This is a genomic window from Gaetbulibacter jejuensis, from assembly GCF_039524015.1.
Classification (GTDB): Bacteria; Bacteroidota; Bacteroidia; order Flavobacteriales; family Flavobacteriaceae; genus Gaetbulibacter_B; species Gaetbulibacter_B jejuensis.
The window spans coordinates 173,015-230,685 of the sequence record NZ_BAAAGF010000001.1 but is presented as its reverse complement, the minus strand read 5'-3'; the positions used below and the strand labels follow the sequence as shown (position 1 = coordinate 230,685).

The window sequence follows — 57,671 nt, the reverse complement described above, 5'->3', positions numbered from 1 at the left end:
ATGTGCCTTTAAAAATGGTTTAGCTTCGTCAAGTTTATCAATAGCTTCATGAAAAAGGTTGAGGTAACATATTAAGTATGTTGCTGGTAAGTTTAATAAATCTTCTTCTTCATTTTTATTTAAAAGAAGCCCTTTTTTTAGTTTTTCAAGAATTTTATTGTTGGTGTTGTATATATGATGAAGTACTTTTTTGTCGTATTGTGGAGGCTGAAACAGTAGCTGTGTATTAATGCTGTAGTTTGCGTTGTTTTCAAAACTAATTATGGTTTCCTCTAGAGGATAATACTTATAAGAATTTTGAAGTCCAAGACTAACGTATTCAACTATTTTAAAAGAACTTTCAGTGTATTCAATAGAAACTTCATCGAGTGTTGAATAAAACAAGCGCACTTCTTCGTTTATCAATTTAATATCTACTCTTGAAAAGAATATTTCATTTTTCACTACTTTTTTTTGTCCAGACCAACACACTACAAAGTATTCTTTAAACACCTTATATTGAGGGTTAAAATCTTTACGTTTAGTCATAAAATCAAACACGCCATCAAGTGTGTGTTCTATATTGTTTTGCGCATGAGATTCAATGGCTTCAACAAGTTTTGAATTGACATCTTTTATTTCAATATCAAACACTTTGGGCATGCTCATGCTACCATCTCTAAAAAAGACTGAGCCACCATAATATTTCCAAATGTTTTTTCTTAATGAAGTAATTTTATCATTAGGTCTAATGGTTACCAAACCCACAACTTTGTCGTCAGGTAAGTGAGGAAATGGAATGTTTTCGTATTGTACAATAGGAGGGTTTGTAAGATAAGCGTTGATGAGGTTTTGAATTTTACTATCGTCAAAAAAATCAACGCCAATAATAGCATTATCTGAATCTTCAACACCAATAACTATATAAGAATTGTTTTTAGGGTTGCTATTAGATAAGGCGCAAATGTGTTTTAAAAATTTAGCTTTTCCTTCCTTTTGACTAATATCAACTTTTCGCTTTTTGTCATAAAAACTGTTCTCATCGTTATGAGCTAGTAGGTTTTTTATGAGTAAGCGTTTATTAATCATAATTTAAATTTCCTGTGAAAGCAGGAATCTATATTATAGTTTAATGTTCTTTTTTTACAATAGTCGAGCTCGCTTGAGCAGTAGGAAATACAAGTAGGTCAGCAATATTTACATGAGTAGGTCGTGTTACTGCAAAATGAATTATTTCAGCAATATCTTCAGCTTGTAGTGCCTTGTAACCTTTATAAACAGAGTCTGCTTGCTCACCTCCTTTAAAACGTACTTTAGAAAACTCGGTTTCAACCAAACCAGGATTTATAGCAGTTACTTTTATTCCAAATTCGTTTAAATCTATTCGCATACCTTCAGTAATCGCTAACACGGCATGTTTGCTGGCACAATACACATTGCCTTTTGGATATACTTCTTTTCCTGCTGATGACCCAATGTTTATTATATGACCTGATTTTCGCTCAGTCATTTGTGGAATAATCGCTTTGCTAACATAAAGTAAACCTTTTACGTTTATATCCATCATTGCGTCCCAATCGTCGAGATTTCCATCTTGTATTGGGTCAAGTCCATGGGCATTTCCTGCATTATTGATTAATATATCAATGGTTTTAAAATTTTCAGGTAACGAAGCAATAGCATCTAGTGTTTCGTTTTTGTGTCTTACATCAAAGTTAAGAGTCACGACATCGGTTTCTTTTTCTAAAGCCTTTTTTACAATCTCTAAACGTTCTTGCCTACGACCACAAAGTATCAAGTTAATACCATGTTTAGCAAATAGGTGTGCTGTTGCTCGTCCAATACCACTTGTGGCTCCAGTGATTAACGCTGTTTTTTTCATAGTCTCTTTTTTTTATTTTCTGGCGGGATTAGATACTTAGAGTTTTCAGTTTTATAATATGTGTCGATGATGAAAAACATACAAAAACTAAAAATGCAAGTGATACAAATATGCCACGAAAATGAAACAATTTTACTTTCTGTTTTGTCAGGAAAAAATCTAATGATTGCTGCGGTTAATCCCATTAAAAACATTACGGACCAAAAGAGGTATATATTTTTCTGATAGGGAAGTTTAACCATAAAAAAGCCTATAACTATTGAAATAGAAAAATAAACTAATAACCTAAGCATTAATTTAAAGGCTTTTTTCTTCATTATATTTTTTGTTTTAAGGTACTTTATGGCCTTGGCAAGCAGTTAAAATTAAAAACCAATCTTCAAGATCTAAATCAATAGTAGCAGCCTTTGAGGCAGCAACAATGCGTTCTTTATTAGTAGTTCCAACAACAGGTGTTATTTGAGCAGGATGCTTTAATATCCAAGCCAAAAGTAGTTGGTCTTTTGAGGCGTTATATTTATCAGTTAATGCTTCTAGTTGCTTGTGTATGCGTTGGGTTTGGTTAGTTTCATCTTTAAAAACTGTTCCTAGAGGAGACCAACACATTGGCTTTATACCGTTGGTTAACATATAATCTAATGTGCCATCGTGCATAGCTGTGTGTTGTGTAAGTGAAAACTCAATTTGGTTTACATCTATATCTATTCGTAACCCAAGAAGTTCCATTTGTGAAGGTGTAAAATTTGAAACTCCAAACGATTTTATCTTCCCTTCTTTTTTTAAGATTGTAATAGCTTCAGCAATTTCATTAGGATGCATTAAAGGACTCGGTCTGTGTAATAATAATAGATCTAAGTAATCGGTTTTTAAATGCTTTAAAGAGTTTTCGGTAGACCAGATAATGTAATCTTTACTGTAGTCATAATGTTTCACTTTATTATTGCGGTTTTCAGTAATATACTGTATGCCACATTTACTTATCAGTTGTATGTGTTCTCTATCAATGCCACTTTCTGCAAAGGCATCACCAAATTGAGATTCATTGGTGTAACCTCCATAAATATCAGCATGATCAAAAGTTGTGATTTGTTGTTCTATGCAATGGTGCATAAAGGCCTCCATTTCTTTTTTAGAAAACTGTTTTCCCCAATTTCCCCAGGTCATCGTACCTGCAATAATTTTAGAATAGTTCAAGAGATTTTAATGTTTATTGTAATTATCAGATAAAAATACTTAAAACACATTTATTATTAAACTTTTGTTGGTTTATATATTTATTATGAATTGATTATTAGTTGTTTATTCGTGGTTTCATAAGGGGAAACATCTAAAATGCTATTTAGTGCGTACATATTTATGTAACCAAAAAACAATTAATATGATTTTTATGAGACAAGCTAAATTAATTTTAATGTCAGTTTTAACACTAGGTTTCTTAGCATGTAGTGATGATGATACAACAAGTTCTCCACAAGGAACATCAAAGATTTCAGTAAAATTAATGGATGCACCTGGAGATTATGACAATGTATTTGTTGAAGTAGTTGACGTTATGGTTAAAGTAAATGACGACAGTGATGATGATAGTGGATGGGTAAGCGTTGCAGCTATAAACACAGGAGTTTATGATTTACTAGAACTCACAGGAGGAATTAATGTGCTTTTAGCTGATGATTATGAAGTGCCTTCAGGAACACTTAATCAAATACGCTTGGTTTTAGGCGATGACAATACAATTGTAATTGATGGGGAAACACAACCATTAAATACACCTTCAGCGCAACAATCAGGTTTAAAAATTCAAGTAAACGAAACACTGCTCCCAGATTATGAGTATACTTTTCTTTTAGATTTTGATGTAGATGAGTCTGTGGTAATTGCAGGAAACTCAGGAAATATTAATCTAAAGCCTGTTATTAGAGCTTCGGTTGAAGCTGAAACAGGTATTATTAGCGGAAGTGTTTTACCAATAGGAATCCAAACAGAAGTTAGTGCAACCAATGGTGTTGATACTGTATCTGCCTTTGTAGATGAATCAGGTTATTTCCAATTAGTAGGATTAGCTTCAGGAAGCTATACTGTTACAATAACTCCTGATGTAAGTTCTGAATTGCCAATACAGACTATTGAAAATGTTGAAGTCAATGTAGGCTCAAATACTGATTTAGGCGTTGTAACCTTAGAGTAAATTATTAAAACATATAAATATTTGTTAAAGCGTAGTGCAATTGGCACTACGCTTTATTTTTTAACCAATTATTAACAACAGCACACAAAAAATTTTAACAATTTGCATCACTCAAATAAGCATACTATATTCGAGCTTTTTAAAAACCAAAAAATGATGGAAGATACAAGTACAATTGATATTAAGTCAATTAACGAGAAAATTGAAAAAGAAAGTGCTTTTGTTGATTTACTTACTTTAGAAATGAATAAGGTAATTGTTGGGCAAAAACACATGGTTGAACGATTACTTATCGGATTACTTGGACAAGGTCATATCCTTCTAGAAGGTGTTCCTGGTTTAGCAAAAACATTGGCTATTAATACGCTTTCTCAAGCGGTTGATGGTAGTTTTAGCAGAATTCAGTTTACACCAGATTTATTACCTGCCGATGTTACAGGTACATTAATCTACAACATGAAGCAAAACGACTTCTCTATAAAAAAAGGACCAATATTTGCCAATTTTGTACTTGCTGATGAGATTAACAGAGCACCTGCAAAAGTACAGTCGGCATTACTAGAAGCGATGCAAGAAAAGCAAGTAACTATTGGTGACGACACCTTTAAATTAGATAAGCCGTTTTTGGTTATGGCAACACAAAACCCAGTTGAGCAAGAAGGAACTTATCCGTTACCTGAAGCACAAGTCGACCGTTTTATGTTGAAAACAGTTATCGATTATCCTAAAATTGAAGAAGAACAATTAATTGTTCGTGCTAACTTAAAAGGTGCTTTCGAAAAAGTAAACCCTGTAGTATCACTTCAACAAATTCTCAATGCTCAAAAAGCAGTTAGAGAAGTGTATATGGATGAAAAAATAGAAAAGTACATCCTCGATATTATTTTTGCTACACGTTATCCTGAAAAATATAAACTAGCCGATTTAAAACCACTAATTTCTTTTGGTGCATCACCTCGTGGAAGTATCAATCTTGCAACTGCTGCAAAATGTTATGCTTTTATAAAGCGTCGTGGATATGTCATTCCTGAAGATGTTAGAGCTGTGGTTTATGATGTGTTGCGTCACAGAATTGGAATTACTTACGAAGCCGAAGCTGAAAATGTAACTTCAGTAGACATCATTAATAAAATCGTAAACGAGATTGAAGTACCTTAATTAGTTGGCAGTATTCAGTCGTGAGTCTTCAGTGCAAAACTGAAAACTAATTACTGGATGCTATTTTAGGACTGCTTACTGCATACTGAACACTGCATACTAAAAAAAATGGATACTAAAGAATTACTAAAAAAAGTACGAAAAATAGAGATTAAGACACGTCGATTGTCTGATCATATTTTTGGTGGTGAGTATCACTCAACCTTCAAGGGTCGTGGTATGACTTTTTCTGAAGTAAGGCAGTACCAATATGGTGATGATGTTCGTAATATAGACTGGAATGTAACTGCACGTTATAACGAACCATATATCAAGGTTTTTGAAGAAGAGCGAGAACTTACCATGATGCTTATGGTAGATGTTTCAGGTTCTGAATTTTTTGGAACCGAAGCTCAGTTTAAAAATGAAGTTGTAACCGAAATAGCTGCAACACTGGCCTTTTCTGCAACTCAAAACAATGATAAAATCGGGCTCATTCTCTTTTCAGATGATGTTGAGCTGTATATTCCACCTAAAAAAGGACGCTCGCATGTACTTCGTATTATACGAGAGCTTATAGAATTTCAACCTAAAAGTAAACAAACCAATGTTGCTGAGGCGTTAAAGTTTCTTTCTAACGTAATGAAAAAGAAAGCCATAGTTTTTGTGCTTAGCGATTTCATTACTGATGACTATAAGCAAACCTTAAAAATAGCATCAGGAAGACACGATGTTACTGGTATTAGGGTTTATGATAAACGCGAAGAAGACATGCCAAATATAGGTATGGTACAAATGCAAGACGAAGAAAGTGGCGAGTTAATGCTTGTGAACACTCAGTCTAAAACAGTAAGACGTAACTACAGCAAATATTATAAAGAGCGAGTAGATTATTACAAGGATAGTTTTACAAAATCTGGTGCAGGAACTATTGATTGTCGAGTAGACGAAAGTTATGTGAAAAAGTTGCTAGGGTATTTTAAACGTAGAGGATAAAACAATTTATGATTAACGATTTTAGAAATATGAATTTTAAAATAAAGAACAGAACAATGTTATTGTCTCTGTGCTTTGTGCTTTGTTCTGTATTCTCTTTTGCTCAGGTTACATCATCAATAGATTCTACTAAAATCAAAATAGGCGAGCAAATCACTTATAAAATTCAAGTTGAGGCAGACACCATTGCACTTGTGGTTTTTCCTGAAGGTCAAACATTCTCGCCTCTTGAAATGATTGAGTCTTATAAAGTAGATACTACAAAGCTCGATGCCAAGTATAGTCTCATCAAAAAATATGGTTTAACACAGTTCGATTCTGGTCACTACACCATACCAAGACAAAAAATTGTTATTGGAGATAAAACTTTTTTTACCGATTCGTTAAAAGTTGAGGTTTCCAATGTAATTGTCGATACGACCAAACAAGGTCTTTATGATATTAAACCTCTTATAGGTGTTGAAAAAAGCAAATCTAATTGGATAACAACTCTACTTATTGTAATTGCTATTTTAGCATTAGTTGCCTTTTTACTGTATTGGTTTATATGGCGAAAAAAACCATTAACCGAAGAAGAGGAAATTGCATTACTTCCACCTTATGACAGAGCAAAACTTGCTTTAAAAAAGCTAGATGAAACTAATTACCTTCAAAACGCTGAGTTAAAAGAATACTATTCAGAATTGACCTTTATTATCAGAAGGTATTTAGATGAAAAGGTCTATGATAAAGCCTTAGAAAGTACTACGGACGAGCTGATTTCAAGATTGAATCTTTTAAAAGATGCTAATCAAATTGACATTTCAAAAGAAGACATTAAAAACCTTGAGAACATTCTTAAGCGTGCCGATTTAGTAAAATTCGCAAAATCTGCTCCAGATGTTGCACTAGCCGAATTAGACCGAAATACTATTGATCTAGAAATTGACCATGTAAAAGAAGCCTTACCAGAACCTTCTGAAGAAGAAAAACTGCTTGACCAACAGTATAGAGAAACGCAAGAACGTAAGAAAAAGAGAAAGAAAATTATACTAACTGCTGCAATAGTTTTAGCACTTATGGCAGCAACTTTTACTGGGTTTTCAATTAAATATGGGTTTAACTATGTTGTGGATACCATCATAAGAAAAGAAACCAAACAACTTCTAGAAGGTAATTGGGTAACTAGTGATTATGGAGTACCTCCAATAAGAATTTCAACACCAGAGGTTCTTAAACGCATAGAAGTTCCTGTTCCTGATGAGATGAAGGATAAAATGAAATTGACCACTTTTGGTTATGAATTACCAAATGAGCTAACTATAGTCATTTCAACCACAACTTTAGCCCAAAAACAAGAAGGTATAGATTTAAATTTAGCTGTTGAAGATAACCTAAAAACGTTAGAAGGTAAAGGTGCAAAAAATATTATCACTAAATCAGATAAGTTTACCACACCTAATGGAGCCGAAGGCTTAAAAACCTATGGAACTTTAGATTTTCCTAAATCGCCAACCGATTTTATACATGGTAAATACACGATTTTGAGTTTTACCAGTAATGGTGTAGTTATTCAACAAGTACTTATCACTTGGATTGAAGATGATGAGTATGCAAATCAAATTGTTGATAGAATAATTAATTCAATTGAATTACAACAAAAAGAAACCGAATAGATGTTTGAAGGTATTGAGTTTTTAAATAAAGAGTTGTTTTGGTTGTTGTTATTACTACCACTGTTGTTGGTTTGGTATATCCTTAAGCACAAAAAACAAACAGCCGAATTAAAGATATCGAGCCTTAAAGGGTTTAAGGTAACTAGTTCATGGTTGCCAAAGCTTAAGCATCTCTTATTTGCGTTTAGGTTAATAGCATTAGGATTATTAATTACTGCATTGGCAAGACCACGAACGGTTGATGTTTCAACAAAAACCAAAACCACTAGAGGTATTGATATTGTAATGGCTATTGATGTGTCGGCAAGTATGTTGGCAAAAGATCTTTCACCTAACCGTTTGGAAGCTTTAAAAAAGGTAGCTGCTCAATTTATAAAAGGTAGGCCAAATGATAGAATAGGGCTTGTTGAGTATGCAGGAGAAAGCTATACAAAAACGCCTATAACAAGTGACAAAGCTATAGTGCTTCGTTCGTTAAACGAGATTAAATACAATACTATTATTGAAGGCGGAACAGCAATAGGAATGGGTTTAGCAACCTCAGTTAACCGTTTAAAAGATAGTAAAGCCAAGAGTAAAGTTATCATTCTATTAACCGATGGAGTAAACAATTCAGGATTTATCGATCCAAAAATTGCTAGCGAATTAGCGGTTGAGTATGGTATAAAAACCTATACTATTGGTTTAGGAACCAACGGTATGGCATTGTCCCCTGTTCAAATTTTATCAAACGGAAACTTTCAATACGGAAGAGTTCAGGTTGAAATTGACGAAGAGCTGCTAAAAGAAATCGCTGAGGTTACAGGCGGAAAGTATTTTAGAGCAACTAACAATAAAAAGTTAGCCGAGATTTATGACGAAATCAATAAGTTAGAAAAAACCGAAATAGAAGAATTCAAGTTTTACAATTACGAAGAAAAATACCGTCCGTTAGTACTACTGGCAGGATTTTTACTGTTGTTAGAATTCTTATTAAAAAATACAGTTTTTAGAAGTTTTATATAGATGTTTCAATTAGAAGAAAAAATATGGTTTTGGTTGCTACTGGTTATTCCGGTAATACTACTGTTCTTTTTGTTACTCCAATTATGGAAGTATAAAACGCAGCGTAAATTTGCTAATAAAACACTTTTAAAACGATTAAGTCCTAATCAATCATTATTCAAGTCAATTCTAAAAGTATTAGTGCTTTGTTTGGCATTTACGTTTATTACAATTGCATTGGTAAACCCAAAAATTGGTACAAAACTAGAAACCGTAAAACGCTCAGGAGTAGATATTGTTTTTGCAGTTGATGTCTCTAAAAGTATGCTTGCTGAAGATGTTGCTCCCAATAGATTGGACAAGGCAAAACAGCTAGTAACTCAAATCATAAACAATTTAGCAAGTGATAGAGTAGGTATTATTGCATATGCAGGAAAAGCGTTTCCGCAATTACCAATTACAACCGATTATGCTTCGGCAAAAATGTTCCTTCAGAATATGAATACCGATATGCTATCCTCTCAAGGAACAGCAATCAACGAAGCTATCGAATTGGCTAAAACCTATTACGACGATGAGGAACAAACCAATAGAGTGTTAATTATTATTTCTGATGGTGAAGACCATAGCGATATTGCCACTAATGTTGCCGAAGAAGCTGGTGAAGAAGGTATCAGGATTTTTACAATTGGTGTAGGAGACGAAAAAGGAGGACCAATTCCAATAAAGCGAAATGGAGTGGTTTTAAACTATAAAAAAGATAACCAAGGCGAAACGGTTATCACGCGTTTAAATGAAGACACTTTAAAGGAAATTGCCGAAGAAGCAAATGGAGCTTACATTAATGGAAAAAACACAAACGAAGTTGTAGATAGTATTAGAGATATTCTTAACAAGATGGATAAAACCGAGTTTGAAGCAAAAGAATTTGCCGATTTTAAAGACCAATACCAATGGTTTTTAGCCTTCGGAATTTTTCTGTTGGTTTTTGATGTTTTGTTGTTAGAACGTAAGACAGGTTGGTTGAAGAAGTTGAATTTATTTAACGAAAACTTATGATAGTAAATGTCAAAAAATTAGTAATATTCGTTGATTTTGAAGCTTATGCCATGAAACAGATTACTTTATTAATACTTATGTTGTCCGCTTTTTCTGTCTATTCTCAAGACAAAGAAAAAGAACAGTTATTGGCTTTAAAAAAAGCTAACGACCATGTATATGAAGCAAACGATTTAATAGAAAAAGACGACTATATTTCTGCTGAAATGGAATATAGAAAAGCTATTTCAGAACAGCCGTCAAATGTAGTTGGAGCTTATAATTTAGGAACATCCTACGTTCAAAAAGGGAGTTACGAAGAAGCCTTGTATCGATTAGAACAAGCCACAAAATATTCAACTGATAAAGCAGCAAAACATAATGCGTTTCACAATATTGGTAATATTTTAATGGAAAACGAACAATGTAAAGAAGCTGTTGAAGCTTATAAAAATGCATTGCGAAACGACCCAACCGATGACGAAACACGTTACAATTTAGCATTGGCTAAAGAATGTGCAGAAAACCAACAAGGTCAAGATCAAGATAAAAAAGACGACGAAAACGGAGAGGACGAAAAGAAAGAAGATCAAGAAAAAGAGCAAGAACAAGACGATCAAGATAAAAAAGACGAAGGCGACCAGGACAAGAAAGAAGGTGACGATAAGAAAGATGAAGAAGGCAAGCCTAAAGATGAAAAACAAGAACAAAAAGATGGAGATAAAGACAAACAGCAGCAAAAACCGCAACCTGGTCAATTATCACCTCAACAAATAAAGAATTTGCTTGAAGCCATGAATAACCAAGAACAGAAAGTTCAAGAAAAAATGAATGCCGAAAAGCAAAAAGGAATTAAAGTACAAACAGAAAAGGATTGGTAAAATGATCATGTTTTCTAAGTTCATAGCATTTTTTTTAGTAACGTTATCATCTAGCGTTTTTCAAACTGAAGCAGATGATAAGTTTTTAGAAAGCGTACATCTTGTTGCCGAAGTATCAAATACCAATCCTAAAAAAGGAGAAGCAATAACAGTTGTTTACAAACTTTATGTATCGCATGATGTTGGTATTTCTGGTTGGGAAGAATTAAAAGAACCAACTTATGCAAAGTTTGATAGTGAAAATATTGAACTTGAAACAGTAAAAGTTGAAAAAGGTAATTATAAAGGGAAGCCTTATCGTTATGTAATTTTTAGAAAAACAAACCTTATACCAACTGATATTGGTAGTTTACAGATTGAGCCACTTCAACTTAAAGTTACTGCTGATTTTCCAAGCAAAGAAAAAAATGTTTTTGGTATGCCTGAATTGAAACCTCATACCAAAACATTGCAAACAAATACAATAACAGTAAACGTTAAATCATAAAATCAAAGAGTTTTACACCATGAAAATCTTAAAAAACATAACATTGTTAATTGCTCTACTTGTTACAAGTATTGGGATTTCTCAGGTTAAGTTTGAAGCTAAGGTGAGCAAAACTAAGTTAGGTATTAATGAACGCTTACGTATTGATTTTGAAATGAATAAAGATGGAGACAATTTTACACCTCCAGATTTTCAAGATTTTACAGTTATTGGTGGACCAAACACATCAGTAAGTAATACATGGTTAAACGGTAAACGTTCGTTTTCTAAAACCTATAGTTACTTTTTAGCACCAAAAAAGCGAGGTAAGTTTACTATTAAACAAGCAACTATTGAAATTGATGATCAGGTGTATAAAACTCAAACGGTTTCAGTAGAGGTTACTGCTGCTGTGAGTAGACCTAATGATCCTGATAATGCCGAAAATGTTGCGAATGAGAATATTCATCTAGTTGCCGAAATCTCTAAAACCAACCCTTACCTTAATGAAGCAATAACAGTAGTTTACAAGCTATATGTGTCGTCTTCAACAGGAGTAAGTAATTGGCGTGAAATTGATAATCCAAGATATAATGATTTTTGGAGTCAAAACATCAATATCAAAGGCTTAAAGGTTCAAAACGGAACGTACAATGGCGAAGACTATCGTTATGTAGTACTTCGTAAAACAGTGCTTTATCCTCAAAAATCAGGAAAGCTTGAAATAGAGCCTTTGTCGCTAGATGTTACTGTAGATGTGCCAACAAACCGAAGAGATATATTTGGAGGAAGATTAATGACCTCTGTACATAGAACAGTATCTGCAGGTAGCAAAACTATAAACGTAAAACCACTTCCTGAAAGTACTAAACCAGCTGATTTTACAGGAGCTGTTGGTGATTTCGATTTTAATATTTCAGCTTCTAAAAATCAATTAAACGCTTCGGAATCTCTACAGTTAAAAGTTGAAGTGTCAGGAAACGGAAATTTAAAACTCTTTAACCTTCCTAAAATTACAGTGCCTAGTTCATTGGAAATTTATGAGCCAGAGCATTCTGAAAACGTGAGAACCAATTTAGATGGTACACAAGGAAGCATTTCTGATAGTTACACAGTTGTGCCACAATTTAAAGGAAAGTATCCTATACCAAGTGTGTCGTTTTCGTATTTTGATTTAAAGACTGAAACTTACAAGAGAGTATCTTCAAAAGAGATTATAATTGATGTTTTAGAAGGTCCTACAAACAATTCAGCATCAGATAACAGCATTACTACTGCAGCAAATAACAAACAGAAGGTTGTATTAAGCAACGACCAATTTGCTTTTGTAAAGACTGAAACAAATCTTACGCCAACAACTACTACTCATTTCTTCAAGTCTACAGGATTTTGGAGTGCTTTGTTGTTACCGCTTTTAGCTATTCCTTTAGCAATAGTTTTTAGAAGAGAAAAAGAAAAGCGTAATGCAGATGTGTTCGGTAATAAAATTAGAAAAGCCGATAAGCTAGCTAAAAAATACTTAAGTGAAGCCAAACGTGCTTTGGGTAAAAAAGAAGCCTTTTACATTGCTTTAGAAAAGGCACTGCATAATTACTTAAAAGCAAAACTACACATTGAAACAAGCGATTTAAGTAAAGATAAAATACAAGCATTACTTGCTGAAAAAAGTGTAGACGCTAGTGTTGTATCAGAATTTATTGAAATCCTTAAAAACTGCGAATTGGCAAGATACACACCAATTTCTAATGTGGAGATGCAACAGGATTATGATAAAGCTGCAAAAACTATTTCGTTAATTGATAAACAAATGCAATAAGATGAAAAAGATATTGGTAATTATAACAGTATTGGTGTCTTCTTTTGGTTTTTCTCAAAACGAAGCATTGTTTGATCAGGGAAACACGTTATACAATGAAGGTAAATATGCCGAAGCAATAGAGAAGTATGATGCTATTTTAAAAAGCGACAAACACTCAGCCGAATTGTATTTTAATTTGGCCAATGCGCATTATAAACTCAATAATGTAGCTCCTAGCATTTATTACTACGAAAAAGCATTACAGTTGTCGCCAAACGATAAGGATATTAAAAACAATATGGCTTTTGCAAAGAATATGACCATTGATGCTATCGATGTAATGCCAGAAGTTGGTTTTTCAAGACTAATGAAAAGCGCAACAAATACATTTAGCTATGATAATTGGGCTTATTTATCGGTAGTAGGAATTATATTGTTTGTAATACTTTGTATTGTATATTATTTTAGTAAATCTACTGGTAAAAAGCGAATAACTTTTGTTTCTAGTTTATTGTTTTTAGTATTATCATTAGTGGCTTTAGCCTTTGCATTTCATAAATTTGAAATCGATAAAAACAATAAACCTGCAATAGTGTTTGCTCAAGAAAGCCAAGTTAAGAGTGAACCAAACCTAAGAAGCGAAGAAGCCTTTAAACTTCATGAAGGCACTAAAGTTCAAATTTTGGATACAGTAAACGATTGGAAAAAAATTAAACTTTCAGACGGAAAACAAGGCTGGATTCAGAATAAGGATATCAAAGAACTATAGTTTTAAAATATATTTAACGAATATTTAAAGTTCAAGTTTTATATTTGCAACTTATGTAATTTTCCTTTATGGGTAAGAAAGTCACATCATTAGCTATACTAATAATCTTTTCAGCTTTTTTAGCTGCACCTACAATTATTTCTATTGTGGACAAAGATTTTAATGTAGCTGCTTTCTACAGTGTAAACGAAGAGGAAAATAGCCAAAGCGAAATAAGTAAAAATGTTGAGGTTAAGTTTTTAGACAATTCATTATACGATGACTTAATTGTATTTGATAATAGTATAAAACACAACTCGCATTACCAAATTAACTATTCTTCTCTAAGCCTAGAGAACCTCTCTCCACCTCCCGAACAGCACATATTATAATTAGTTTTTTTACCTATTAGCTTAGTAATAGGTCACATTTTTATTATCAAATTTTAAAAACAAATTTTAATATGTTTAAAACAATTAAAAGTGATTTGCCGGCAAGTATTGTCGTGTTTTTTGTTGCCTTACCATTGTGTTTAGGTATTGCTCTAGCCAGTGGAGCACCATTATTTTCAGGATTAATAGCTGGTATAGTTGGAGGTATTGTTGTAGGAGGTTTAAGTGGATCTAAAATTGGAGTAAGTGGTCCAGCAGCAGGTTTAGCAGCTATTGTATTAACTGCTATTGGAACTTTAGGCGGTTATCAAAACTTTCTTGTAGCTGTTGTAATTGCTGGTGGTATTCAAATTTTATTTGGAGTTTTAAAAGCTGGAGTTATTGGGTATTATTTCCCGTCTTCAGTAATTAAAGGAATGCTTACAGGTATTGGTATCATTATTATTTTAAAACAAATCCCTCACTTTTTTGGGTATGATGCTGAGCCAGAAGGAGCTGATAGTTTTTTAGAAGCTTCAGGTGAAAACACATTTTCTGCATTGCTTAGCATTTCTGATAATATTATTTGGGGCTCTTTTATTATTGGAGCTGTAGGTTTAGCAATTCTTATCCTTTGGGATAAAGTTTTGTCTAAAAAAGGTAAAATATTCCAATTGATACAAGGACCTTTAGTAGCTGTAATTTTAGGTATTATATGGTATGTGTTTACTAAGGATAACGAAAGCTTATCTATTGCTGAGTCGCATTTAGTAAGCGTTCCAATACCTGAAAGCGCCTCGGACTTTTTTGGTCAATTTAGTTTCCCTAATTTTTCTGCTATCACTAATCCTGATATTTGGGTTGTAGCATTTACAATTGCACTTGTAGCAAGTTTAGAAACTTTGCTTTGCGTTGAGGCAACTGATAAATTAGACCCTCATAAAAATGTAACACCAACTAACAGAGAGTTATTGGCTCAAGGTGCTGGTAACATGATTTCTGGTTTCATTGGAGGATTACCAATTACTCAGGTAATTGTTCGTAGTTCTGCCAATATTCAATCTGGAGGTAGATCAAAATTATCGGCTATTATTCATGGATTCTTCCTTTTAATATCTGTAATTCTTATACCTCGCTTGCTTAATATGATTCCATTATCAGTATTAGCAGCAATATTACTAGTAGTAGGTTACAAACTTGCAAAGCCAGCATTGTTTAAACAAATGTATAAACTAGGATGGAAGCAATCTGTACCATTTTTTGTTACTGTAATAGGTATTGTATTTACCGATTTGTTAGTAGGTATTAGTTTAGGTCTTGCAGTTGGTATAGTAGTTATTTTATTAAAGAGTTACCAAAACTCTCATTTCCTTCATATTGAAGACAAGAGCAATGGAAAACATAAAATAAAAATGACACTTGCCGAGGAAGTTATCTTTTTAAATAAAGGAGCAATCCTTAAGGAGTTGGACAGCATACCAAGAGATACATATCTTGAAATTGATTTAATTAAAACAAGATATTTAGATTATGATATTATTGAAATTCTTGAAGACTTTATCTTAAAGGCTGAAGAACGAAATATTGACATGAAACTAATCTCTAAACGTGGTGTGGTTGAAAACCCTTCGAGCTTTATTAGGTTCTTTAATGAAAGACCTAAATCGAAAATAAGTTTAAGCTAAAAACACCATGTCAAAACAATATAAAATATTAGTACTTACCGATCTTAAAGATTCACCAAGTACTTTACTCAACAACGCTGTCAACCTTGCAAAAAAGGTTGATGGCGAAATTGATCTCTTCTCTGTACAAAAATTTACTGATGTGGTTGAAAGAGAAAGTCAACTTTCAGCCATGAGAACTTTAAATGAGAAGTACAATGCATTTGAAAAAGACATAAAAAATACTGTCGAGCCAATTTCAAAAGCATGTGATATAAAAATTAACTATCAGTTTTCTTTTGGCAATGTTAAAGACGAAATCAAAAACTACATAAGTCAGCAACAACCTGATGTAATAGTTTTAGGTAAGAAAAAGAAAGCCTTTAGCGTGGTAGGAGATAGGATTGCTAATTATGTATTAAAACAGCATAAAGGAACCGTTTTAATTGTACCTTCAAAGAGTACTTTAGAGCCTAATCAAGAATTGTCATTAGGTTTGTTACAAGACTCAGGAGATACAGTAAACAATGCTTTTGTTAAAAACTTGTTTGAGAAGAACACCCAACCATTAAAATCATTTAAGTTGGTTGATGGCGAAATGCATTCCACCACTTCAAATGCACTATTCAACTCTAAAGTAATTGAATACGTATTTGATAAGAGTGATAATGCAATCAGTAACTTGTCAAATTATTTAACAAAAAGCAATGTAAATCTTTTGTATTTCAACAAAGAAGAAACAAGGTCTGGTAACAGTTCAAAATCGTCTTCAATGTTTAATGCAGAACGATTAATAAATAACCTTAATGTATCACTTTTAATTGCTTAAGTGAATATACACAAGGGAAGTATATTTTGGTAAAAATAAGCCACAAAAAACGATAATATAAAACCAAAGCTAATGTTTAGAATTGCTTTTTTCTTTGAGAAATAAAGGTTAAATTAGAAAGCAAACTTTTAAAAACTGCTAAATATGAAGCTTTTTTCAAACATAAGAGGAGATGCATTTGGAGGTATTACTGCAGGTATTGTAGCATTACCATTAGCATTAGCATTTGGAGTATCGTCTGGTTTAGGTCCAAGTGCTGGATTGTATGGCGCAATCTTTATAAGTTTTTTCGCAGCGCTTTTTGGTGGAACTAATACCCAAATATCAGGACCAACAGCACCTATGACAGCAGTAAGTATGGTAATTATTGCTGGTATTATTGCTGCTAACGATGGAGATGTTGAAAAGGCTCTACCTGCTATTTTAACAGTGTTTTTATTAGCTGGTTTAATGCAAATTGGCCTTGGTGCTCTAGGTTTAGGAAAATACATAAGGTACATTCCATATCCTGTAGTTTCTGGTTTTATGACTGCAATAGGTGTTATTATTTTAATTACACAAATTTTACCTGCTGTTGGGTATTACCCTAAAGAAGACCAAGAGTATGTAAATAAGTTTAAGCCACAAGCTGAAGAAGTGATTCTTGAAAATATTCTTAAAGAAGAAGCTAAAGAAGAAATCTTGGTTCTTGAAGACTTTAAAGAAACCATTAGAAGAGCAGAATTAGTAACCGAAGCTGACATACTCAAAGAGTCTAAAACGCTAGCAGCTAAAGAAGCTTCAGGTGTTTTAGGAACATTTAAGGTTTTAGGAAGAGCTTTAAAAAATATTAGTTTACTTGAAGTTTTATTGGCATTAGGCACAATACTTATTATTTATGGTTTTAAACGAATTACAAAAGCGATACCAAGCACACTAGTTGCTTTATTGGTGATGTCTGGGATTGCTGTAGGATTTGGTTTAGACTATAGACCTATTGAGGAAATACCTAGCGGATTTCCAATGCCTAATATAGAAATTATCACTCAGTTTAAACTCAGTAGTATAACACCTTATATTTTTACAGCTTTAACTTTAGCGCTTTTAGGAGCTATCGATTCACTTTTAACAAGTGTAGTAGCTGATAATATGACTAAGACCAAACACAAACCTAATAAAGAACTTGTTGGACAAGGTATAGGTAATACAATTGGAGCTATTTTTGGAGGTATTCCAGGGGCTGGTGCAACCATAAGAACTGTAGTTAATATTCAATCTGGGGGAAAAACAAGATTGTCAGGTATGATTGCAGGTGTAATGCTATTAGTAATACTATTGGCATTAGGTCCAGTTGCATCAAAAATTCCAGCAGCTGTTTTAGCAGGTATTTTAATAACAGTTGGTATAGGTGTAATGGACTATAAAGGACTTAAAGCAATACCTGTATTGCCAAAAGACATAAAACTAGGACCATTAAAATTAAGTTCAGAAGTATTGATAATGTTAGTTGTGTTAACACTTTCAACCTTTTGGAATTTAGTTTACGCTGTTGGAATAGGCTTAGTAATAGCATCGTTAATGTTTATGAAAAAACTTGGAGATTTAACAGCACAACGTTCTGATGTTAAAAAACTTGGAGAAGAAAAAGCTTGGGCAGATGAGGTTGATTTTCCTGTAAAATTGAAAGAAGAAGTCTTTATTAAACACATAAAAGGCCCTTTGTTTTTTGGCTCAACTAGCGATTTTCAAAGTTTAGCAGCTCAAATACCACATACAGCTTCAACAGTAGTCATTCGTTTAGGGCGTATGCAATATATGGATCAATCTGGTTTATATGCTATGGAAGATGTATTACAAGAACTAAGAAAAAATAATGTTCAAGTTCTTTTTGTAGACTTATTAAAACAACCAAAATATATGATGGAGCGTATTGATATCATACCAGATTTAATACCTCGAGAGCACATCTTTAAAAATTTTAAAGAGTGTACACAATGGATAAAAATTAACGTAAAAGACAAATATTAAAAAACAGAAAATTATGAAAGCACATACAAAAGAATCTCAGGCAACTATGACTCCTGAAAAGTCTTTACAATTCTTAAAAGAAGGAAATATAAGATTTCAAAATAATTTAAAAGCAAATAGAAACTTACTAGAGCAAGTTAACGATACTAGTGATGGACAGTTCCCTTTTGCGACTATCTTAAGTTGTATTGACTCTAGAGTGTCAGCAGAGTTAGTATTTGACCAAGGTTTAGGAGATATTTTTAGTGTTCGTATTGCTGGAAATTTCGTAAATGAGGATATATTAGGAAGCATGGAGTTTGCATGTAAACTTGCAGGAACTAAGTTAATAGTAGTTTTAGGTCATACAAGTTGTGGAGCTGTAAAAGGAGCTTGTGACCATGCTGAAATGGGTAATTTAACAAAACTTATACAAAAGATAACACCTGCTGTTAATGCAACTGAAGAGCCTAAAGATGAAAGCTTAAGAACATCTAAAAACTTAGATTTTGTGGATTCAGTATCAAAAAAGAACGTGGAATTAACACTAGAAAGAATTCATGCAGAAAGCCCTATCCTTTCAGAAATGGAAAAGAATGGAGAAATTAAGATAGTAGGTGCAATGTATGATATCAATACAGGAGGAGTAACTTTTTATGAATAGTTATTTATTATATTAATCTTCAGAAACAAAAAGCCACTCCAATTGGAGTGGCTTTTTTAATTAACTAATTCTAAATATGAGAAAAATTAAAATGTAATCTCACCTTCGTTAGGTTGATATACATAGTTAAAAGTATAGTATCTATATTCGCTCTCCATACTTGGACTATCAGGAGCGTCTTTGTAATAGCTTAAAATTTCTACTTTTGCATATTTGCCATCGTGGGTTTTAATAACCAATACTCTTCCAGCAGTTGGGTTAATAACATGGTTTACTGGGTCGTAACTGTACCAATCACTAAGTACATAGCCTTCTTCAGAGTCTTGTGTTAATAGTTCTGTATTTACAGATGCAATATCATTAAATGTACCTTCTATTATATATCCAGCAGCTTCGCCACTTCTTGCAGGCTCATCAATAGTACCCATAGAAGAACCACCATTTAAGATTATTGATGTACCTCTAAAAGCAATATCCCACTCGGTTTCACTAGTTGTTGTTGTTCCTAAAGAAAAGCTGAATTTTGTAAATTCTCCAGAGATATCTTCTCCACTACCTTGTCCTCCTGTTTGCGGTGCGTATAAATTTGATACAGTTTCTGCCTCAACGTCTAATAATTGTTGACCTCCATTGTCGTCATCGCTACTACAAGATGAGAATCCTATTAAAACGATTGCTAATGCTAAAAATTTAAGTGTCTTCATGATGTTTAAGTGTTATTTAATGTTTATTAAATTTGAATATTAAGTTTTCCGTATATAATGCGACCTGAAATATTGCTTATGTTTTGTGTATCTGTAAAGCCAAAAACATTGTCAATACCAAAGCCTAATGTGTAATTCTTATAAAGTGTTTTGTTAAACGCGATGTCCCAAGTAGAATAACCATCTACAAACTCATCGTATTTATCTAAATAAGTGTTTCCGTTAGTGTCGTAAAGTCCGTATTTACTTCTGTAAGTTCCTCTAAGATTTGCATCGAGTTTCCAACGTTCAAACGTGTAGAAAATCTTAAAATTAGCCATGTGTCTCGAACGGTTGTACAGCCCAAAGTAATCTTCTTTTTTAAGCTGAAATGAAGGTGAGCTAGGAGTTAACCTTGCATAAACTTCACCATTTTCAAAGGCATCAACAGCTGCTTTGTCTTTAGCAAATAGTAATTGATAACCTCCCATTAATTTTAAATTATTGCTAGGTTTCCAATTCACATTAAACTCTAATCCTTGTGTAAATACCTTATGAACATTATAGTAGCTAAATACATTTTGCCCATTGGTTTTATTAGCGATTACTCGAGTATCAATTAAATCTTCAATATTGTTTCTAAATACATTAAGGTCTACTTTTACTGTACTAGAAAGTCTGTAATCTGCACCAACGTTAATACCAATTGAGTTTTCTGGGTTTAATTCGTTTTCAAATTCTGAAATAGGAACAACAATGTTAGCAAGCTCTCCATTAGCTTCCATTTGCGGAATTGCAGTAGTAACAGCATTGTAACCTAAAACTGTATAACCTACTGATGAGTTTGTAAAGTCGAAGTACAACTGTCTAAAATCAGGAGCTTTAAATCCATAACCTACTGATCCTTTTACAGCAATTTTATTAGATAACTTATACCTTAATGCAGCTTTAGGGCTAAACTGTGATTTGTATTCACTATGGTTGTCAAAACGAGCACCTAGGATAACGTTTAGTTTTTCGGTTGGGTTGGTGTCATACTGTAAGTAGGCATAAGGTGAATTAAACTCAGGGTTAGTCGAAAAATCAGTACGCTTTAAGGTTTCATGATTCCAACCAATACCACCAATAAAATCACTTTTTTCTGAAGCTTTATAACTCGCTCTAATCTCTGGTCTTAGTAATAGTTGGTTAAAATCACTTTCACTAAATCTAGAATTGTCTGTATTGTTTAAGTATTCATCAGCCATGTAGCGTGTCGCGTAAAACTCAAAATAGCTGCTCCATTTTTCGTTATAGGTATGGCTTAATTTTGCATGAGCATTCCACTCATTAATATCACTTTCGCCTTTTAAATCTTCTGATGCTACATAATCTTGATTTTGTGTATAGTATCTTCCTGATAAAAACAGACTAGTATTTTCGTTAAAATTATAAGTAAGCTTAGTGTTGAACGTGTGGTTTTTAAAAGGTTCAACAGTGTTTAAGGCATCATTTTCATTAAGGTCGTAACCATCACTACTAAAACTATTTACAAAAGCACTTACAGAAAACTTTTCTTTTCTGTAGCCTAAATTAAAGCTGTTGTCTAGTGTATTGAAGCTTCCAACTCTAGAGTTTAGCTCTCCATTAAACCCATACTTAGGGTTTTCAGTAATTATATTTATAACACCACCAAGAGCTTCACTTCCATATAAGCTAGACGAAGCACCTTTAACAATTTCTATTTGTTTAATGTTTCCAACGGTAATTCGGCTAATGTCTAGTGTTCCTGCAGAACGACCAATAAGAGGTACTCCATCAATTAAAACTAATGTGTATTGAGAGTCTAAACCTTGTAGTTGTATGCCTTCACCACCACCAAAATCAGGCACTGTAATTAATCCTGTTTGCTCGTTTAATATGTCACTTAATCGTAATGAGTTTACACTTTTTATTTCTTTTTTTGAGACTAACTGAGCTGGTAATGGCAACGAAGATAGTTGTCTTACTGTACGTGTTGCAGTAACAATTACTTCGTCAAGTTGCTTTGTTTCAGTAGAATCAGTTTCAACTTCTTGAGCAATCGCTACCAAGCTAAAAAAAAGTGAAAAATAAATACAGATTTTATTTTTATTTAGACTCATTCTTGATTAAATTTGCTGCAAATATAAAATGTTATTTTAAATCAGTCTAAATAAGAACAAAATTTTTTCAATAAAATTTAAAACAGTAAAACAAAACTTTAATAATGAAACAATTAGCCTTAACAACAGTTTTAGCGTTTGCATTTATAATTAATTTAAATGCTCAAAGCACAAAAAAGCAAGACCAGGACGCCATAAAGAGTATGTGTGGTTGTTATGAAGTTACTTTTAACTTTGCTGAAACTTTTGAATATTCAGGAGATTCAACTTATATACCATCAAAAGTAAAACATGATAAAGGTTTAGAGTGGGTTCAATTAGTTGAAGATGATAAAGACAAAATTTCTATGCAACACTTATTAATTGTTGGTCCTCCTAATAATAAAATGATTGTAAAACATTGGAGACAAGATTGGGAATTTGAAAATACCGATTTGTATGAGTACAACTATGATAATAGCTGGAATTATGTTAGTCTTCCTAAAAGTGATGTTAAAGGACAATGGACTCAAAAAGTATTTCAAGTAGATGATAGCCCTCGTTATGAAGGATCTGCTTCTTGGGTACATGTTGATGGTAAGAGCTATTGGGAAAACACAACGTCTGCACCATTACCAAGACGTGAGTACACTAAACGTAGCGATTACAATGTAACTATTAGAAGAAATCGTCATGAAATCGTTGATAATGGTTGGATTCACGATCAAGATAACGACAAGGTAATTCGTGAAGAAGGAAAAGCTGATGTAGTATTAGCTCAAGAAAAAGGGTTTAATACTTACGTTAAAGTTGAAGACAGTAAATGTAAAGCTGCTCAAGATTACTGGAAAGAAAACGAAGCTAAATGGGCTATTGTACGTGCTAAATGGAGTGAAGTTTTTGCAAGACATACAAACTTGTCTTTGGAGGAAAAAGTTGATAATAAAGGACTCTTTAAATATTTATTTGATGAAGAGAACTATAAAACAGCTGAAGAAATCAATCCGTTAATTGAATCATTTGTAAAAAAATAAGATGCAAAATTTTAAACTAAAACTCCTTGGTTTAGCACTTCTATTAAGTGTTCAAGGATTTTCACAAGATAATATTTTTTTAAGTCGTGATTTTTGGGATACTAAACCTACACCTAAGATTATTGACCAAAAAATAAAAGAAGGCAACAATCCTGCTGAGGCAAACAGGAATAATTTTGATGGTGTAGTGTATGCGATTTTACAAAACGCACCATTAGAAACTATTATTCACCTTCAATCTCAAGAAGGAAATGATGCTAACAAATTAACTCACGATGGTAGAACGTATATTTTTTGGGCTGCCTACAAAGGAAATGTAGAGTTTATGAAGCACCTTTTAAAACAAGGGGCTAAAACCGACTTAACTGACGATAAAGGAAACACCATTTTAAACTTTGCTGCTGGTTCAGGTCAGCAAAACACTGAGGTATACGAGCTTTGTATTAAAAATGGAGCAAACCCAAAAATAGACCTAAATCCTGATGGAGCTAACGCTTTATTATTGTCCGCTCCTTATGATTCAGATTTTAAATTGTTAGACTATTTCGTGTCTAAAGGTGTAGATTTAAAAAGTACTGACGCCAATGGTAATGATGCCTTTAACTATGTTGCTAAAACAGGAAATATTGATCTAATGGATAAGCTTATAGCTAAAGGGATTAAAGGAAACGACCAAGCATTTATGTTTGCTGCTTATGGAACACGCGGAAAAACCAATGGTTTAGAAGTGTATAAATTTTTAGAAGAAAAAGGATTAAAGCCTAATTCAACAAACCACGAAGGTGTTTCGCCTCTGCATGTGCTTGCTTCACGATCAAAAGATACTGAAGTCATTAATTACTTTTTAGAAAATGGATTAAATGTAAATGCTAAAGATCACAATGGTAATACACCATTTTTAAATGCAGCTTCTAGAAACGACTTAGCTATAGTAAGCTTGTTGTACGATAATAAACTTGAAAACATTAATCAAGCTAATAAAAAAGGAGAAACCCCTTTAATGCTTGCAATGCAAAACAATAGTCCAGAAGTTGTCAATTTCTTGATAGAAAAAGAAGCTAATTTAGAACTAGTAGATGCTGATGGTAACAATCTAGCTTACTATGTTATTAGTGGTTATTCAAACAGAAATAAAGACGGTTTCTTAAAAAAGTTAGACCTAGTAAAGAGTACAGGGTTAGACCTAAAAGCGCCTCAAAAAAATGGAAATACTTGGTATCATTTAGCTGTTGAAAAAAACAGTTTAGAGCTTTTAAAAATGGCTACTGAATTTGGTCAAGATATCAATGCTAAAAACAAAGAAGGAAATACAGCTTTGTTATTAGCTGCAATGACTGCAAAAGATGATAGCATTTTAAAATTTCTTTTAGAGCAAGGTGCTGATAAAACTATCACTACTGATTTTGATGAAACAGCTTACGATTTAGCTTCAGAAAATGAGCTACTAAAAAAGAACAATGTTTCAATTAAATTCTTAAAATAAGAAGTAAAATGAAATTAAAATATATAACCCTTTTAAGCATTTTAGTTTTAGGATTAGTATCCTTTACTACCTTAACAGAATCTACCAAGTATAAGTGTATGATTCAAATGACGAATTATACAGGAGAAGGCGCTTACATTGTGATTTCGTTAATCAATCCAGAAGGAGATTATGAAAAAACCTTGTATGTAAAAGGTGATGACGATGAGTGGTACAATACGGTTGAAGAATGGTGGCAATTTTATGGAAAAAAACGTCATAATATTGATGCAATCACAGGCGCAACAGTTGCTGGTGGCGAACGCGCTATAGAAGTGATAGATATTGAAGATTCTAAAATAGATGCAGGTTACAGCATCCGTTTTGAAACCGCTGTTGAAGATGATGAATATTTTGTTGATGATGTACAATTCCCATTAACAACAGAAAACATCAAAGGAAAACACGAAGGTAAAGGCTTTATTCGCTATATTAGAATGATGCCGAATTAATAATAAATTATGACCATATCCATTTGGAGATACAGTCACCTTGCGTTGGCTGTATCTTCTTTTGTTTTTATCGTTTTAGCTTCTGTAACCGGAATTATTCTGGCATTTCAGCCTATTTCCGAACAATTAGAACCTTACCATGTTGCCGATTTAGACAACATCACACTTGCTGAAACTCTTACAGTTTTTCAAGAGACTTATCCTGAAATTATTGACATAAAAGTTGATGGTAATGATTTTGTGGTTGCCTCTGTATTTACTGAAGAAGGAAACGATTTAAGTGGTTATTTTAATCCTGTTACTGCCCAATATCTTGGCGAAGAGCTAAAACCATCACCTTTTTTTCAATGGGTAACCAATTTCCATAGGTCGTTATTCTTAAAAAGTGTCGGCCGATTTTTTGTAGGTTTATGCTCATTCTTATTGTGCTTAATTGCTGTTACTGGAACTGTCCTAATCATAAAGCGACAACGTGGTTTTAAGCGCTTTTTTTCAAAAATAATTAATGAAGATTTTAACCAGTATTGGCATGTCGCTTTGGGGCGTTTGTCTTTAATTCCAATCATCATAATTACGGTTACAGGTGTGTATTTGTCGTTAGAAAAGTTTGATGTTTTACCAGAAGCTAAAATATCACATCAAGTAGATTTTGATGCACTTTCAGAAACGCCAAAACAACCGTTATCGCATTTTGAAGTGTTTAAAAACACACCACTTTCTAAAGTAAAAGCTATTGAATTCCCTTTTTCTAGTGATGTAGAAGATTATTTCACAGTAAAATTAAAGAATAAGGAGTTGCTTGTTAATCAGTTTACAGGCGATGTTTTAAGTGATATACAACTACCTAATGTCACGCTGTTTTCTAATTTAAGTGTGAATTTACACACGGGAAAAGGCAGTATTTTATGGTCTATTATTTTAGCCATTGCTACGGCAAATATTCTGTTTTTTATCTATTCTGGGTTTGCCATGACTTTAAAACGTCGTAAAAGCCGATTGAAAAATAAGTTCAAACCTCAAGATGCCGAAATTGTTATTCTTGTGGGTTCAGAAAACGGAAGTACGATAAACTATGCCAATGCATTTTACAAACAACTTATTGCTACTGGAAAAAAAGCAGTAATTACCGAAATGAATACATACACGCAGTATCCAAAAGCAAAGCATTTGGTAATAATGACTGCGACTTATGGTCAAGGCGATGCACCAACAAACGCTAATATGTTTTTGCAAAAACTACAATCGGAAACCAATGCAAGCACCTTGCAGTTTTCAGTAGTTGGATTTGGCTCGTTAGCATATCCTGATTTTTGCCAATTTGCGTTTGATGCTGATAAAGCCTTACAGCAATTATTTCAACAAGATGTTTCTGTGTTTACCATAAATGACAAGTCGGTTGAAGCATTTAATCAATGGGTCAATCAGTGGTGCGACGCTACAGGAATTACTGTGAATATTCCGCAAGAGCAATTAGTGACCAAACCCAAGCAGCTTAAAAAATTTAAGGTAATCAGCAAAACAGAAACCAATACTGATGACACGTTTTTTATCACCTTAAAGCCTAAAAAGCACCATCAATTTACTTCGGGCGATTTATTGGCTATTTATCCAAAAAACGATTATAGAGAGCGTTTGTATTCTATAGGAAAAGTTAACGGAAATGTTCATTTATGTGTAAAGTTACATGATAAAGGGTTAGGTTCTGGATTTTTATATAACGCTGAAATAGGCTCAAAACTAAAAGCGCGTTTGGTGAAAAATTCAGCATTTCATTTTCCTAAAAAAGCAAAACGTGTGATTATGATTGCAAACGGAACTGGAATTGCACCATTTCTTGGAATGCTTCAGCAGAACAAAAAAACAGAAACCCATTTATATTTTGGACTGCGAACAACGGAATCATTTAATATGTATAAAACGCAAATAGATGACCTTATTTATGAAAAAAGATTAAGTAATTTTAAGTTAGCTTTATCTAGGGAAGGAATGAGACAATATGTTCAGGACAAATTACATAATGACGCAAAATTTATTGCAGAAACGCTTTACAATAATGGTGTGATTATGATTTGTGGTTCGCTAGCAATGCACAAAGGTGTAATAAGTGTTTTAGAAGATATTGTTACGACTTACAATAACAAACCGTTGAGCTATTATCAAAATAACCAACAAATAAAAAGCGACTGCTATTAAATGCTGCTTTGTTCTTGAGTGTCTTCAGGAACAGTGTCTTCATCAACGTCTTTTCCTTTGTTTAAAATACTTGGAAACAGCATAGGAGCTAAAGATTTTACAGGTTTGTATAGAATAGACGTTTCTAAATCTTCTTCATCTGCAAACGGAATGGTGTTGTTCATATTGTCAAAAACAATAAGCAATATGCTTAATATTAACCCAATTTTAAGTGCACCAAATACAGCGCCTAAAAGCTTGTTTAAAATTCCTAAAGCAGCAAAATCAGCTAGTTTAGTTAAGGCTTTTCCTGCTAAAGCAATTGCCAAAACAATAACTACAAACGTAATGGCAAAGGCAAGAATGTTTACATATTTTTCATCCCAATCTACACTATCTTCAAAAAAAGAAGCAGCATAATCACTAAAATGAATGGCGCCATAAACACCAGCAACCAAAGCTACAAGTGAAGCAACTTCAACAAAAAGCCCTTTAAAAAGTCCTCTTACAAGTCCAAAAAGCAACAACGCTCCTAAAACAATATCAATAACAGCCATTATGTTAATTTTTTTCAAATATAACTTTTTAATAGTTAAAAATATTGTGCCTTAAATTTGTCATTTCTAGCCAAGTCTAGAACAGCTAGATTATAAGTAAAACTTTTTTTAAGGTTTCTGTAACCTTGTAGGTTTAAATATCAAGGTTTTTTAACTTTGCAACTTAATTAAATTGAGATTCCTACTTTGGTAGGAAAATATATATGTCTAGAGACGAACAGTTAAAACAACGATGGGAACTTTTGGTTAACAAGCTGTCTGTGCAGTTTGCTGATGGCGACACGTTAGATTTAGATGCCATAATATACCTTATTGGCGTTCAGGAATTAGGACAAATACACCGTCGTTTTAAAAAAGACCACAAACTAGATTTGATGCATATTGCCATATGTAGGTTGTTAGAACCTTATGGGTATTATGAATTTGATTTTTTTGATGACGATGGTTGGCCACATTATAAAGTAAAAGAACAATTGCCTCACCTTAAAGCAGGTGAGCAAAGTATTTTAATGAAAGAAGCCATTGTCAATTATTTTTTGGAAGCTGAGTTTATTGAATAGATTTACTAAATTTGCACTCATTTTATTGATATCATGATAGACAAGATTAAAGCGCTTATTGCTGAAGCAGAAGCATTCAAAGCTGAAACTAAAGATGAAGTTGAAGCATTTAGAATTAAATACCTTGGAAAAAAAGGGTTGCTTAATGATTATTTTAAAGAATTTAAAAATGTAGCTAACGACCAGAAAAAAGAATTTGGTCAAGTTATCAATGCTTTAAAAAAGACTGCTGAAGATAAAGTAAACGCTTTAAAAGAAGAGTTAGAGAGTAAAGAAGAAGATAAAGGTATTTATGGTGATTTGTCTCGTCCTGGAGAACCTATTGAAATAGGTGCGCGTCATCCAATATCTATTGTAAAAAATCAGATTATTGATATCTTTTCGCGTATTGGGTTTAATGTAAGCGAAGGTCCAGAAATTGAAGACGATTGGCACAATTTTACAGCGTTGAACTTGCCAGAATACCATCCAGCACGTGATATGCAGGATACGTTTTTTATTCAAACCAATCCAGATATCTTATTGCGTACGCATACCAGTTCGGTACAAGTGCGTTATATGGAAAACAATAAACCACCAATTCGAACTATTTCACCAGGTCGTGTTTACAGAAACGAAGCTATATCTGCGCGTTCTCACTGCTTTTTTCATCAAGTAGAAGGTTTGTATATAGATAAAGATGTAAGTTTTGCTGACCTTAAGCAAACGCTTCAATATTTCACCACTGAAATGTTTGGAAAAAGTAAAATACGTTTACGTCCGTCGTATTTCCCGTTTACAGAACCAAGTGCAGAAGTAGATGTGTATTGGGGACTTGAAACGGAAGTAGATTACCGTATTACAAAAGGAACAGGTTGGTTAGAAATTATGGGTTGCGGTATGGTAGATCCAAATGTGTTAGAAAACTGTGGTATAGATTCTAAAGAATATTCAGGGTTTGCATTTGGTATGGGAATAGACCGTATTGCTATGCTACTACACCAAATAGGTGATATCCGTTTATTAAGCGAAAATGATGTGCGCTTTTTAGAGCAGTTTAAGTCTTCGATTTAAAATTTAGGGATTGGTTGCGTAAAATCTGATGGATTTCCTATGAAGAAATCGGAAGTAATGAATTATATACGTTGTTGAAGTTGTTTGTGAATTTCTAGTTGCTATGCTCAGCAATTAATATTTTATTTTTAAACTCTCTTCTTTCCTTCTCATTAAGTTTGAAACTAGGTGTAAATATTTGATTTTCCTGAGTAATAAGTATGAAAAAGTAATTTGAAATTGACATTGATGATATTACGTCGTAAGAACAAGAATAACTCAGATGTTCAATTTCCGAATTGATTAATCCATTTAAAATTTCGAAAGCTTTTTTCTTCGTATTATCGTTTTCCAATTCGCTGATTAATCCAATTAACTTAATTGTCGTATTCTTATCTAATTTAAGTTTGAGAATTTCCTCTGATTTTAAATTTGATTTCAAGAAAGAGATATTTTCAGACCAAGATTCGCAGAACTGATAAACAAGTTTTCGCGTTGTATCATTCTCTTTTCTTATTACAATCCGAGATTCTTGACTTTTGACTCTAATTAATTCCAAGATGGAATCCTTCTTAGTTTGCGATGTAACTAATAAAGGTAGAATAATTAGTATAAAAGTGAATTTTCTCAAATTACTTATAACGATTTGTGTTTAGTTTCGTTGCGTGAAAATCCGCAGCAATGAGCTGTACACGTTGTTGCCCACAGTATTTTTTAGTATTCCAATTTTAGAATTTCGCCTTGTTCTGTCAATGGATGAATATTATCTACCTTATCCCAATTCTCTTTAGCGCTTGGTATTTGTTCGGGATACAGATGGTAAACATAATACATATCTGCATCAATGTCTATCTTCTGTTCTTTAGCATTTTTTAAAATCCAATATGGGACGAATGCCCAATCAATATTTTTAATTTTTCCAATTGTTTGAGGTTCTGTTGTGTCGCCAGATAAATACATCCGTTTTCCGTGCCACGTTATCAGAAATGAATAGTGTCTGAAATTAATTCCAAAAACCTTATGTTCAGTCTTAAATGCCTCAATCTCAAAATTATCCAAAGTTTCGTTTAATTTTTCTAATTCTGAAATGTTTGAAACACCATAAGTCTGTCCACCTTTTTCTTTCATCACTTTCTTTAGATTCTTTTTAGAGTAATGGTCAGAGTGTTTATGTGTAAAAATGAAAATTGAGTTTTCTTTAATACTATCTAATTCCGATTCTTTAAATTCCATATATCCGTGAGCTCCAGATTTGTATGGAAAATCAATATAGAAATTTGTGATACCATCTGTCATATGAAGTCCGCAATTTCCTATAAATTCAATTTGAATTTCTTTTGTCTGTGAAAATCCAAAAGCTGTAATTAGGCTAAAAATCAGAGTAAAAATTTTATTCATATCCGTGGTTTTATATTGTGCTTACACGTTGTTGACAAACGTTTTTATTTTTTAAGGAATTATATAACTTAATCCGTAAAAATATACGATTCCGATTATTATAATCCCGAAATAATTCATTTTCAGTTTTGTTCGTTTTAAGTCAGTCCAAATTGTTTTTAATTTTTCTTTTTCAGATGAAACAACTTTGGTGTTCGCTAAAAAGTCTCCGATTCTTCTTTCCGGGTTAAAAAATCCAACTATAACTTCTATTGGCCAAGCAACGCATATTGTAAAATTCCGCACGAAACATTGTAATTCAGTCGCAGGTTTTTCCGTTTTTCTGTCGATGACTTGATAGCCCATTATTCTTTTCGCAGGACTTTTAGCATTGAAAAAGTCTTTATTGTAGTATACAAAGATTATCAAGACCCAAACATAGAAACTCATTCCGTCTATCAATTTAAATCCGAGTTTTTCAGATGCTATAGCAAATACAATCGCAATCGGAATTATCAAAATACACATTAAAAAATGGTCTAATAGCATTGCTGAAATTCTATGAAAACTAGGACTTCGATTTGCTAAATTGTCAAACATTTCGATTGATAAAATTCCGCTATGATTTTCTGTGTTTTTCGTCATTCTCAAATGTTTGCCAACGGTTTGGCTATGGTTTCGTTGCGTGAAAATCCGCGAGGATTTTCCGCCGTAAACCGAAGATAGCAAATTGCAATGAATTCCGATTAGGAATTCAGCCGCAATGAGCTATACACGTTGTTGTAGCACGTTTTTTTATTCCATATTATACTTAAAAATAGGTAAATCAATTTTGTCAATATTAACTTCATTCACGAAATAAAATTGATTTCCCCAATTATTGTCCCAAGCTAAAACTCCGTAAGTTTTATTAAACAAAATCGGTCCGACTCCATCCATAATCGGTTCTGTCAGTTCGTATTTGTCAAAATTAAATTCAGTCCGATAATTGTCAGATTCCACCACGTTGAATTTGTCAGGTCCAAAATATAGATTTGAATTTAGTTTATTAAATCGGAAAGCTATATTTCTGGTCGAATCTTTAAGATTTTTATACTTAAAAATTCTAACACTATCTCTTTCCAATATTTTCAATTCGTAATCCGTTTTAGTTTTCAAGGAATCAAATTCGTAAACATATAAAATCCGATTTACGATTTTAATTCCGTCATCTTTATTTAAATCCGTATTCGCCCTTTTTCCCATTGAAGTTGCAATGAAAATGGTTATTGCAATTAGTGCTAAACTTGCAATTCCGACGAGAATTAATAATATGTTCCAGATTTTTTTCAAATGTGCTACAACGTGTTTGTGTATGGCTCGTTGCGGAAAATCAGCAATGATTTTCCGCCGTAAACCAAAGATAGCAAAATTGCAATGAATTCCGATTAGGAATTCAGCCGCAATGAGCTATACACGTTGTTGGCAGTAGTTTTTATTGATTCAAATATTCAGTTATTTTATCGTGTAATTTACAATATTCAGCTACTAAATCTTCAATTGACCTTTCTTTCATTAATCCACTTGAATTCATATACCTGACTCGACTTGGAAAGTCATATTTTTTCGAGATATTATTTTGACTAACTGTTAAAGACATTGGCTTTTGTATTGAAACGTGTGCAAAATAGTTTCTAATAGCATTTAGTTTTTGTAAATCTCCTATAATTGAATCATTGAAGGAACGAATATTTTTTAGAATTTTATATTTTCCTCCCATATTAATAACTGAACTATTCATCATTATTTGAATGAATTCAGACCTTTCTTTCGGTGAAAAATAATTTGTAATTAAAAGATTTATTTTTAATTCTATTTCATTTGTTTTTTCAATTATCCAACCTCTTAACTCTTCATTGTTTTTTTCTAACGGTTTTTCTTTTTCTATCAATTTTCGTTTCTTTTTATAAGTCAGTTTTCTGTCATTTAACAATCAGCTGCGATTATCAAATTTGGTTTTTCTCCGACTTCAATTTTTCTGTAATTGACGAAAGCTCCACATTCTAAAATTGCGTTTAATAATTCAGGCGCATTTTCTTTTAAGTATTTTCCGTTTTCGATTTCCAGTAGAGTAGGTTTGTCAGTCAGTTCGTCAACACAGTCAATCCAAGCATTCATATTTTCCCCGTAATAATCTGGGAAGTTCATTTCTTTCTTAAATTCAGAGTGGAATGTTTTCCAATTTTTTAGTTTTTTTCCCTTAATTCTGAATGTTTGCATTTCGTCTCTCAAATTACTGGCAACGGTTTTGTGTATGATTAGTGGCGTGTTTAAGTACCTAATTTAGCAAATAAAAACCGAATAGAAAATCCGCGAGGATTTTCGTAAGTAGGCTTGAACAAGCCAATTAATTATACACGGTGTTGCCATACGTTTTTTATTTTTTCACACGTTTTAAATTCCGTATCGCATAGAATTCAAATCCGTCTATTGGTTTCAATTTCCGCCTTTTTATTCGGTAACTTATGGTCGAATTAATTTCAGTCCATTTTTTGTCCGATTTACTTTCTTTTTCTAGTTTTAAATTCAGAATTAGAGTGTCGTTTTCAATTTTCCATTCTCCTTTTAATTCCGAGTATATTATTTCGTGATAGTGATAGAATTTTGTCCGATGAAAAGTTCTGTTTTTGTAAAGTACTAAACTGTCAGAGTCCACATAATTCCATTTAATTCCGCTTCCAATTTTCGATTTAGTTTTTTCTTTTTTATATACATATTCAGAGTGGATTTCCTGTGAAACCACAAAGTTGGTCAGAAGACCAAAAATCAATATTAGAACTGTTTTTCTCAAATGTATGGCAACAATTGGATATACGTATTACGTATATTCATACTATATGTCTAAGATAGCAAATCTTTTATTCAGCCAAAGATTAATTTCTATATCAATATTGAGGTCACGTTTAAAAGTTGTAATTATTTCCTCTAAACTTATTGAATATAGTTCCTCAAAAAATCAAACCGTTTACTCCCTCAACGTTTCTTGAAACAATTTAAAAATGCGTCGATACTCATCACTCCAGCTAGAGCTTTCTACAAAGCCATGACCTTCTAGAGGAAATACAGCTAATTCCCAGTTTTCTTTTTTCAGTTCAATTAAACGTTGTGATAGTCTTACCACATCCTGAAAATGTACGTTAGTATCTATCATACCATGTAGCATCAATAAGTTGCCTTTTAAACCATCGGCAAAATAAATTGGTGAACTTTGTTGGTAGGCTTTTGGGTCTTCAACAGGTGTGTTTAAAATATTTGCGGTATAGCCATGGTTGTAATGTGCCCAATCGGTCACTGAGCGTAAAGCTGCACCACTTTTAAAAGTATCAGGATACTTAAACATAGCCATAAGCGTTATAAAACCACCATAAGAACCACCATAAATTCCTAGTTTATCTGGTGAAACACCATGTTCTTCAACCAGGTATTTTGCACCATCAATTTGGTCGTTAAGGTCTTTTCCTCCCATGTGACGGTAAATAGCTGTTCTCCAATCTCTACCATAACCTTTACTTGCTCTAAAATCTATAGCTAAAACAGTGTATCCATTATCGGTTAAAATATTATGGAACATGTATTCTCTATAATAAGACGACCACCAATTATGAACGTTTTGTAAGTATCCTGCACCATGAACAAAAATTACTGCTGCACCATTGTTTTTGTCAGGACTAGGCTTGTAAAGTGTTGCTGGTACTTGTGCGCCATCTCTAGCGGTAAAGTTTATAATTTCGGCTTCAGTCCAGTTGTAGGATTTAAAAGCATCGGTTGTAGACTCAGTAAGTTGTGTCATTTTTGCACCAGCTTTGTTATCCATAACATACAATTCCCAAGGTTTATTGGTGTACGAATATCTTACAGCCAGCTTACTTTCGTCTGGTGAAACAGAAACTTCATGACCACCTTTTTGAGATGTGATTTGTACCATTTTTCCACCTTTTACTGGTAGGTGATAAAAATGATTTTGATGCGCACTTTCTTTATTACTAATGATGTAAAAGGTTTTTTTGTCTTTAGAAAGTGTTACTTGCTGAATTTCAAAATTACCTTCGGTAAGTGCTTTTATTTTTCCTGAATTTACATTGGCAGTGTACAAGTGTGCATATCCTGTTTTTTCTGATTTAAACCAAATAGTAGTATTGTCAATCCACTCAACAACACCATTGGCAAACCAACCTATTTCTGGTCCACCAATCCAAGCATCGTCATGTTGATGATCGATAAGTTTTAAGTTTCCGTTGCTAAGGTCTACAAGCATAATCCAACGGTCTTTATAATCTTGCGAAGTAATGTTTACCACAGCTTTTCCATCTTGCGAAAACACAGGAGAATCTACATAAACAGGTCTTGGGTTTTCGTATTCAGGATTGTAATCTTCAGTAGTTTTGGCATAGTCTTTTAAAAATGCAGGTTTGTTTTTAATACCTTCAATGGTTTCGGTTTTTAGTTGGTGTGTTTCTCCAGTTTTTAAGTTTAAAACCCAAGCTTCGGTAGTGTATTGAGGTCCACCAACTTTTGCACGAGCGTTAAGATCTGTAGTGTAACCACTATCAGTAACATAATCTGGTACTATAGTGTTTTTATCGTTTGCAGGACTGTAAAGTCTATAAATAGCGTAATCTAAATTTGGAGAAAGGTCAATATCAAAAAGGCTTTTATCTCCTATATAAACTGCTTCAGGACGGTTAAACTGTCTTTGTTCTCTACGGTAACTGCTGGCATCACTTTCGTTTTTACGTTTTTGCAGAATGTCAAAATGTGCCAATTGGTCATCGTAAAGCCATTGGTCTTGCGCGTTGCGTTTACTTTCAGGACGCTCGTTTCCGCTTTTAAAATTAGTAAGTTGGGTAATGCTTCCATCTGCAATTGTCCATTGAAAAAGGTTATTGTCTTGTTGGTAAACAATGTGTTTTTGGTCTCCCGAAAACATTGGGTTAGACTCTCTGTTTATAGTATTGGTAATTTGTCGTTTACTAAAGTTAGACGTATTAAGTAAAAAGAGGTCTCCTCCTTTTTCGTAAACGCTCCATTTACCGTCTTTTGAGAGCGCTCCAGCATTACTGCGTTGTTTTTCGTCTTCAAAAGAAAGTGCTTCTATTTTTTGCGTGTTGATATTTACTTTAAAGTTAGAACGAATGGTGTCGTTATTAGGATTCCAACTGAAATAAATGTCTTTGCTATCGTCTGACCAACTAATATTTGTTGGTAAATAACCTACAAAGTCTTCGCCTTGCATAATTTGGTCAATAGTAAGAGGAGAATTGTTGTTGGTTTGTGCTGTAGAAAAGGAAGAAACAAATAGAATAATTAGGGCAGAGAAAACGTGTTTCATTGTATTTTTTTAAAGTAATTTATCTATTCACATTTTAGACTTAATTCGTCAATTCGAGTAAATTTCAGGATTGAAATGAGTGAAATTTGTATCGAGAATAAGAAATAGTTCTCGATACTATTTTTCGTTTCTCAAAATCACTCGAACTGACAACCTTGTCTTTTTTTAATAAAAAATGCACAATAGATAGTATTGTGTTAATTTTGCGTCTAATTTAAAGGTTTTCTGTAGAAGCAAGAAATAAGATGAAAAAAGATATTGAAATCCCAGAGGTGGAAGGTGTTTATATAGCAGTAGTAAACGAGTTTAATGATGTTTACAAAACCCAAGACTGGAATGCATATATTATTAATGATAAAGACCAAGACCTAGATGTGGTTTTAATTGTTACTAATGGATATTCTGACCAAAAAATAACATCTACATTTAGAAAAAAGATAGATAAGCTACCTGCAAAAAGCTATGCTAAAATTGAATTGTTACAAGAGGAGCTTTTTGCACTTAACAATCAGTTTAAAGTTACTTTTTTTGAAGGTAATACTATGTTTGAAAAAACCTATGTGTTTAGAAAAAATACTATTAATGAACGTGCCTTACAAGCTATTCCGTTAATGAAAGTAAAAGGGGTTTTAAAAAAATAAGCCTCGTTTTAAACAAGGCTTATTTTAAAAGGTAATTATGCAGCTTTAATATGCTGATTAATGGTGTTTACCCAAGTATTGGAAAATTGAATTTCTCCATCTAACATAAAACCATCTTCATTATCAAAAACGGTTAGTTTTTGATGTTCTTTATTAGAGAGATTAAAACAAATATCAATAGTACTTATTGATTGTGTTTTGCTTTTTTCTTCATTAATATAACAATAGTTAGCTTGTTTTAAGTCTACAATTGTTGTTTCGTTGTTTTTAACAAATAATACCTTTCGGTTTGTTTTATCAATACCAATGGTATTTGTATTTAAAGTTTCAAATTCATCAATTTGAATGTTGTGTTCTAACGCAATAGTTTTAAATGTTGCTATTGTTTGCTTTTGCTTCTTTTTTCTAGAAAAGTATATAAACGCATAAGGCATACAACATAATAGAGCTATTGCAACTCCTATTATAGTGCTGTTTGTATTCATTGTTATTTTAAAATAAGTGTGTAATAAATTACTGCTAATTAGCTTTTAAAGCTGGCAGTGTTTAAATTTTAAATGCAGTAAAATGTGTTTACCAATGCGTATGGAAAGGGAAAATAATATCAATAGCTCTAAAGGGAACTATGGTTTTATTATAGTGTTTAAACTGAACAGTACTTGTTAAGGCATGGTGTAAACTAAACGCCTTGTTTTGAATATATGTAGAGTTTTTAAACCCTAAAGGTGAAGGTCCAGTTCTTGAGTCTGAAAGAAAAACAACATTGGTTTCAATGCTGCTTGCTAAAAGTGCAGGTTTTGAAGGTGAAGTAACTGTTTCTTTTTCAGCTTTAGAAAAAAGCAATACCGAATCGGTTATAGTTTTTTCAGGGACAGCAGTCGATGAAAAACTATAACTAAATAAGGAGCAAGCTAATAAAAGAAAAGATACTAACTTTTTCATGGCACAAATGTAACTTAAAGAATTGAGGTGTAAAGATTAAATACGTTAATATTAATCTAATTTTTCGGTCAATTTTTTAAATACTTTTTTAGGATTTTTACCTTCATATAGTATTTCGTAAACCGAGTTTACAATAGGTAAACGTGTTTTCTTTTTATTTTTTTCGTTCAATAAATGTGCACTTTTTGTGGCATAGTAACCTTCGGCAACCATGTTCATTTCCATTTGAGCCGATTTTACAGTGTAGCCTTTACCAATCATGTTACCAAACATTCGGTTTCTAGAAAATGTAGAATATCCTGTAACCAACAAATCTCCTAAATAGGCAGAGTTATTGATGTTGCGTTTCATTTTGTGCATTTTTTTAATAAAACGCTTCATTTCTCTTATGGCATTACTCATCAATACACTTTGGAAATTATCACCATAACCTAAACCATGTGCTATACCAGCAGCAATAGCGTAAATGTTTTTAAGCATTACAGCATATTCGGTACCAATAACGTCGTCGCTAATTTTGGTTTGTATGTAATCGCTAGAGAGCTTATCAGCAATGTCCTGTGCTTTTTTACTGTCAGCACAAGAAATGGTTAGGTACGATAATCGTTCTAAAGCGACTTCTTCTGCATGACAAGGACCAGCAATTACAGCAATGTTTTCAAAAGGAATATGGTAAATATCATGAAAATGTTCACCTACCAATAAACCAGATTCAGGAATAATACCTTTTACAGCCGAAACAATGGTCTTTTTAGTAATATCTACAGTGAGTTTCTCTAATTCAGAATGCATAAAAGCCGAAGGCACTACAAAAATAAGTACATCAGCATAATTAGCCATTTCATTAATGTCGTTGCTTAGCTTTAATTGGTTTATATCAAACTCAACCGAACTTAAATAACTTGGGTTGTGTTCTTCTTTAAGCAAATGCTCTTTTATGTAAACACTACGCATGTACCATCCAACTTCATCAAGATTTTCGCATAGCATTTTTACAATAGCAGTGGCCCAACTTCCTGAACCAAAAACAGCATATTTTAAAGGGTTGTTCATATAATTATTTTCAAATTCTATATTCAAAAATACACAAAATATAAGTCTTTAAGGTTAACATTGTATAAAGCACAACTAATTTTTGGCACGCGTTTTGAAACCTTAAAATTATTAACCCTAAAATTGTTGGATTATGAAGACTATAAAATTATTCTTAACACTTGCTTTTACAGCAACTTTATTGACGTCTTGTTACAGAGAAGAAGTTATTGTTGATAACTATAATAATACACCAACAATTTCATTACATCAATTATTGAGCTCGTATGAATTGTGGTATGTAGATATTAACCAAACTATAGGTTATGGCGAAACACCATTTTTACAAATAGCATTTACAGTTTCGTTTAGAAATGGAGTAATGTATGCTAACAACAACCTAGTTGGTTTTGGTAACCAAGGTAACGGTTTTGGAATTCCAGTAGCAGATTATGATGCTTATAATATGATATTGGATGTGTACCACGATATTGATGGTTACGAAACTTTTGATGTATACCAAATAGATAATAATACCATTGAGCTTTACAATCCGTTTAATGACACCTCATATTTTTTACATGGTTACCAACGTAGTACGTTTGATTATGACTATGTGTTTTATGACAATATCCACTATTTTCTTCAAGAGTATGAAGCTTGGGAAAAGACCTATACAAGTCAACAAGGAATGCTAAATGAGTTTGATAATGAAAATTATCTTCAGTTTTTAGCTGGTGGAAATGATTCAGAGTTTAGAAGTTCTCAAGACGTAAATGTCTCAAACCCAAACAATATTTATTGGGATTATACAGGTGTTTATGGAGTAGGAGACATTTCAAATAACATGTATCTAAAAACATTAACATTAGATTATGATTATTTTGACAATGAATACTTTGAATTAAGCGTTTTAAATGATGCAACTATAGAGCTGTACCATCCATCCTCTGGAACAATTTATGAATTTACAGGTAATGGATACATACAATTTATGAGAGAAGCAAATGCAGAAGGAAGAATGGTTAAACAAACCAATGAAGCGAAAAAACGTAAACAAAAAACAGATAAAAAAGAGAACCCAAGAGAAAATACAAGGAGCTAAATTTTGGTTGGTTATTTAGTTTCCATAGCGCTCAACTAGATAGTTCTAGTTGAGCGTTTTCTTTTTGATTTTTATGTGACTTTAAGGAGATATTGTGTGTCATATATATGAAGATTTGTTTACATTTTAATTACTAACATTAATTGGATTTAAAACATATTTTTTTAAACTTTACAAGAAACAATAACTATTAACACTTAAACATTATAATTATGGGTTTATTTTCATTCATTAAAAATGCTGGAGCAAAAGTTTTTGGCATAGGAAAAACAGATGCAGAAGAAGCTGCTGAAGCGGCAGAGGCAGCAGCTGAGGCAAAACTAAAAGCAGAAACTGCAGCAGCAGGCAAGCTAGAAGAAACAATTTCTGATTTGCAATTAAAAGTAGAGAATTTAAAAGTACATATTAACGACGATTTAGCTACTATTTCAGGTATGGCTTATGACCAAGCAACAAAAGAAAAAGTAGTATTAGTTGTAGGTAATACTGAAGGTATTGCAACTGTTGATGACCAAATGACTGTTGAGCATGTAGAGCCAGAAGCTCAGTTTCATACAGTTGTAAGTGGAGACACTTTAGGTAAAATTGCTAAAAAATTCTATGGAAATGCTATGAAGTATCCTGTGATTTTTGAAGCTAATAAACCAATGCTTAAAGATCCTGATTTAATTTACCCAGGACAAGTATTGCGTATTCCGCATTTAGACTAAGCATAATACTCATACATAAAAAAAGCCAACGCAATTACGTTGGCTTTTTTTATACAGTATATTAAAGTATTATTTCAAAAGCGTTATTAGTGCTTCAACATCATAAGGTTTTGCTGTAATGGTTTTGTTTTTATCCAAAACAAAATACGAAGGTGTTGACCCAACACCATAGGCATTAGAAATTGGGTTGTCCCATTTTCCTAAACCAAGCACATGGATAAAATCAGGATAATTAGCAATTTGTTTTTGCCAGTTCGTATTCTCATCTTCTAAACCAACAGCAATGACTTTGTAATCAGGTTTTGAAGCCATTAATTGTTTTAACTTAGGAAGTTCTTCCAAGCAATGACCACAAGTGCTGCTCCAAAAAACAACAATGTAATGCTCTGCATTATTTAAATCGTGTAATGAAGTGGTTGTAGTTGTTCCATTTTTAGAAATAGCGATATCGAAATTATGCGCTTTTTTCCCTATTGAATTATTTTTGTAAACACTAATGTATTCAGCGAGTTGGTCATTGTGAGTTGCTTTTGCCAAATCAAAAAGGTACTTGTCAGTAATTGCATTGGCAACATCGTCATTTTGTAAGGTTGAAAAACGATGCCAAATCAGCTCCAATAACGATACTTTTACAGTAGCATCAACACCATTCATATACGACATTAAAGTGTCAATATCTTTTAAATGAGTTTCGTTACTAGTACTTGCCGACATACCAAAAACATAAGCCAAAACTCTATCAGTTAAAAAATCAGAACTTTGCAACAACACACTTTTAAAATCTACATGTTTTAAATAAGATGCTTTAAGGTTTGCAGAGTAAGTAGAGATGTCTTCATACTCTGTTGGTACGTATGGCCTATTGGCAACAATAAATACATTTGCCATTGTCCCTTTTGAGGCATCTTCAAAAGCAGTTTGAGTGTCTTTTAAGGTTTTAAAAATATCTTTAAACGCTTTTTTGTCGGTACTTTCTTGAGTGTAAAAATTGCTAATTGTCATGTTTACCAATTCCATACTTTTGGTATAAGACGACCACAATTTATTTTCGTTTGAAGCTGTAAACTCTAAGCCTTTGTCATCACTATAGGTAAATGAAATATCTTCTTTTCCGTTGTAGATAAAGTCAAAATTATTTTCTTCAGGAGGTAAGGCATACACTATTTTATAGATTCCTGGACCAGTAGTAGAATCAAAAGAAATACTGAAATCACCTTTTTCATCAAGTTCAGCTCTATCTATATAGTTTGAACCTGTTGGTGTAGAATGGTATAAAAAGGCATAAGTATAATCTGTTACTGGTTGAAAATTTCCTTCAATTTTATGTTGTGAAACCATTAAAAAAGGACATAAAACTGCAAGTATAAATAGTTTTTTCATGTGTTTTTAGTTTTCAAAATAAGTACCAATTATCAAGCCAAAATAGGCTTTAAAGCAGCTAAAGCTTGATGAACTGATTTTATATTATCAAATGTAAGCAATAATCGTAAACCATTTCTGGTTTGCTTTTCTTTCATCTTACAGGCTTTTGGGTGTGTTTGTGCAAATTGTAACACTTTGGTAAATCCGCTACTTTGATAAAAACCACTTTGTTGATCGTTAATAAAATAACCTACAAGTTTACCGTGTTTCATCACCACTTTTTCTAAACCAATTTTTGTCGCAATCCATTTTATACGAACACTGTTTATTAAGTCGATAACTTGGGTTGGTAACTCACCAAAACGGTCTATAATTTCTGATTCAAATTTATCTAACTCAGCTTCGGTTTTAATATCGTTTAACTTGGTGTACAGGTTTAAACGTTCGGCAATGTTATTGACATAATCATCAGGGAACAAGAGTTCAAAATCACTATCAATAGTAATGTCTTTTACATAGTCTCGTTCTTTACCTTCGTCTTTGTATAAATCTTTAAACTCGTTTTCTTTTAATTCATCAATAGCTTCGTTTAATATTTTTTGATAGGTATCAAAACCTATATCATTTATAAAGCCACTTTGTTCGCCTCCTAATAAATCTCCAGCGCCTCTAATTTCGAGGTCTTTCATGGCAATATTAAATCCGCTACCTAATTCGGTAAACTGCTCTAAGGCAGTAATACGTTTTCTAGCATCATTAGTCATAGCCGAATATTCTGGAGTAACAAAATAGCAAAATGCTTTTTTGTTGCTTCGTCCTACACGACCACGCATTTGGTGTAAATCACTCAACCCAAAGTTATTGGCATTGTTTATAAAAATGGTGTTGGCGTTTGGTACATCTAATCCACTTTCAACAATGGTTGTACTTACAAGAACATCAAAATCGCCATTCATAAACCCTAACATAAGTTGCTCTAGTTTTTTACCATCCATTTGTCCATGACCAATACCAATTTTAGCATCAGGTACTAAACGCTGAATCATACCAGCCACTTCTTTAATATTTTCAATACGATTATGAATGAAGAAAATTTGACCACCACGTTGTATTTCATAAGTTACAGCATCTCTTATGGTTTCTTCGTTAAACCTGATTACGTGACTTTCAATAGGATATCTGTTTGGTGGAGGAGTTGTAATAACCGATAAATCCCTTGCAGCCATTAAACTAAACTGAAGCGTTCTAGGTATAGGTGTTGCTGTGAGTGTGAGCACATCAACATTATCTTTAATGGTTTTTAATTTTTCTTTTACTGCAACACCAAATTTTTGTTCTTCATCAACAATAAGCAATCCTAAATCCTTAAAGCTTACATTTTTATTAACCAATTGATGTGTGCCAATAATGATATCTACACCTCCTTTTGATAGGTTTTCTAAGGTTTCACGTTTTTCCTTTGCAGTTCTAAAACGGTTGAGGTAATCAACAGTTACAGGAAAATCTTTTAAACGCTCTTTAAACGTTCTATAATGCTGATAAGCCAAAATAGTTGTAGGCACTAAAACCGCTACTTGCTTACCGTTGTCTACAGCTTTAAAAGCAGCTCTTATGGCAACTTCGGTTTTACCAAAACCTACATCACCACAAACTAATCTGTCCATAGGACGCTCGCTTTCCATATCTGCTTTTATATCAGCAGTTGCAGTACTTTGGTCTGGTGTATCTTCATAAATAAACGATGCTTCTAGCTCGTGTTGCATATAGCTATCAGGATTGTATTGATAGCCTTTTTCTAGCTTTCGCTTAGCGTACAGGTTTATAAGGTTAAAAGCAATTTCTTTGACTTTAGACTTGGTCTTTTGTTTAAGGGTTTTCCATGCTTTGCTTCCTAGTTTGTATACTTTTGGAGGTTTCCCGTCTTTACCATTAAACTTGGTAATTTTATGTAGCGAATGAATGCTTAAATACAACACATCACGTTCGCCATAAATAAGCTTTATGGCTTCTTGTTTTTTTCCTTCAACATCAATTTTTTGTAATCCTCCAAATTTCCCAATACCATGATCAATATGGGTTACATAGTCGCCAATGTCTAAATTGGTAAGTTCTTTTAAGGTAATAGCTTGCTTTTTAGCATAACCATTTTTAAGATGAAACTTATGATAGCGTTCAAAAATTTGATGGTCTGTATAACAGGTTATTTTAGCATCATGGTCAACAAAACCTTGAAATAAAGACAACACAATGGTTTGATAGTGTACTTCTTGTTCTATACTTCGACTGCGCTCAGCACTAGCATCTTCAAAAATATCATGAAAACGTTTGGCTTGTTGCTCACTTACACAAGCAATATAGTTGGTGTAACCTTTATTATGATTTGAGTTTAAATCATCAATTAACAGATTAAATTGCTTATTGAATGATGGCTGAGGTGACGTGTTAAACGTAATAGCACTGTTACTTTCAGACGCATTACTAAAGAAAGCTTCTGAGCCAAATTCTACTAAAGTAAACTCTAATAATTGTTTTTTAAGCAATGCCGAATTGCAAAACAGCTCTTCAGGTTCAGCATGTTTAATGTCTTTTGAAAGGTTTTGGAAAGCGTCTTCGGCTTTACTAAAAAAGTCATCAATTCTTGAAAACAGAAGGTTAGTGTTTTTAGCAAACACTACTGTTTTTTGAGCAATGTATTTAAAAAAACTTTGTCTAGTTTCTTCTAAAAATTTATTGGCAACATTGGGTATAATGTTGATTTTTTTAACCTGTTCGGTTGAGAGTTGAGTTTCTACATCAAAGGTTCTAATGCTGTCTACTTCATCACCAAAAAACTCAATACGATAAGGCTCGTCGTGCGAAAATGAAAACACATCTACAATTCCACCACGTACCGAAAATTCTCCAGGTTCGGTTACAAAATCAACACGTTTAAATTTATATTCAAAAAGAACTTCGTTTACAAAATCGATAGATAAGTTATCATTAACCTTAATTTTTAAGGTGTTTTTTTCTAGCTCTCTTCGGGTAACTACTTTTTCAAATAAAGCATCAGGATAGGTCACAATAACTGCAGGCTTTTTTTGCGAGTTAATGCGGTTTAAAACCTCTGCACGTAAAAGCACGTTAGCATTATCGGTTTCTTCAATTTGATAAGGTCTTCTATAGCTACCTGGATAAAACAAAACGTCTTTATCATTGAGCATCAATTCTAAATCGTTAAGGTAAAAGGCAGCTTCTTCCTTATCATTAAAAACCAGTAAAAAGGGTTTGTCTGCTTGTTTAAAAACTTCTGTAATTACAAAAGATAAAGAGGAACCAATAAGTCCTTTAAGGTGTGTTTTACTTTGGGATTGGGCAATAGCAGTCTGCAGATTTTGCGTTTGCAAAGTCTGTGCATAGGTTTGCGAGAGGATGGATTTACTCAAGACAATGTATTTTGTGGTGCAAATATAAAATTTTGTGACTTAGTTTATGTTTAAAAACTATTAATAAATAGTATATTTACTCTAAGTGTATTTTATTTAAAATTAAGGAAGAAGTCAACCTTTTTATTAGTCTTTTATGATTAAAAAAAGAAAAATAATATGTAGGTTTGCACGACTTTAAAAAACAAGAATATATGTCAATTTCAGATTTATTTGATAGTGGTTTTAGAAAACGTAATGAAGACCATTTTGCAGCCATAGTAAGAGTTGCAATGAGTGACGGAATTATCACTGATGGAGAACGTGCTTTTTTAGATAGATTAGCTAGAAATTTAGATATTAGTGATAGCGATTATAAGCAAATATTAAAAGACTATAAAACGCATCCTATTAACCCTCCAACATCTTACGATAGACGTTTAGAGCGTTTGTACGATTTGGCACGTATGGTATGGGTTGACCATATGGAAACAGAAGATCAGGTTATTATGCTTGAAAAACTTTGTGTTGGTCTTGGATTTAGAGCAGACAACGCTAAGTATGTTACCGATAAAGCGTTAAGCTTAGTACATGAAGGTGTTGATATTGATACTTTTATGGATGAAATTAAAACAATGAATAGATAATATTCAGTAGTTATAAAAAAAGAAAAGCGAACAATTTTGTTCGCTTTTTTTATGTTTAATTTTCAGCATTCCTCATAAATTCTTCGGCTTTTTCAACCATGTTTTTACTACCACATATAAACGGTACACGTTGGTGGAGTTCAGTTGGTTCAATGTCCATAATTCTATTAAAACCATCACTTGCTTTCCCGTTAGCTTGTTCAGCTAAAAAAGCCATTGGGTTACATTCATAGAGTAAGCGTAGTTTTCCGTTTGAGTTTTTAGAACTTTTAGGATACATGTAAATGCCACCTTTAATCATGTTTCTATGAAAATCAGAAACTAAAGAACCAATATATCTACTAGTGTAAGGTCTGTCGCCTTCTTCCATTTGGCAGTATTTGATGTAGTTTTTAATGCCTTGAGGGAAGTGAATATAATTTCCTTCGTTAACAGAGTAAATTCTACCATCAAGTGGAAATTGCATGTTTGGATGCGATAAATAAAATGTACCAATTGCTGGGTTTAAAGTAAAGCCATTAACGCCATCACCTGTAGTGTAAACCAACATGGTTGAAGTACCATAAACCACATATCCAGCTGCAACTTGCTGACTTCCTTTTTGAAGAAAATCGTCAATGGTTACAGGAGTTCCAACAGGAGTAATACGTCTGTAAACCGAAAAAATAGTACCTACAGAAACATTAACATCAATATTTGAAGAACCATCAAGAGGATCGATTAAAACCACATACTTGTTTTGGTTGTTTTCATCCTGACTGTTTATAGATACATAGTCATCTTCCTCTTCACTGGCAATACCACAAACAATATTTCTATTGGTTAAGGTTTGGATAAATTTTTCATTGGCATACACATCTAGTTTTTGTTGATCTTCACCTTGAATATTTGTTTCGCCAGCAGCTCCAATAATATCAACCAAACCAGCTTTGTTTACTTCATGGTTTACAACTTTAGCAGCTAATCTTACGGAGTTAATTAATCTTGAAAGTTCTCCTGAAGAGTATTTAAATGAAGCTTGGTTTTCAATAATAAATTCTCCTAAAGTTTGATTTTTTTGAGACATGAAGTGTGTGTTGATTGTTTGTACAAATATCTTATTTTTTACGATAACTACAACGTTTTCGTGTAAGTTTATATAATATAATCCTTAAGTTTAGGTTATCTTTGAGTATCAAAAATTAGGTTATGGAATTTACTATTCGATCTGCAAATAAAACTGATATGCCTCAAGTACTTGAGCTCATAAACGAATTAGCGGTTTATGAAAAAGAACCTGATGCTGTTGAAATAACGGTTAACGATCTTGAAAATTACGGCTTTGGCAACCAACCTTCGTTTCATTGTTTTGTAGCTGAAGCAGAAAAAAATATTGCTGGTATAGCATTGGTGTACACTCGATTTTCAACATGGAAAGGTAAAGTTTTGCACCTTGAAGATTTAATAGTAAAGCAAGATAAAAGAGGTTATGGTTTAGGAGGAGCGTTGCTGGATGAAGTGGTTAAATATGGTCAAAAGTTAAATGTAAAACGTGTGAGTTGGGAGGTGCTAGATTGGAATGAGCCTGCAATTGATTTTTATGAAAAAAAAGGAGCGAATGTAATGAGAGATTGGGACGTAGTACATCTAGATGAACAAGCCATTAAAAATTATATTTCAAAACTATAGCATGCAGGTATTTAAGTTTGGAGGAGCATCAGTAAAAGATGCTGAAGGTGTTAAAAACCTAGTAAAAGTATTACAAAATGTAGGTTATAAAAATACGCTGGTAGTTATATCAGCAATGGGAAAAACCACTAATGCTTTAGAAGTAGTTATTGGCAATTACTTTAATAATCCTAGTGAGTTACAAAGTTCTATTCAAGATGTTCGAAAATTTCACAATGCTATACTTTTAGATTTGTTTGATAATGAACAACATGTTGTTTTTAAAAAAGTAGCAAACCTATTTGATGAATTATCATTGTTTTTTGATAGAAATAAATCTCCAGACTACAACTTTGTGTACGATCAAACTATAGGTTATGGCGAGTTGGTTTCTACCACAATTGTTGGCGAATACTTAAATGCTTCAGGGATTAAAAACACTTGGTTAGATGTTCGCGACTACATAAAAACGGATAACTATTATAGAAGAGCTAATGTTGATTGGGAAGCGACTCAAACCAATATTACAAAACAGTTTCAAAACAATGTCTTAAACATTACACAAGGATTTTTAGGTAGCGATGCCAACAATTTTACGACAACTTTAGGTCGAGAAGGAAGCGATTACACAGCAGCTATTTTTGCCTATTGTTTAAATGCTGAAAGTGTTACCATCTGGAAAGACGTATCAGGAGTTTTAAATGCTGATCCTCGTTATTTTGAAAACGCACAGCTACTCAATACCATTTCCTATAAAGAAGCTATTGAGCTAGCGTTTTATGGAGCTTCAGTAATTCACCCAAAAACCTTACAACCATTACAGCGAAAGGAAATTCCTTTACATGTAAAGTCGTTTTTAAATCCAAATAACAACGGAACCACAGTATGCAAAACCAGTGGTATTGAGCCTAATACTCCGTGTTTTATTGTTAAAAAAGGGCAAGTGCTCATTTCGTTATCATCATTAGATTTTTCTTATATCGTAGAAGAAAATATCAGTGATATATTCAATTTATTGCATCAGTACAAAATGAAAGTAGATGTCATACAAAACTCTGCTATTAGTTTTTCGGTGTGCGTTGATGATGGCTATCGCAACCTAGAAACCTTATTGCAGCATTTAAAAGCAAAATTTAAAGTTAATTGTACCGAAAACGTATCTTTATACACCATCAGGCATTATAATGAGGTTGCAATTAACCAATTGGAGCAAGATAAAGAGGTGTTATTAAAGCAATTAACACAAGAAACCGTTCAAATAGTTACTAAATAAACATTTTATTACATTTGTAAGTATGACCAAGCAACCAAAATCTGGATTAGTAACAGCTAAAGAAGTCGCTAAAGCCATACAAATGGATAAGTATGGATTTATAGGAACATTTGTAGGTTGGTTGCTAATGAAGACCTTAAAGATTTCCACACTCAATAAGATTTACAACCGAAACAAGCACCTTGAAAAGCTTGAGTTTTTAGACGGTATTTTAGAAGAGTTTCAAATTAAGTTTGAAATTCCTGAAGAAGACTTAAAACGATTGCCTAAAGATGGGGCTTATATAACGGTTTCTAACCATCCGCTAGGTGGTATTGATGGTATTTTGTTGCTTAAATTAATGCTAGAACAACGTGAGGATTTTAAAATTATAGCCAATTTTTTATTACACAGAATTGAGCCTTTAAAACCTTACATTATGCCTGTAAATCCGTTTGAGGATAGAAAAGATGCCAAGTCTAGCATTACAGGATTTAAAAATGCTATTATGCATTTAAAGGATGGACATCCACTTGGTGTATTTCCTGCAGGAGAAGTATCTACTTACAGAGATGGGAAGTTGGTTGTAGATAGACCTTGGGAAGAAGCAGCAATGAAGCTGATTCAAAAAGCTGAAGTGCCAATTGTACCTATATATTTTCATGCAAAAAACAGTCAGTTGTTTTACAAACTGTCTAAAATAAGCGACACCTTTAGAACTGCTAAGTTACCTTCTGAATTGTTAACCCAAAAACGAAGAACAATTAAAGTGAGGATTGGTCGTCCTATAACATTAAGCGATCAAAAAGAGCATAAAACACTCGAAGAGTTTTCTGAATTTATACGAAGAAAAACCTATATGCTTTCTAATTCCTTTGATGAAAAAGGAAATTTATTAAGCAACATATCTTCAACGTTAAAAGTGCCAAAACCACCAAAACGTATTGTAACTCCTATTGCTTCGGACGTAATGATAAAAGAGGTGGAAACCTTACGATATAACGATTTAAGATTGCTACAAAGTAAAAATTACGAAGTGTTTTTGGCTCAAGCAAAAGATATCCCAAATATACTTAGAGAGATAGGTCGTTTGCGAGAAATTACTTTTAGAGAAGTAGGAGAAGGTACTAATGAAGCTATTGATTTAGATACTTTTGACACTTATTACCACCACATGTTTTTATGGGACGATGAGGCAAAAGTCATTGCTGGAGCGTATCGTATGGGATTAGGCTCTAAAATTTATGAAAGCTATGGTATAGATGGATTTTACCTTCAAGATTTATTTAGATTTGAACCCGAACTTTATAAAATGATGAGCGAATCTATTGAAATGGGAAGAGCCTTCATTATTAAAGAATATCAACAAAAGCCAATGCCTCTGTTTTTACTTTGGAAAGGTATTGTACACACTACGTTAAGGCATCCTGAGCATAAGTATTTAATAGGAGGTGTTAGTATTAGTAATCAGTTTTCAAACTTCTCAAAGTCGTTAATGATTGAGTTTATGAAATCGCATTATTACGATCCATATTTAGCGCAATACGTCCACCCTAAAAAAGAGTTTAAGGTAAAACTTAAAGATGCTGATAAGGATTTTGTGTTTGATGAAACCGAAGCCGACTTAAATAAATTTGATAAAATTATTGACGAGGTTGAACCAGGAGCACTTAGACTACCAGTTCTACTTAAAAAGTATATTAAACAAAATGCAAGGTTAATTGCTTTTAATGTGGATCCGTTGTTTAATAACTCGGTTGATGGCTTGATGTACATAAAAATTGCCGATTTACCTGAAAGCACAGTAAAACCTGTAATGGAAGAATTTCAGGCTGAATTAGAGCGTAAACTCACTGAAAACAATGGCGAAGCTTAAACACATTGTCTTAACAGGACTTTTGTTTTTAAGCTATTTTGCTGTTTGTTCTCAAACCATAAGCGGACTTGTTTTAGACCAAGCTACAAACCAACCTATAGAAAGTGCAGCTATATATTTTGACAACACTACAATTGGCACTTCTACTAATGATAAAGGTGAATTTAGTATTGAGTATCATGAAGGAATTACCTCGCCTTTAGTTATTTCTTTTTTAGGTTATAAGCGAATGATTATAACCAATTATCAAGTTGGTAAGTTTTACAAAGTGTTGCTTCAAGAAGATATTGATGCTTTAGATGAGGTTGTGATTACTACAGATGATGGAATGCCAAAAGAACTAAAACTACAACAGTTTAGACAGCAATTTTTAGGGTTTTCTGATAATGCCAAATCGTGCACAATACTTAATGAAGAAGACCTTATTTTAAGATATAATAAGAAAACTCAAACCTTAAGCGCAAGTTCTAAAAAACCTATTTTAATTGAGAATGAAAAATTACAATATTTGGTGTCTTTTGAAATTAAGGATTTTGATATAAGTTATCATCATATCAACATTAAGCGAGACCGTTTTTTCATCAATTCAGTAATTTATACTGGTACATCTTTTTATAAAGAGTTGGAAGAATCCAATTCTAAAAAAACTACTAAATCTAGGAATAAAGCTTATAAAGGTTCAGTGCTTCACTTTATGAGAGCACTTTCTAAAAAACAACTTGAAGAAGAAGGTTATCAAATTTTTAGTGGTGGATTTAAAGTCAACCCTTATCGATACATCAATGTAAAACAAATAGATAGCAGTAAAGCTGTAGGAGTTAAATTATTGAATAAACTAAGCATTTTGTATGATAACGAACAATCTGCAATAGAGTCGAGGGTTGATGAGTTTATCATAGATCAATATGGTAATCACTCTCCAATACATCAAGTGCTTTTTGGAGGTCATATGGGTAACCAACGTATTGGAGACTCTTTACCTTTCGATTTTATGTTATCTGAATAATTTTAATGCAAAAATTTGCTCACAAAAGACATTTATCGTAATATTGCAATGAATAAATAAAACGATGGGTTTAACAAAGTCAGAAATATTTACAGATAAGCAGAACCAAATAGCACAATTAGCTAAGGCTTTTGGGCATCCTGCTCGTGTAGCTATTTTAGAATACCTATTTAAAACCAATAGCTGTGTTTGTGGTGACTTGGTAAACGAAATAGGTTTAGCGCAACCTACCATTTCTCAACATTTAAAAGAACTAAAACAATTAGGTTTAATTAAAGGCACAATTGAAGGCACAAGTGTGTGTTACTGTATTGATACTAATAATTGGAGCCAAATGAAGCAATTACTTGCAGAGTTCTTAGATCAAGATATGGATGATGCATCTAATTGCTGCTAAAAAAATTTATTTCAATTAATCGTAATATCGCAATAAAACAATATTAAAATGAAACTGTCAGAATTAAAAACAAATTTAAAACCATTACAGCAGATTGCATTTCAACTGCCAAATGGTAGTTTAGTACCAAGTCATTTTCATGTGACTGAAGTAGGGCAAATTGATAAAAAGTTTATCGATTGTGGAGGCACACTACGTAACGAGAGCGTTATAAGTTTACAGCTGTGGAGTGCAAATGATTATAATCACAGACTGCATCCAGAAAAGTTAATCCATATTCTAGAACTTTCTGAAGCTAAACTAGGCTTGGAAGATTTAGACATTGAAGTAGAATATCAAGGAGAGTCTATTCAAAAATATGGGTTAGAGTTTGATGGTACCCACTTTTTATTAACCACAAAGCAGACTGATTGTTTAGCAAAAGACAATTGTGGAATTCCTGTAAAAAAACCAAAACTAAAACTAGCCGATTTAAGTAACGAACCATGTTGCTCACCTGATGGTAATTGTTGCTAATACAATAATAATTTTACCTGTTGTGCCTTTTGAGAATTTTTTCAGAAAAATTGTCAGTTCGAGTGAAATTCTAAAAGAATTTTGTATCGAGAACAAGTTTTTAGAAGCTTAAATTCTATTCTCGATACGATTTTTATCACTTTGTTTCAAAAAATCACTCGAATTGACAAATTTATTCTCAAAATGCACAATGATTTAACTTTTTAAAATTTAGTTATGTTTGAAAAACTAACCTCAGTAATTGAAAGTTTAAAAACAAATTCAATTTCAGAAGACCGAAAAGAAACACTGCAACCACTTGTAGCGTTTATTCAAAGTAAAATTGATAATGGACAACCTGTTAATATTAATTTTATTTGCACCCATAATTCCCGAAGAAGTCATTTAGCACAAATTTGGTCGCAAGCTATAGCTCAACATTTCGGTTTTCATACAGTAACCTGCTATTCAGGAGGAACAGAAGTTACTGCATTGTTTCCTATGGTTGTAAACGTATTAGAGCAATCAGGTTTTGAAATTCAAAAATTATCTGAAGCAGAAAATCCTGTATATGCCATTAAATATGCTGAAAATGCGCAACCTATCATTGGCTTTTCTAAGCGTATGGATAATACTTTTAATCCAACTTCGGGTTTTGCAGCAATAATGACTTGCTCGCAAGCCGATGAAGGCTGTCCTTTTGTGCCAGGAGCTGAGAAACGTATTCCTATTACTTTTGAAGACCCTAAAGCTTTTGATGGTACTCCAGAACAAGAAGCAAAATATAAAGAGCGTAGTTTGCAAATAGCAGCAGAGTTATTTTATGTGTTTTCTAATGTAAATCAATAATCATGAGTGCAAAAAAATCACTTAGCTTTTTAGACAAAAACTTAACCCTTTGGATTTTCTTAGCCATGGCATTAGGTGTTGCTTTAGGATACTTTGTGCCAACAATTCCTGAGCGTATAAATACTATGAGTAGTGGAGCTACTAACATTCCCATAGCTATTGGGTTGATTGTAATGATGTATCCTCCATTAGCAAAAGTTAACTATGCACTGTTACCAAAGGTGTTTAAAAATGTGAAGATTCTATCCATTTCTTTGGTACTCAATTGGATTATTGGTCCTGTGTTAATGTTTGCCTTAGCCATTATCTTTTTACAAGACTATCCTGAATATATGGTTGGGTTAATACTAATTGGGTTAGCACGTTGTATTGCTATGGTTTTAGTTTGGAATGACCTTGCAGAGGGTAGTAGCGAGTATGGAGCAGGATTAGTAGCCTTAAATAGTATTTTTCAGGTGTTTGCCTATAGTTTTTATGCTTGGATATTTATAACTGTATTACCACCATATTTTGGATTTGAAGGAGCTATTGTAGACATATCAATAGCTACAATTGCTGAAAGTGTAGCAATTTATCTTGGTTTACCTTTTGTTTTAGGAATTTTAAGTAGATTAATTTTAGTAAAGCTCAAAGGAGAAGATTGGTATAATAATACATTTATCCCTAAAATTTCACCACTAACCTTAATCGCATTATTATTTACAATTATAGTTATGTTTTCTTTAAAAGGAGAACTGATTGTTGAAATCCCTATGGATGTTGTTATTATAGCTATTCCGTTGCTATTGTATTTTACCATAATGTTCATTATTGGCTTTTTTGTAACAAAAGCAATGGGAGCAGATTATAATAAAACCACAGCTGTGGCTTTTACAGCAGCAGGTAATAATTTTGAATTAGCAATTGCTGTTGCTATTGCAGTGTTTGGGCTAAACTCTGGTCAAGCATTTGCAGGTGTTATAGGTCCATTAGTTGAAGTTCCTGCATTAATATTATTAGTTAAAGTAGCCTTTTGGCTCAGAAAAAAATATTTTTAGAATAAAAAAAGCCGCAAACACTGTTTGCGGCTTTTTGTTTTTTTAAGGTATGATTAAAACCAAGGTTTTTTACCCACTTGGTAAGTGTTATAGAATTCTTCGTCAGATTTTGTAAGGTAAATAATACCTTCAATTAAACCTATAATTCCAGGAATCCAAACGATTAAAATACCAATACCTACACAAGATAGTATTGCTCCTAATAGCCAAACACCTAAAAGGATTCCTCCTTCTTTGTTGTAACCTAGAATAAATTTATGAACACCTAAGCCTCCAAAAATGATACCTAAAATACCAGCTAGTAGTTTTTTGTTATCTCCTGATGCTTTACCAAAAGCTTCTTTGGCTCCATCAGAAAATTCTTTTGCAGTTTCTTTTGCTTCGCTAGCAAATTCTTTTGCTTTTTCTTTAGCGTCATCAGCAATATCTTCTGCTTTGTCTGCTGCTTTTTTTGCACCATCTTTTGCGTCGTCTAACATATCGTTAAGGTCGTCGCTTAAATTTTTTTCATCTGACATTTGTAAATTTGTTTATATGGTTAGAAGTCTAAAGGTAACAAAAAAATATAATGGTTTACAAAAAAGCTTTATCAATGGGTTCCCAAAGTTCAATTTTGTTGCCATCGTTATCCATAATCCAACCAAATTTTCCGTAGCTGTATTCTTCCATTTCTCCAATAATGGTAACACCTTCGTCTTTTAATGTTCTTAGTAATTCTTCAAGATTTTCTACGCGATAATTAAACATAAAATCTTTTTTTGAAGGCTGATAATACGCTGTGTCTTCAGTAAATGGACTCCATTGTGTTGAGCAATCGTTACCTTCTTTATCTTTCCACCAAAAGGTGCAGCCATAATCATCGGTGTTAAACCCTAAATGCTTTTTGTACCAGTCTTTTGTTGCTTTTGGATCTTTTGTTTTAAAGAACAATCCGCCAATGCCTGTAACGCGTTTTTTCATTTTATTTCTTTTTAAGGTTGGTTTCGTATATGTCTATCCATTGATCTGGAGTTAGTTTAGTGCAGAGTTCAGCAATTAATTCCATTGGAATATCATTAATACGCTTAAAACGCACGCAACTTTTTCCCATGTCTAGCTTGTACTTACTGTATTTTGGGTATTCGTTTACAAACCAATCGTGTATTTCTGGTACAGCATAAATACCACTATGGTAAAGATTTATTGAATTTTTTTGTGAAGCAAAACTCATGAATGGTAGTGGTTCTTCTGGTGTGCAATGGTAACCATCAGGATATTTACTATGTGGCACATAATAGCCTATCATACCATATTGAATGCCTTCTTCAAAGCCTTTTGGTAAGTTGGCTTTAATGGTTTTGCGTAATGTTTTTAAAACATCTTGACGTTCTTCTGGAACTTGACTTATATAATCTTCGGGAGATGATGCTTTGTATTGCATAATAATTTATTTTTTTCGTTGTAAAATTAAAGCAGATATTAAAGATAGTACAAACCCAATTAATACAACGGTTACAAACATTAAGGCTGCCATAAACCCAGAACCACCATAATCTTGCATTTGTTTTGTGAGTTCTGCTTTTTTAGCTTCTAGTTCTGCACCAGAGTAGGTGCTTTCATAAGTTTTTAAAGTGACTTCTAAATATTCTGAAGCAAAATCAGGATTAATTACGGTTGTATAAATGTAATCTACCATAGCAATTCCAAGTCCTGTTAAAGCTGAAATTAATAAGCCAATAACTAAAGCTTTTCCAAAACTTACAGCACCATTATTTACTTTGTCGCGATAGTGTTTTATCCCAAAAAATATAAATGATAATGAAGCAATCATTGACGTATAACCAATAACTTCTTGAGCCGAATAGCTTAAGTTTTTACCAAAGGTTAATGCTAAAAAGAATAAAACAGCGGCAGTTATAAGTCCGTAGCCTCCATATTTTAATACAGTTTTTTTCATGTTGTTAGTTAGTTTTAAGAGTTAAAAAAAGAGTTTAAATATGTTGATCAATTAATATGGTATTACCATCAGGATCGGTTACAACCAAACTTGCAGGCCCTGAAGTTGTCTCGTCTGCTTCACTTTGCAACGCTATGTTTTTACTTTTTAAATGCTGCTGAATTTGCCTAACATCAGTAAACGCATCTAATGTTTTTGCGTTTTCGTCCCAACCAGGATTAAAGGTAAGTATGTTGTTTTCAAACATGCCTTGGAACAGTCCAACTAATGCATTTCCATTTTTCATGATAAGGTAGTTTTTTTCTAAATCACCAGCAAAAACGGTGAATCCTAAATTTTCATAAAATGCTTTTGAAACAGTAATGTCTTTTACGCTTAAACTAATTGAAAATGCGCCTAATTCCATAATTGTGTGGTATTGATTAATTATTGATACAAAACTACGAGAAGCCTTTAAAAATAGACTCATACTAAAGTACCAAACCGTTAGTACTTTGGTCTAAAATACATAATTTTATAGTATTTGAAGTTCTTTTGCAACTTGAAGTGCTTGTGTGCGTCTTTTGGCATTTAGTTTAACCAATAAGTTAGACACATGCGTTTTTATTGTGCTTTCTGATAGGAATAATGTCTCGGCAATTTCTTTGTTTGATAACCCTTGAGCAATATGTTGAAGTACCTCATATTCTCGCTCAGTAATATCTAAATCCTTTATTTTATTGTGATCAATTTCGGTCGTGTCAACGGTTTCTTTTTGAAGGCTTTTTTTGTTGAGGTAAATACCAACAATTAGGAAAACAATCGCAATAGCAGCAATTATAATTTCTATGTTTACATTTCCAGATATGATAGCGTATTTGCTAACCTGAAAAAGTAGTAATAAGGCAAAAATTAAACCAGCAAAAACAGCTATTGTTTTTTTCATAGTTGAAAGTTAACAAAATCTAGTTTTAATTTTATCAACGATGGTTTGCGCTAGTTTCTCTTTGCTTTCAACTGTCCAACCAGCTACATGAGGTGTTAGTAATACATTTTCAGCTTGAATGATGTATTGAAATGCCTCTGGCATATCAGAAGAAAATAGGCTTTCAAAAGAGGCTTTTTCATATTCTAAAACGTCTAATCCAGCACCTAAAATTTTACCACTTTTTAAAGCTGAAACCAAATCGGTAGTGACAACACTTTTTCCGCGAGCTGTATTAATGAGC

The 57,671-nt window shown here is 32.9% G+C and carries 60 protein-coding genes (2 of these 60 running past the window's edge); 33 read left to right on the top strand and 27 right to left on the bottom strand.

The window, feature by feature from the left end; all coding sequences use genetic code 11:
• From ABD011_RS01030 to ABD011_RS01020, 3 genes are all read right to left on the bottom strand, one after another.
• Nucleotides 1–1,068, bottom strand: partial view of an ATP-binding protein gene (locus ABD011_RS01030; RefSeq protein ID WP_262733591.1) — the 5' portion only. The gene continues 66 nt to the left of window position 1, outside the view; the window shows 1,068 of its 1,134 coding nt (coding positions 1–1,068); the start codon lies at nucleotides 1,066–1,068; its stop codon lies off the left edge, out of view.
• A gap of 40 nt (nucleotides 1,069–1,108) precedes the next feature.
• The gene (locus ABD011_RS01025; RefSeq protein WP_343795142.1) at nucleotides 1,109–1,861 is read right to left on the bottom strand and encodes an SDR family NAD(P)-dependent oxidoreductase; all 753 of its coding nucleotides are present in this window, start codon (nucleotides 1,859–1,861) and stop codon (nucleotides 1,109–1,111) included.
• A 330-nt stretch (nucleotides 1,862–2,191) separates the two neighbouring features.
• Nucleotides 2,192–3,055: an aldo/keto reductase gene (locus ABD011_RS01020; RefSeq protein ID WP_343795141.1), complete on the bottom strand. Its 864-nt coding sequence runs from the start codon at nucleotides 3,053–3,055 to the stop codon at nucleotides 2,192–2,194.
• 217 nt (nucleotides 3,056–3,272) lie between these two features.
• On the opposite strand from ABD011_RS01020, the gene ABD011_RS01015 reads away from it, so the two are divergent.
• From ABD011_RS01015 to ABD011_RS00945, 15 genes are all read left to right on the top strand, one after another.
• Nucleotides 3,273–4,049, top strand: a complete 777-nt coding sequence (locus ABD011_RS01015; RefSeq protein WP_343795140.1) for a DUF4382 domain-containing protein — start codon at nucleotides 3,273–3,275, stop codon at nucleotides 4,047–4,049.
• A 153-nt stretch (nucleotides 4,050–4,202) separates the two neighbouring features.
• A complete protein-coding gene (locus tag ABD011_RS01010) occupies nucleotides 4,203–5,207 on the top strand; it encodes an AAA family ATPase (protein WP_129760824.1) in 1,005 nt (334 codons plus the stop codon).
• Between the two features lie 108 nt (nucleotides 5,208–5,315).
• Nucleotides 5,316–6,182, top strand: a complete 867-nt coding sequence (locus tag ABD011_RS01005; protein WP_343795139.1) for a DUF58 domain-containing protein — start codon at nucleotides 5,316–5,318, stop codon at nucleotides 6,180–6,182.
• An 8-nt stretch (nucleotides 6,183–6,190) separates the two neighbouring features.
• On the top strand, nucleotides 6,191–7,837 hold the full coding sequence (locus tag ABD011_RS01000; protein WP_343795138.1) for a hypothetical protein: 1,647 nt from the start codon (nucleotides 6,191–6,193) through the stop codon (nucleotides 7,835–7,837).
• The gene (locus ABD011_RS00995; RefSeq protein ID WP_129760827.1) at nucleotides 7,838–8,842 is read left to right on the top strand and encodes a vWA domain-containing protein; all 1,005 of its coding nucleotides are present in this window, start codon (nucleotides 7,838–7,840) and stop codon (nucleotides 8,840–8,842) included.
• A complete protein-coding gene (locus ABD011_RS00990; protein WP_131508656.1) occupies nucleotides 8,843–9,880 on the top strand; it encodes a VWA domain-containing protein in 1,038 nt (345 codons plus the stop codon). It begins immediately after the preceding gene.
• Nucleotides 9,877–10,740, top strand: a complete 864-nt coding sequence (locus tag ABD011_RS00985) for a tetratricopeptide repeat protein (protein WP_343795137.1) — start codon at nucleotides 9,877–9,879, stop codon at nucleotides 10,738–10,740. Before ABD011_RS00990 ends, ABD011_RS00985 begins: the two co-directional genes overlap by 4 nt.
• Nucleotides 10,741–10,747: 7 nt before the next feature.
• Nucleotides 10,748–11,227, top strand: coding sequence for a hypothetical protein (locus ABD011_RS00980; protein ID WP_343795136.1), 480 nt, complete (start codon nucleotides 10,748–10,750; stop codon nucleotides 11,225–11,227).
• Nucleotides 11,228–11,246: 19 nt separating this feature from the next.
• The gene (locus ABD011_RS00975) at nucleotides 11,247–13,022 is read left to right on the top strand and encodes a BatD family protein (RefSeq protein WP_262733598.1); all 1,776 of its coding nucleotides are present in this window, start codon (nucleotides 11,247–11,249) and stop codon (nucleotides 13,020–13,022) included.
• A gap of 1 nt (nucleotide 13,023) precedes the next feature.
• Nucleotides 13,024–13,773, top strand: a complete 750-nt coding sequence (locus ABD011_RS00970; RefSeq protein WP_343795135.1) for a tetratricopeptide repeat protein — start codon at nucleotides 13,024–13,026, stop codon at nucleotides 13,771–13,773.
• A gap of 68 nt (nucleotides 13,774–13,841) precedes the next feature.
• Complete coding sequence (locus tag ABD011_RS00965; RefSeq protein ID WP_131508664.1) at nucleotides 13,842–14,144, top strand: hypothetical protein; 303 nt, start codon at nucleotides 13,842–13,844, stop codon at nucleotides 14,142–14,144.
• 71 nt (nucleotides 14,145–14,215) lie between these two features.
• Nucleotides 14,216–15,808 (top strand): SulP family inorganic anion transporter, encoded by a 1,593-nt coding sequence (locus tag ABD011_RS00960; protein ID WP_131508666.1) that lies wholly within the window; start codon nucleotides 14,216–14,218, stop codon nucleotides 15,806–15,808.
• Between the two features lie 7 nt (nucleotides 15,809–15,815).
• Nucleotides 15,816–16,616 (top strand): universal stress protein, encoded by an 801-nt coding sequence (locus tag ABD011_RS00955; protein WP_129760833.1) that lies wholly within the window; start codon nucleotides 15,816–15,818, stop codon nucleotides 16,614–16,616.
• 144 nt (nucleotides 16,617–16,760) lie between these two features.
• Entirely contained in the window at nucleotides 16,761–18,623 is a 1,863-nt protein-coding gene (locus tag ABD011_RS00950; RefSeq protein ID WP_343795134.1) for a SulP family inorganic anion transporter, read from the top strand.
• Nucleotides 18,624–18,636: 13 nt separating this feature from the next.
• The gene (locus tag ABD011_RS00945) at nucleotides 18,637–19,266 is read left to right on the top strand and encodes a carbonic anhydrase family protein (protein ID WP_129760835.1); all 630 of its coding nucleotides are present in this window, start codon (nucleotides 18,637–18,639) and stop codon (nucleotides 19,264–19,266) included.
• 86 nt (nucleotides 19,267–19,352) lie between these two features.
• Here ABD011_RS00945 and ABD011_RS00940 read toward each other — a convergent pair whose 3' ends face one another.
• Nucleotides 19,353–19,970 (bottom strand): HmuY family protein, encoded by a 618-nt coding sequence (locus ABD011_RS00940; RefSeq protein ID WP_131508671.1) that lies wholly within the window; start codon nucleotides 19,968–19,970, stop codon nucleotides 19,353–19,355.
• A gap of 26 nt (nucleotides 19,971–19,996) precedes the next feature.
• Entirely contained in the window at nucleotides 19,997–22,072 is a 2,076-nt protein-coding gene (locus tag ABD011_RS00935; RefSeq protein WP_343795133.1) for a TonB-dependent receptor plug domain-containing protein, read from the bottom strand.
• 104 nt (nucleotides 22,073–22,176) lie between these two features.
• On the opposite strand from ABD011_RS00935, the gene ABD011_RS00930 reads away from it, so the two are divergent.
• Genes ABD011_RS00930 through ABD011_RS00915 form a run of 4 tightly spaced genes read left to right on the top strand, consistent with a single transcriptional unit; the run spans nucleotide 22,177 to nucleotide 27,252 of the window.
• Entirely contained in the window at nucleotides 22,177–23,085 is a 909-nt protein-coding gene (locus ABD011_RS00930) for a DUF6607 family protein (RefSeq protein WP_131508675.1), read from the top strand.
• A 1-nt stretch (nucleotide 23,086) separates the two neighbouring features.
• A complete protein-coding gene (locus ABD011_RS00925) occupies nucleotides 23,087–24,568 on the top strand; it encodes an ankyrin repeat domain-containing protein (protein ID WP_343795132.1) in 1,482 nt (493 codons plus the stop codon).
• 8 nt (nucleotides 24,569–24,576) lie between these two features.
• Entirely contained in the window at nucleotides 24,577–25,059 is a 483-nt protein-coding gene (locus tag ABD011_RS00920) for a DUF2271 domain-containing protein (RefSeq protein WP_343795131.1), read from the top strand.
• A 9-nt stretch (nucleotides 25,060–25,068) separates the two neighbouring features.
• A complete protein-coding gene (locus ABD011_RS00915; RefSeq protein WP_343795130.1) occupies nucleotides 25,069–27,252 on the top strand; it encodes a PepSY domain-containing protein in 2,184 nt (727 codons plus the stop codon).
• Here the strand turns inward: ABD011_RS00915 and ABD011_RS00910 are convergent.
• Complete coding sequence (locus ABD011_RS00910) at nucleotides 27,249–27,788, bottom strand: CvpA family protein (protein WP_343796765.1); 540 nt, start codon at nucleotides 27,786–27,788, stop codon at nucleotides 27,249–27,251. The two genes, ABD011_RS00915 and ABD011_RS00910, sit on opposite strands and share 4 nt — an antisense overlap.
• A gap of 203 nt (nucleotides 27,789–27,991) precedes the next feature.
• On the opposite strand from ABD011_RS00910, the gene ABD011_RS00905 reads away from it, so the two are divergent.
• Both ABD011_RS00905 and pheS read left to right on the top strand, forming a co-directional pair.
• A complete protein-coding gene (locus tag ABD011_RS00905; RefSeq protein ID WP_129760841.1) occupies nucleotides 27,992–28,348 on the top strand; it encodes a hypothetical protein in 357 nt (118 codons plus the stop codon).
• 33 nt (nucleotides 28,349–28,381) lie between these two features.
• Nucleotides 28,382–29,401 (top strand): phenylalanine--tRNA ligase subunit alpha, encoded by a 1,020-nt coding sequence (gene pheS, locus ABD011_RS00900; protein WP_129760842.1) that lies wholly within the window; start codon nucleotides 28,382–28,384, stop codon nucleotides 29,399–29,401.
• A 94-nt stretch (nucleotides 29,402–29,495) separates the two neighbouring features.
• Here the strand turns inward: pheS and ABD011_RS00895 are convergent, their stop codons facing one another.
• The 8 genes from ABD011_RS00895 to ABD011_RS00860 form a co-directional block, all read right to left on the bottom strand.
• Entirely contained in the window at nucleotides 29,496–29,939 is a 444-nt protein-coding gene (locus ABD011_RS00895) for a hypothetical protein (protein WP_343795129.1), read from the bottom strand.
• A gap of 155 nt (nucleotides 29,940–30,094) precedes the next feature.
• Nucleotides 30,095–30,676: an MBL fold metallo-hydrolase gene (locus tag ABD011_RS00890; RefSeq protein ID WP_343795128.1), complete on the bottom strand. Its 582-nt coding sequence runs from the start codon at nucleotides 30,674–30,676 to the stop codon at nucleotides 30,095–30,097.
• Between the two features lie 153 nt (nucleotides 30,677–30,829).
• Nucleotides 30,830–31,402, bottom strand: coding sequence for an RDD family protein (locus tag ABD011_RS00885; protein ID WP_343795127.1), 573 nt, complete (start codon nucleotides 31,400–31,402; stop codon nucleotides 30,830–30,832).
• A gap of 150 nt (nucleotides 31,403–31,552) precedes the next feature.
• Nucleotides 31,553–32,089: a hypothetical protein gene (locus ABD011_RS00880; RefSeq protein ID WP_343795126.1), complete on the bottom strand. Its 537-nt coding sequence runs from the start codon at nucleotides 32,087–32,089 to the stop codon at nucleotides 31,553–31,555.
• Between the two features lie 142 nt (nucleotides 32,090–32,231).
• On the bottom strand, nucleotides 32,232–32,687 hold the full coding sequence (locus ABD011_RS00875) for a hypothetical protein (protein WP_343795125.1): 456 nt from the start codon (nucleotides 32,685–32,687) through the stop codon (nucleotides 32,232–32,234).
• Nucleotides 32,688–32,722: 35 nt separating this feature from the next.
• A complete protein-coding gene (locus tag ABD011_RS00870; RefSeq protein WP_343795124.1) occupies nucleotides 32,723–33,028 on the bottom strand; it encodes a barstar family protein in 306 nt (101 codons plus the stop codon).
• Nucleotides 33,029–33,173: 145 nt separating this feature from the next.
• On the bottom strand, nucleotides 33,174–33,566 hold the full coding sequence (locus ABD011_RS00865; protein ID WP_343795123.1) for a hypothetical protein: 393 nt from the start codon (nucleotides 33,564–33,566) through the stop codon (nucleotides 33,174–33,176).
• Nucleotides 33,567–33,761: 195 nt separating this feature from the next.
• On the bottom strand, nucleotides 33,762–36,125 hold the full coding sequence (locus tag ABD011_RS00860; RefSeq protein WP_343795122.1) for an alpha/beta fold hydrolase: 2,364 nt from the start codon (nucleotides 36,123–36,125) through the stop codon (nucleotides 33,762–33,764).
• Between the two features lie 245 nt (nucleotides 36,126–36,370).
• Between ABD011_RS00860 and ABD011_RS00855 the strand changes: the two genes are divergently transcribed.
• Entirely contained in the window at nucleotides 36,371–36,766 is a 396-nt protein-coding gene (locus ABD011_RS00855) for a hypothetical protein (protein WP_129760847.1), read from the top strand.
• A gap of 35 nt (nucleotides 36,767–36,801) precedes the next feature.
• Here the strand turns inward: ABD011_RS00855 and ABD011_RS00850 are convergent, their stop codons facing one another.
• The 3 genes from ABD011_RS00850 to ABD011_RS00840 form a co-directional block, all read right to left on the bottom strand.
• The gene (locus ABD011_RS00850) at nucleotides 36,802–37,251 is read right to left on the bottom strand and encodes a hypothetical protein (RefSeq protein ID WP_131508693.1); all 450 of its coding nucleotides are present in this window, start codon (nucleotides 37,249–37,251) and stop codon (nucleotides 36,802–36,804) included.
• A gap of 88 nt (nucleotides 37,252–37,339) precedes the next feature.
• Nucleotides 37,340–37,708 carry a hypothetical protein gene (locus ABD011_RS00845; RefSeq protein WP_131508695.1) on the bottom strand — a complete coding sequence of 123 codons (369 nt, stop codon included), beginning with the start codon at nucleotides 37,706–37,708 and terminating at the stop codon, nucleotides 37,340–37,342.
• Nucleotides 37,709–37,759: 51 nt separating this feature from the next.
• Nucleotides 37,760–38,761 carry an NAD(P)H-dependent glycerol-3-phosphate dehydrogenase gene (locus ABD011_RS00840; protein ID WP_134200555.1) on the bottom strand — a complete coding sequence of 334 codons (1,002 nt, stop codon included), beginning with the start codon at nucleotides 38,759–38,761 and terminating at the stop codon, nucleotides 37,760–37,762.
• A gap of 133 nt (nucleotides 38,762–38,894) precedes the next feature.
• Between ABD011_RS00840 and ABD011_RS00835 the strand changes: the two genes are divergently transcribed.
• Nucleotides 38,895–39,845 (top strand): nicotinic acid mononucleotide adenyltransferase, encoded by a 951-nt coding sequence (locus ABD011_RS00835; RefSeq protein WP_131508697.1) that lies wholly within the window; start codon nucleotides 38,895–38,897, stop codon nucleotides 39,843–39,845.
• Between the two features lie 212 nt (nucleotides 39,846–40,057).
• Nucleotides 40,058–40,555, top strand: coding sequence for a peptidoglycan-binding protein LysM (gene lysM, locus ABD011_RS00830; protein WP_129760852.1), 498 nt, complete (start codon nucleotides 40,058–40,060; stop codon nucleotides 40,553–40,555).
• 69 nt (nucleotides 40,556–40,624) lie between these two features.
• Here the strand turns inward: lysM and ABD011_RS00825 are convergent, their stop codons facing one another.
• Together ABD011_RS00825 and mfd are read right to left on the bottom strand one after the other, a co-directional pair.
• The gene (locus ABD011_RS00825; RefSeq protein ID WP_343795121.1) at nucleotides 40,625–41,935 is read right to left on the bottom strand and encodes a TlpA family protein disulfide reductase; all 1,311 of its coding nucleotides are present in this window, start codon (nucleotides 41,933–41,935) and stop codon (nucleotides 40,625–40,627) included.
• Nucleotides 41,936–41,967: 32 nt separating this feature from the next.
• Nucleotides 41,968–45,342 (bottom strand): transcription-repair coupling factor, encoded by a 3,375-nt coding sequence (gene mfd, locus ABD011_RS00820; RefSeq protein WP_343795120.1) that lies wholly within the window; start codon nucleotides 45,340–45,342, stop codon nucleotides 41,968–41,970.
• 194 nt (nucleotides 45,343–45,536) lie between these two features.
• Between mfd and ABD011_RS00815 the strand changes: the two genes are divergently transcribed.
• Nucleotides 45,537–45,968 carry a tellurite resistance TerB family protein gene (locus ABD011_RS00815; protein ID WP_129760855.1) on the top strand — a complete coding sequence of 144 codons (432 nt, stop codon included), beginning with the start codon at nucleotides 45,537–45,539 and terminating at the stop codon, nucleotides 45,966–45,968.
• A 55-nt stretch (nucleotides 45,969–46,023) separates the two neighbouring features.
• Here the strand turns inward: ABD011_RS00815 and fbp are convergent, their stop codons facing one another.
• Nucleotides 46,024–47,034, bottom strand: coding sequence for a class 1 fructose-bisphosphatase (gene fbp, locus ABD011_RS00810; RefSeq protein WP_343795119.1), 1,011 nt, complete (start codon nucleotides 47,032–47,034; stop codon nucleotides 46,024–46,026).
• Between the two features lie 122 nt (nucleotides 47,035–47,156).
• Between fbp and ABD011_RS00805 the strand changes: the two genes are divergently transcribed.
• From ABD011_RS00805 to arsB, 8 genes are all read left to right on the top strand, one after another.
• Nucleotides 47,157–47,636, top strand: a complete 480-nt coding sequence (locus ABD011_RS00805) for a GNAT family N-acetyltransferase (RefSeq protein WP_335972670.1) — start codon at nucleotides 47,157–47,159, stop codon at nucleotides 47,634–47,636.
• 1 nt (nucleotide 47,637) lies between these two features.
• Complete coding sequence (locus ABD011_RS00800; protein WP_343795118.1) at nucleotides 47,638–48,888, top strand: aspartate kinase; 1,251 nt, start codon at nucleotides 47,638–47,640, stop codon at nucleotides 48,886–48,888.
• A gap of 22 nt (nucleotides 48,889–48,910) precedes the next feature.
• On the top strand, nucleotides 48,911–50,743 hold the full coding sequence (locus ABD011_RS00795; RefSeq protein ID WP_343795117.1) for a GNAT family N-acyltransferase: 1,833 nt from the start codon (nucleotides 48,911–48,913) through the stop codon (nucleotides 50,741–50,743).
• Nucleotides 50,730–51,749, top strand: coding sequence for a carboxypeptidase-like regulatory domain-containing protein (locus tag ABD011_RS00790; RefSeq protein ID WP_343795116.1), 1,020 nt, complete (start codon nucleotides 50,730–50,732; stop codon nucleotides 51,747–51,749). Before ABD011_RS00795 ends, ABD011_RS00790 begins: the two co-directional genes overlap by 14 nt.
• A gap of 64 nt (nucleotides 51,750–51,813) precedes the next feature.
• A complete protein-coding gene (locus ABD011_RS00785; RefSeq protein ID WP_129760861.1) occupies nucleotides 51,814–52,146 on the top strand; it encodes an ArsR/SmtB family transcription factor in 333 nt (110 codons plus the stop codon).
• 48 nt (nucleotides 52,147–52,194) lie between these two features.
• Nucleotides 52,195–52,662 (top strand): DUF6428 family protein, encoded by a 468-nt coding sequence (locus tag ABD011_RS00780; protein ID WP_343795115.1) that lies wholly within the window; start codon nucleotides 52,195–52,197, stop codon nucleotides 52,660–52,662.
• A gap of 216 nt (nucleotides 52,663–52,878) precedes the next feature.
• Nucleotides 52,879–53,490 carry a low molecular weight phosphatase family protein gene (locus ABD011_RS00775; protein ID WP_343795114.1) on the top strand — a complete coding sequence of 204 codons (612 nt, stop codon included), beginning with the start codon at nucleotides 52,879–52,881 and terminating at the stop codon, nucleotides 53,488–53,490.
• A gap of 2 nt (nucleotides 53,491–53,492) precedes the next feature.
• Nucleotides 53,493–54,527, top strand: coding sequence for an ACR3 family arsenite efflux transporter (arsB, locus tag ABD011_RS00770; RefSeq protein ID WP_129760864.1), 1,035 nt, complete (start codon nucleotides 53,493–53,495; stop codon nucleotides 54,525–54,527).
• Between the two features lie 53 nt (nucleotides 54,528–54,580).
• Here the strand turns inward: arsB and ABD011_RS00765 are convergent, their stop codons facing one another.
• The 7 genes from ABD011_RS00765 to ABD011_RS00735 form a co-directional block, all read right to left on the bottom strand.
• On the bottom strand, nucleotides 54,581–55,045 hold the full coding sequence (locus ABD011_RS00765) for a TM2 domain-containing protein (protein WP_129760865.1): 465 nt from the start codon (nucleotides 55,043–55,045) through the stop codon (nucleotides 54,581–54,583).
• 55 nt (nucleotides 55,046–55,100) lie between these two features.
• Entirely contained in the window at nucleotides 55,101–55,487 is a 387-nt protein-coding gene (locus ABD011_RS00760) for a VOC family protein (protein WP_343795113.1), read from the bottom strand.
• 1 nt (nucleotide 55,488) lies between these two features.
• Complete coding sequence (locus tag ABD011_RS00755) at nucleotides 55,489–55,947, bottom strand: DUF1801 domain-containing protein (protein WP_131508720.1); 459 nt, start codon at nucleotides 55,945–55,947, stop codon at nucleotides 55,489–55,491.
• A gap of 6 nt (nucleotides 55,948–55,953) precedes the next feature.
• A complete protein-coding gene (locus ABD011_RS00750) occupies nucleotides 55,954–56,463 on the bottom strand; it encodes a DUF4199 domain-containing protein (protein ID WP_343795112.1) in 510 nt (169 codons plus the stop codon).
• Between the two features lie 34 nt (nucleotides 56,464–56,497).
• The gene (locus ABD011_RS00745; RefSeq protein ID WP_343796763.1) at nucleotides 56,498–56,869 is read right to left on the bottom strand and encodes a VOC family protein; all 372 of its coding nucleotides are present in this window, start codon (nucleotides 56,867–56,869) and stop codon (nucleotides 56,498–56,500) included.
• Nucleotides 56,870–56,977: 108 nt separating this feature from the next.
• Nucleotides 56,978–57,388, bottom strand: a complete 411-nt coding sequence (locus ABD011_RS00740; protein ID WP_343795111.1) for a response regulator transcription factor — start codon at nucleotides 57,386–57,388, stop codon at nucleotides 56,978–56,980.
• Between the two features lie 9 nt (nucleotides 57,389–57,397).
• On the bottom strand, nucleotides 57,398–57,671 hold the end of the coding sequence (locus ABD011_RS00735; protein ID WP_343795110.1) for a 2-hydroxyacid dehydrogenase. It continues 662 nt past the right edge of the window; 274 of the gene's 936 nt are visible here — the last part of the coding sequence; its start codon lies off the right edge, out of view — the gene reads right to left on this strand; the stop codon is at nucleotides 57,398–57,400.

What these genes read in the sequence shown, in the direction of transcription:
- ABD011_RS01025 (WP_343795142.1), bottom strand. Translation starts at nt 1,861, where the DNA reads ATGAAAAAAACAGCGTTAATCACTGGAGCCACAAGTGGTATTGGACGA.
- ABD011_RS01015 (WP_343795140.1), top strand. Translation starts at nt 3,273, where the DNA reads ATGTCAGTTTTAACACTAGGTTTCTTAGCATGTAGTGATGATGATACA.
- ABD011_RS01010 (WP_129760824.1), top strand. Translation starts at nt 4,203, where the DNA reads ATGATGGAAGATACAAGTACAATTGATATTAAGTCAATTAACGAGAAA.
- ABD011_RS01005 (WP_343795139.1), top strand. Translation starts at nt 5,316, where the DNA reads ATGGATACTAAAGAATTACTAAAAAAAGTACGAAAAATAGAGATTAAG.
- ABD011_RS01000 (WP_343795138.1), top strand. Translation starts at nt 6,191, where the DNA reads ATGATTAACGATTTTAGAAATATGAATTTTAAAATAAAGAACAGAACA.
- ABD011_RS00995 (WP_129760827.1), top strand. Translation starts at nt 7,838, where the DNA reads ATGTTTGAAGGTATTGAGTTTTTAAATAAAGAGTTGTTTTGGTTGTTG.
- ABD011_RS00990 (WP_131508656.1), top strand. Translation starts at nt 8,843, where the DNA reads ATGTTTCAATTAGAAGAAAAAATATGGTTTTGGTTGCTACTGGTTATT.
- ABD011_RS00985 (WP_343795137.1), top strand. Translation starts at nt 9,877, where the DNA reads ATGATAGTAAATGTCAAAAAATTAGTAATATTCGTTGATTTTGAAGCT.
- ABD011_RS00980 (WP_343795136.1), top strand. Translation starts at nt 10,748, where the DNA reads ATGTTTTCTAAGTTCATAGCATTTTTTTTAGTAACGTTATCATCTAGC.
- ABD011_RS00975 (WP_262733598.1), top strand. Translation starts at nt 11,247, where the DNA reads ATGAAAATCTTAAAAAACATAACATTGTTAATTGCTCTACTTGTTACA.
- ABD011_RS00970 (WP_343795135.1), top strand. Translation starts at nt 13,024, where the DNA reads ATGAAAAAGATATTGGTAATTATAACAGTATTGGTGTCTTCTTTTGGT.
- ABD011_RS00965 (WP_131508664.1), top strand. Translation starts at nt 13,842, where the DNA reads ATGGGTAAGAAAGTCACATCATTAGCTATACTAATAATCTTTTCAGCT.
- ABD011_RS00960 (WP_131508666.1), top strand. Translation starts at nt 14,216, where the DNA reads ATGTTTAAAACAATTAAAAGTGATTTGCCGGCAAGTATTGTCGTGTTT.
- ABD011_RS00955 (WP_129760833.1), top strand. Translation starts at nt 15,816, where the DNA reads ATGTCAAAACAATATAAAATATTAGTACTTACCGATCTTAAAGATTCA.
- ABD011_RS00950 (WP_343795134.1), top strand. Translation starts at nt 16,761, where the DNA reads ATGAAGCTTTTTTCAAACATAAGAGGAGATGCATTTGGAGGTATTACT.
- ABD011_RS00945 (WP_129760835.1), top strand. Translation starts at nt 18,637, where the DNA reads ATGAAAGCACATACAAAAGAATCTCAGGCAACTATGACTCCTGAAAAG.
- ABD011_RS00940 (WP_131508671.1), bottom strand. Translation starts at nt 19,970, where the DNA reads ATGAAGACACTTAAATTTTTAGCATTAGCAATCGTTTTAATAGGATTC.
- ABD011_RS00935 (WP_343795133.1), bottom strand. Translation starts at nt 22,072, where the DNA reads ATGAGTCTAAATAAAAATAAAATCTGTATTTATTTTTCACTTTTTTTT.
- ABD011_RS00930 (WP_131508675.1), top strand. Translation starts at nt 22,177, where the DNA reads ATGAAACAATTAGCCTTAACAACAGTTTTAGCGTTTGCATTTATAATT.
- ABD011_RS00925 (WP_343795132.1), top strand. Translation starts at nt 23,087, where the DNA reads ATGCAAAATTTTAAACTAAAACTCCTTGGTTTAGCACTTCTATTAAGT.
- ABD011_RS00920 (WP_343795131.1), top strand. Translation starts at nt 24,577, where the DNA reads ATGAAATTAAAATATATAACCCTTTTAAGCATTTTAGTTTTAGGATTA.
- ABD011_RS00915 (WP_343795130.1), top strand. Translation starts at nt 25,069, where the DNA reads ATGACCATATCCATTTGGAGATACAGTCACCTTGCGTTGGCTGTATCT.
- ABD011_RS00910 (WP_343796765.1), bottom strand. Translation starts at nt 27,788, where the DNA reads ATGGCTGTTATTGATATTGTTTTAGGAGCGTTGTTGCTTTTTGGACTT.
- ABD011_RS00905 (WP_129760841.1), top strand. Translation starts at nt 27,992, where the DNA reads ATGTCTAGAGACGAACAGTTAAAACAACGATGGGAACTTTTGGTTAAC.
- pheS (WP_129760842.1), top strand. Translation starts at nt 28,382, where the DNA reads ATGATAGACAAGATTAAAGCGCTTATTGCTGAAGCAGAAGCATTCAAA.
- ABD011_RS00890 (WP_343795128.1), bottom strand. Translation starts at nt 30,676, where the DNA reads ATGACAGATGGTATCACAAATTTCTATATTGATTTTCCATACAAATCT.
- ABD011_RS00885 (WP_343795127.1), bottom strand. Translation starts at nt 31,402, where the DNA reads ATGACGAAAAACACAGAAAATCATAGCGGAATTTTATCAATCGAAATG.
- ABD011_RS00860 (WP_343795122.1), bottom strand. Translation starts at nt 36,125, where the DNA reads ATGAAACACGTTTTCTCTGCCCTAATTATTCTATTTGTTTCTTCCTTT.
- ABD011_RS00855 (WP_129760847.1), top strand. Translation starts at nt 36,371, where the DNA reads ATGAAAAAAGATATTGAAATCCCAGAGGTGGAAGGTGTTTATATAGCA.
- ABD011_RS00850 (WP_131508693.1), bottom strand. Translation starts at nt 37,251, where the DNA reads ATGAATACAAACAGCACTATAATAGGAGTTGCAATAGCTCTATTATGT.
- ABD011_RS00845 (WP_131508695.1), bottom strand. Translation starts at nt 37,708, where the DNA reads ATGAAAAAGTTAGTATCTTTTCTTTTATTAGCTTGCTCCTTATTTAGT.
- ABD011_RS00840 (WP_134200555.1), bottom strand. Translation starts at nt 38,761, where the DNA reads ATGAACAACCCTTTAAAATATGCTGTTTTTGGTTCAGGAAGTTGGGCC.
- ABD011_RS00835 (WP_131508697.1), top strand. Translation starts at nt 38,895, where the DNA reads ATGAAGACTATAAAATTATTCTTAACACTTGCTTTTACAGCAACTTTA.
- lysM (WP_129760852.1), top strand. Translation starts at nt 40,058, where the DNA reads ATGGGTTTATTTTCATTCATTAAAAATGCTGGAGCAAAAGTTTTTGGC.
- ABD011_RS00825 (WP_343795121.1), bottom strand. Translation starts at nt 41,935, where the DNA reads ATGAAAAAACTATTTATACTTGCAGTTTTATGTCCTTTTTTAATGGTT.
- ABD011_RS00815 (WP_129760855.1), top strand. Translation starts at nt 45,537, where the DNA reads ATGTCAATTTCAGATTTATTTGATAGTGGTTTTAGAAAACGTAATGAA.
- fbp (WP_343795119.1), bottom strand. Translation starts at nt 47,034, where the DNA reads ATGTCTCAAAAAAATCAAACTTTAGGAGAATTTATTATTGAAAACCAA.
- ABD011_RS00805 (WP_335972670.1), top strand. Translation starts at nt 47,157, where the DNA reads ATGGAATTTACTATTCGATCTGCAAATAAAACTGATATGCCTCAAGTA.
- ABD011_RS00800 (WP_343795118.1), top strand. Translation starts at nt 47,638, where the DNA reads ATGCAGGTATTTAAGTTTGGAGGAGCATCAGTAAAAGATGCTGAAGGT.
- ABD011_RS00795 (WP_343795117.1), top strand. Translation starts at nt 48,911, where the DNA reads ATGACCAAGCAACCAAAATCTGGATTAGTAACAGCTAAAGAAGTCGCT.
- ABD011_RS00790 (WP_343795116.1), top strand. Translation starts at nt 50,730, where the DNA reads ATGGCGAAGCTTAAACACATTGTCTTAACAGGACTTTTGTTTTTAAGC.
- ABD011_RS00785 (WP_129760861.1), top strand. Translation starts at nt 51,814, where the DNA reads ATGGGTTTAACAAAGTCAGAAATATTTACAGATAAGCAGAACCAAATA.
- ABD011_RS00780 (WP_343795115.1), top strand. Translation starts at nt 52,195, where the DNA reads ATGAAACTGTCAGAATTAAAAACAAATTTAAAACCATTACAGCAGATT.
- ABD011_RS00775 (WP_343795114.1), top strand. Translation starts at nt 52,879, where the DNA reads ATGTTTGAAAAACTAACCTCAGTAATTGAAAGTTTAAAAACAAATTCA.
- arsB (WP_129760864.1), top strand. Translation starts at nt 53,493, where the DNA reads ATGAGTGCAAAAAAATCACTTAGCTTTTTAGACAAAAACTTAACCCTT.
- ABD011_RS00765 (WP_129760865.1), bottom strand. Translation starts at nt 55,045, where the DNA reads ATGTCAGATGAAAAAAATTTAAGCGACGACCTTAACGATATGTTAGAC.
- ABD011_RS00760 (WP_343795113.1), bottom strand. Translation starts at nt 55,487, where the DNA reads ATGAAAAAACGCGTTACAGGCATTGGCGGATTGTTCTTTAAAACAAAA.
- ABD011_RS00755 (WP_131508720.1), bottom strand. Translation starts at nt 55,947, where the DNA reads ATGCAATACAAAGCATCATCTCCCGAAGATTATATAAGTCAAGTTCCA.
- ABD011_RS00750 (WP_343795112.1), bottom strand. Translation starts at nt 56,463, where the DNA reads ATGAAAAAAACTGTATTAAAATATGGAGGCTACGGACTTATAACTGCC.
- ABD011_RS00745 (WP_343796763.1), bottom strand. Translation starts at nt 56,869, where the DNA reads ATGGAATTAGGCGCATTTTCAATTAGTTTAAGCGTAAAAGACATTACT.
- ABD011_RS00740 (WP_343795111.1), bottom strand. Translation starts at nt 57,388, where the DNA reads ATGAAAAAAACAATAGCTGTTTTTGCTGGTTTAATTTTTGCCTTATTA.